The 57,671-nt window shown below is 43.4% G+C and carries 49 protein-coding genes and 1 other RNA gene (1 of these 50 running past the window's edge); 36 read left to right on the top strand and 14 right to left on the bottom strand.

Annotated elements, in window-relative coordinates; translation table 11 throughout:
• From EKM80_RS04085 to EKM80_RS04055, 7 genes are all read left to right on the top strand, one after another.
• On the top strand, positions 1-811 hold the 3' portion of the coding sequence (locus tag EKM80_RS04085; protein WP_125551852.1) for a YitT family protein. 77 nt of this gene lie to the left of the window's left edge; 811 of the gene's 888 nt are visible here — the last part of the coding sequence; its start codon lies off the left edge, out of view; it ends in the stop codon at positions 809-811.
• 36 nt (positions 812-847) lie between these two features.
• Positions 848-1,033 carry a 2-hydroxymuconate tautomerase gene (locus tag EKM80_RS04080; RefSeq protein ID WP_125551851.1) on the top strand — a complete coding sequence of 62 codons (186 nt, stop codon included), beginning with the start codon at positions 848-850 and terminating at the stop codon, positions 1,031-1,033.
• Between the two features lie 72 nt (positions 1,034-1,105).
• Complete coding sequence (lysA, locus tag EKM80_RS04075) at positions 1,106-2,425, top strand: diaminopimelate decarboxylase (RefSeq protein WP_225418809.1); 1,320 nt, start codon at positions 1,106-1,108, stop codon at positions 2,423-2,425.
• 55 nt (positions 2,426-2,480) lie between these two features.
• Positions 2,481-2,834, top strand: coding sequence for a metal-sulfur cluster assembly factor (locus tag EKM80_RS04070; RefSeq protein WP_125551849.1), 354 nt, complete (start codon positions 2,481-2,483; stop codon positions 2,832-2,834).
• 64 nt (positions 2,835-2,898) lie between these two features.
• Complete coding sequence (locus tag EKM80_RS04065) at positions 2,899-3,669, top strand: SAM-dependent methyltransferase (protein WP_125551848.1); 771 nt, start codon at positions 2,899-2,901, stop codon at positions 3,667-3,669.
• A gap of 158 nt (positions 3,670-3,827) precedes the next feature.
• Positions 3,828-4,808 (top strand): ABC transporter permease, encoded by a 981-nt coding sequence (locus tag EKM80_RS04060; protein ID WP_125551847.1) that lies wholly within the window; start codon positions 3,828-3,830, stop codon positions 4,806-4,808.
• A 37-nt stretch (positions 4,809-4,845) separates the two neighbouring features.
• The gene (locus EKM80_RS04055) at positions 4,846-6,219 is read left to right on the top strand and encodes an RsmB/NOP family class I SAM-dependent RNA methyltransferase (protein WP_125551846.1); all 1,374 of its coding nucleotides are present in this window, start codon (positions 4,846-4,848) and stop codon (positions 6,217-6,219) included.
• Between the two features lie 697 nt (positions 6,220-6,916).
• Here the strand turns inward: EKM80_RS04055 and fni are convergent.
• The 4 genes from fni to mvk form a co-directional block, all read right to left on the bottom strand.
• Entirely contained in the window at positions 6,917-7,963 is a 1,047-nt protein-coding gene (fni, locus tag EKM80_RS04050) for a type 2 isopentenyl-diphosphate Delta-isomerase (protein WP_125551845.1), read from the bottom strand.
• Between the two features lie 94 nt (positions 7,964-8,057).
• Entirely contained in the window at positions 8,058-9,131 is a 1,074-nt protein-coding gene (locus EKM80_RS04045; protein ID WP_125551844.1) for a phosphomevalonate kinase, read from the bottom strand.
• A gap of 110 nt (positions 9,132-9,241) precedes the next feature.
• On the bottom strand, positions 9,242-10,216 hold the full coding sequence (gene mvaD, locus EKM80_RS04040) for a diphosphomevalonate decarboxylase (RefSeq protein WP_125551843.1): 975 nt from the start codon (positions 10,214-10,216) through the stop codon (positions 9,242-9,244).
• Complete coding sequence (gene mvk, locus EKM80_RS04035) at positions 10,209-11,180, bottom strand: mevalonate kinase (protein WP_125551842.1); 972 nt, start codon at positions 11,178-11,180, stop codon at positions 10,209-10,211. Before mvk ends, mvaD begins: the two co-directional genes overlap by 8 nt.
• 455 nt (positions 11,181-11,635) lie before the next feature.
• On the opposite strand from mvk, the gene EKM80_RS04030 reads away from it, so the two are divergent.
• The 6 genes from EKM80_RS04030 (at position 11,636) to nth (ending at position 19,257) form a co-directional block, all read left to right on the top strand.
• Positions 11,636-14,437 (top strand): helicase C-terminal domain-containing protein, encoded by a 2,802-nt coding sequence (locus EKM80_RS04030; protein ID WP_125551841.1) that lies wholly within the window; start codon positions 11,636-11,638, stop codon positions 14,435-14,437.
• Between the two features lie 86 nt (positions 14,438-14,523).
• Positions 14,524-15,003 carry a cell wall elongation regulator TseB-like domain-containing protein gene (locus tag EKM80_RS04025; RefSeq protein WP_125551840.1) on the top strand — a complete coding sequence of 160 codons (480 nt, stop codon included), beginning with the start codon at positions 14,524-14,526 and terminating at the stop codon, positions 15,001-15,003.
• 16 nt (positions 15,004-15,019) lie between these two features.
• Positions 15,020-16,216: a pyridoxal phosphate-dependent aminotransferase gene (locus EKM80_RS04020; RefSeq protein WP_125551839.1), complete on the top strand. Its 1,197-nt coding sequence runs from the start codon at positions 15,020-15,022 to the stop codon at positions 16,214-16,216.
• A 195-nt stretch (positions 16,217-16,411) separates the two neighbouring features.
• Positions 16,412-17,710 (top strand): asparagine--tRNA ligase, encoded by a 1,299-nt coding sequence (gene asnS, locus EKM80_RS04015; RefSeq protein WP_125551838.1) that lies wholly within the window; start codon positions 16,412-16,414, stop codon positions 17,708-17,710.
• A gap of 168 nt (positions 17,711-17,878) precedes the next feature.
• A complete protein-coding gene (locus tag EKM80_RS04010) occupies positions 17,879-18,595 on the top strand; it encodes a DnaD domain protein (protein WP_225418808.1) in 717 nt (238 codons plus the stop codon).
• Between the two features lie 11 nt (positions 18,596-18,606).
• Positions 18,607-19,257, top strand: a complete 651-nt coding sequence (nth, locus tag EKM80_RS04005; protein ID WP_125551836.1) for an endonuclease III — start codon at positions 18,607-18,609, stop codon at positions 19,255-19,257.
• A gap of 78 nt (positions 19,258-19,335) precedes the next feature.
• Here the strand turns inward: nth and EKM80_RS04000 are convergent, their stop codons facing one another.
• Complete coding sequence (locus tag EKM80_RS04000) at positions 19,336-21,690, bottom strand: PBP1A family penicillin-binding protein (RefSeq protein ID WP_125551835.1); 2,355 nt, start codon at positions 21,688-21,690, stop codon at positions 19,336-19,338.
• Positions 21,680-22,324 (bottom strand): Holliday junction resolvase RecU, encoded by a 645-nt coding sequence (gene recU / locus EKM80_RS03995; protein ID WP_125551834.1) that lies wholly within the window; start codon positions 22,322-22,324, stop codon positions 21,680-21,682. Before recU ends, EKM80_RS04000 begins: the two co-directional genes overlap by 11 nt.
• Positions 22,325-22,390: 66 nt before the next feature.
• Here recU and EKM80_RS03990 point away from each other — a divergent pair, with 66 nt between their 5' ends.
• The 5 genes from EKM80_RS03990 to EKM80_RS03970 all read left to right on the top strand — a co-directional run bounded on the left by EKM80_RS03990 (position 22,391) and on the right by EKM80_RS03970 (position 25,940).
• Positions 22,391-22,963, top strand: a complete 573-nt coding sequence (locus tag EKM80_RS03990) for a DUF1273 domain-containing protein (RefSeq protein WP_225418807.1) — start codon at positions 22,391-22,393, stop codon at positions 22,961-22,963.
• Positions 22,964-23,019: 56 nt separating this feature from the next.
• Positions 23,020-23,370 (top strand): cell division regulator GpsB, encoded by a 351-nt coding sequence (gene gpsB, locus EKM80_RS03985; RefSeq protein ID WP_125551832.1) that lies wholly within the window; start codon positions 23,020-23,022, stop codon positions 23,368-23,370.
• Between the two features lie 12 nt (positions 23,371-23,382).
• Positions 23,383-23,753, top strand: an RNA gene (gene rnpB, locus EKM80_RS03980) — RNase P RNA component class B.
• A gap of 161 nt (positions 23,754-23,914) precedes the next feature.
• Positions 23,915-25,045 (top strand): THUMP domain-containing class I SAM-dependent RNA methyltransferase, encoded by a 1,131-nt coding sequence (locus EKM80_RS03975; RefSeq protein ID WP_125551831.1) that lies wholly within the window; start codon positions 23,915-23,917, stop codon positions 25,043-25,045.
• Between the two features lie 292 nt (positions 25,046-25,337).
• Entirely contained in the window at positions 25,338-25,940 is a 603-nt protein-coding gene (locus EKM80_RS03970) for a nitroreductase family protein (RefSeq protein ID WP_125551830.1), read from the top strand.
• A gap of 41 nt (positions 25,941-25,981) precedes the next feature.
• Here EKM80_RS03970 and EKM80_RS03965 read toward each other — a convergent pair whose 3' ends face one another.
• A complete protein-coding gene (locus EKM80_RS03965; RefSeq protein WP_125551829.1) occupies positions 25,982-26,383 on the bottom strand; it encodes a ribonuclease HI family protein in 402 nt (133 codons plus the stop codon).
• A gap of 37 nt (positions 26,384-26,420) precedes the next feature.
• Here EKM80_RS03965 and EKM80_RS03960 point away from each other — a divergent pair, with 37 nt between their 5' ends.
• The 15 genes from EKM80_RS03960 to pyrE all read left to right on the top strand — a co-directional run bounded on the left by EKM80_RS03960 (position 26,421) and on the right by pyrE (position 42,532).
• Positions 26,421-26,828 (top strand): EbsA family protein, encoded by a 408-nt coding sequence (locus EKM80_RS03960; RefSeq protein WP_125551828.1) that lies wholly within the window; start codon positions 26,421-26,423, stop codon positions 26,826-26,828.
• Between the two features lie 86 nt (positions 26,829-26,914).
• Positions 26,915-28,588: a formate--tetrahydrofolate ligase gene (locus EKM80_RS03955; RefSeq protein ID WP_125551827.1), complete on the top strand. Its 1,674-nt coding sequence runs from the start codon at positions 26,915-26,917 to the stop codon at positions 28,586-28,588.
• A complete protein-coding gene (locus tag EKM80_RS03950) occupies positions 28,588-29,223 on the top strand; it encodes a uracil-DNA glycosylase (RefSeq protein ID WP_125551826.1) in 636 nt (211 codons plus the stop codon). The genes EKM80_RS03955 and EKM80_RS03950 overlap by 1 nt, the downstream gene beginning before the upstream one ends.
• 15 nt (positions 29,224-29,238) lie before the next feature.
• On the top strand, positions 29,239-29,688 hold the full coding sequence (gene lspA / locus EKM80_RS03945; RefSeq protein WP_125551825.1) for a signal peptidase II: 450 nt from the start codon (positions 29,239-29,241) through the stop codon (positions 29,686-29,688).
• Positions 29,689-29,691: 3 nt separating this feature from the next.
• On the top strand, positions 29,692-30,603 hold the full coding sequence (locus EKM80_RS03940) for an RluA family pseudouridine synthase (protein WP_125551824.1): 912 nt from the start codon (positions 29,692-29,694) through the stop codon (positions 30,601-30,603).
• Between the two features lie 246 nt (positions 30,604-30,849).
• The gene (gene pyrR / locus EKM80_RS03935) at positions 30,850-31,401 is read left to right on the top strand and encodes a bifunctional pyr operon transcriptional regulator/uracil phosphoribosyltransferase PyrR (protein ID WP_125551823.1); all 552 of its coding nucleotides are present in this window, start codon (positions 30,850-30,852) and stop codon (positions 31,399-31,401) included.
• Positions 31,402-31,529: 128 nt separating this feature from the next.
• Entirely contained in the window at positions 31,530-32,801 is a 1,272-nt protein-coding gene (locus tag EKM80_RS03930; protein WP_125551822.1) for a uracil-xanthine permease family protein, read from the top strand.
• Between the two features lie 63 nt (positions 32,802-32,864).
• The gene (locus EKM80_RS03925) at positions 32,865-33,800 is read left to right on the top strand and encodes an aspartate carbamoyltransferase catalytic subunit (protein ID WP_125551821.1); all 936 of its coding nucleotides are present in this window, start codon (positions 32,865-32,867) and stop codon (positions 33,798-33,800) included.
• Entirely contained in the window at positions 33,797-35,080 is a 1,284-nt protein-coding gene (locus EKM80_RS03920; RefSeq protein ID WP_125551820.1) for a dihydroorotase, read from the top strand. Before EKM80_RS03925 ends, EKM80_RS03920 begins: the two co-directional genes overlap by 4 nt.
• On the top strand, positions 35,077-36,150 hold the full coding sequence (locus tag EKM80_RS03915; RefSeq protein ID WP_125551819.1) for a carbamoyl phosphate synthase small subunit: 1,074 nt from the start codon (positions 35,077-35,079) through the stop codon (positions 36,148-36,150). The genes EKM80_RS03920 and EKM80_RS03915 overlap by 4 nt, the downstream gene beginning before the upstream one ends.
• Before the next feature lie 135 nt (positions 36,151-36,285).
• A complete protein-coding gene (carB, locus tag EKM80_RS03910; protein ID WP_125551818.1) occupies positions 36,286-39,465 on the top strand; it encodes a carbamoyl-phosphate synthase large subunit in 3,180 nt (1,059 codons plus the stop codon).
• A 26-nt stretch (positions 39,466-39,491) separates the two neighbouring features.
• On the top strand, positions 39,492-40,268 hold the full coding sequence (locus tag EKM80_RS03905) for a dihydroorotate dehydrogenase electron transfer subunit (protein WP_125551817.1): 777 nt from the start codon (positions 39,492-39,494) through the stop codon (positions 40,266-40,268).
• Positions 40,268-41,194 carry a dihydroorotate dehydrogenase gene (locus EKM80_RS03900; protein WP_125551816.1) on the top strand — a complete coding sequence of 309 codons (927 nt, stop codon included), beginning with the start codon at positions 40,268-40,270 and terminating at the stop codon, positions 41,192-41,194. Before EKM80_RS03905 ends, EKM80_RS03900 begins: the two co-directional genes overlap by 1 nt.
• Positions 41,191-41,913, top strand: a complete 723-nt coding sequence (gene pyrF, locus EKM80_RS03895) for an orotidine-5'-phosphate decarboxylase (protein WP_125551815.1) — start codon at positions 41,191-41,193, stop codon at positions 41,911-41,913. The genes EKM80_RS03900 and pyrF overlap by 4 nt, the downstream gene beginning before the upstream one ends.
• Positions 41,900-42,532, top strand: coding sequence for an orotate phosphoribosyltransferase (gene pyrE, locus EKM80_RS03890; RefSeq protein WP_125551814.1), 633 nt, complete (start codon positions 41,900-41,902; stop codon positions 42,530-42,532). Before pyrF ends, pyrE begins: the two co-directional genes overlap by 14 nt.
• Before the next feature lie 47 nt (positions 42,533-42,579).
• On the opposite strand, the gene EKM80_RS03885 is transcribed toward pyrE, so the two are convergent.
• Complete coding sequence (locus EKM80_RS03885) at positions 42,580-44,289, bottom strand: NFACT RNA binding domain-containing protein (RefSeq protein ID WP_125551813.1); 1,710 nt, start codon at positions 44,287-44,289, stop codon at positions 42,580-42,582.
• A 203-nt stretch (positions 44,290-44,492) separates the two neighbouring features.
• On the opposite strand from EKM80_RS03885, the gene EKM80_RS03880 reads away from it, so the two are divergent.
• Entirely contained in the window at positions 44,493-44,933 is a 441-nt protein-coding gene (locus EKM80_RS03880) for a MarR family winged helix-turn-helix transcriptional regulator (RefSeq protein ID WP_125551812.1), read from the top strand.
• 106 nt (positions 44,934-45,039) lie between these two features.
• The gene (locus tag EKM80_RS03875; RefSeq protein ID WP_125551811.1) at positions 45,040-45,903 is read left to right on the top strand and encodes a DegV family protein; all 864 of its coding nucleotides are present in this window, start codon (positions 45,040-45,042) and stop codon (positions 45,901-45,903) included.
• A gap of 246 nt (positions 45,904-46,149) precedes the next feature.
• Here the strand turns inward: EKM80_RS03875 and EKM80_RS03870 are convergent, their stop codons facing one another.
• The 6 genes from EKM80_RS03870 to parE form a co-directional block, all read right to left on the bottom strand.
• Positions 46,150-47,085, bottom strand: coding sequence for a manganese-dependent inorganic pyrophosphatase (locus EKM80_RS03870; protein ID WP_125551810.1), 936 nt, complete (start codon positions 47,083-47,085; stop codon positions 46,150-46,152).
• 240 nt (positions 47,086-47,325) lie between these two features.
• Positions 47,326-48,288: a LysR family transcriptional regulator gene (locus tag EKM80_RS03865; protein ID WP_125551809.1), complete on the bottom strand. Its 963-nt coding sequence runs from the start codon at positions 48,286-48,288 to the stop codon at positions 47,326-47,328.
• 246 nt (positions 48,289-48,534) lie between these two features.
• On the bottom strand, positions 48,535-49,359 hold the full coding sequence (pflA, locus tag EKM80_RS03860) for a pyruvate formate-lyase-activating protein (RefSeq protein WP_125551808.1): 825 nt from the start codon (positions 49,357-49,359) through the stop codon (positions 48,535-48,537).
• 129 nt (positions 49,360-49,488) lie between these two features.
• Entirely contained in the window at positions 49,489-51,750 is a 2,262-nt protein-coding gene (gene pflB, locus EKM80_RS03855; protein ID WP_125551807.1) for a formate C-acetyltransferase, read from the bottom strand.
• A gap of 306 nt (positions 51,751-52,056) precedes the next feature.
• Positions 52,057-54,519 carry a DNA topoisomerase IV subunit A gene (gene parC, locus EKM80_RS03850; RefSeq protein ID WP_125551806.1) on the bottom strand — a complete coding sequence of 821 codons (2,463 nt, stop codon included), beginning with the start codon at positions 54,517-54,519 and terminating at the stop codon, positions 52,057-52,059.
• An 8-nt stretch (positions 54,520-54,527) separates the two neighbouring features.
• A complete protein-coding gene (gene parE, locus EKM80_RS03845) occupies positions 54,528-56,534 on the bottom strand; it encodes a DNA topoisomerase IV subunit B (RefSeq protein WP_125551865.1) in 2,007 nt (668 codons plus the stop codon).
• Positions 56,535-56,997: 463 nt separating this feature from the next.
• Between parE and plsY the strand changes: the two genes are divergently transcribed.
• A complete protein-coding gene (plsY, locus tag EKM80_RS03840) occupies positions 56,998-57,603 on the top strand; it encodes a glycerol-3-phosphate 1-O-acyltransferase PlsY (RefSeq protein WP_191985926.1) in 606 nt (201 codons plus the stop codon).
• Positions 57,604-57,671: the final 68 nt, after the last annotated feature.

Below are 57,671 nucleotides of genomic sequence, written 5' to 3'. Positions count from 1 at the left end.
TTTCTTGATTCCAGCAGCAGTTTTTAGCTCAGGGGTCAATGGTCTGGCACAGCTAGTCTCCACGTTATTAGCTCGCTTTACCGGCTGGCACGTTCAAACTGGGTGGTGGATCTTACTGTTTAATCTGCCGATTGGCGTGTTAGGTTGGTTCAAAATCGGCCGCGGCTTCACGTTATTTAGTATTTTGACGGCGGCGTTGACCTCGGTGCTATCAGTGCTTTTACCGATCCAAGCGTTATCAACGAATCCGTTGATGAATGCGATCATTGGGGGTGTCCTTACCGGCATCGGCGTTGGCTTAGCGCTGAAATATGGTTTCTCCACTGGAGGAATGGACATTGTCGCTTTTGCGTTGGCCAAAACCACTGGCAAAAGTATCGGCACGTTGATGTTGGCAATCAACGGCCTGATCATCGCCATTGCGGGTTTCAGCATCAGCTGGTCCAGCGCGTTGTACACGATTATTTCCATCTATTGTATGTCGCGGGTCATCGACAGTATTAATACCAGCCAACAAAAGGTCACCGTGATGATCGTTACCCAGCAATCAACCGCCTTGATCAAAGCTATTCATGAACGTTTGATTCGTGGTATCACAATTTTGCCCGCCCGTGGTGCCTACACGCAAAAAGACAGCAACGTGTTGATGATCGTGATCACCCGCTATGAACTTTACGATATTGAACAAGCGGTAAAAACGGTTGATCCAGCAGCGTTTGTTAACATTTTAAATACCACCCAAGTTTTAGGTGAATTTTTAGATGAAGACCATAAAAGTCAACTTGCGCAAACGTCTAAGAGTTCGGTATAATCTAGAAGGTTAAGTTTAAATGAGGAAGTGATTAATTTGCCATTAGTTCATATCGATTTATTGGCTGGCCGTACGCCCGAACAATTAAAGCAAATGGCCGCTGACGTTACCGCTGCAATCGCCAAGGACGCCAATGTGCCAGCTGATGATATTCATATCGTGCTTAACGAAATGCCGCACGATCATTATTTTGTTGCCGGTAAGGAAAAAGACGCTAAATAGCTAATTTAGACGTAACGGTGGCACATAGTGGTCGCCGTTTTTGCATAGTTGAAAATGAATGGAGCGGATGTTTTGAGTTACTATCAATATGGCACGCAAACAACGAACCAAGCGGGGCACTTGAGTATTGGCGGCGTGGATACCATCGAACTAGCCCATGAGTACGGCACACCATTAATGGTTTATGATGTGGCCTTAATCAAACAACGGATCGCGGGTTTTAAGCAAGTTTTTGAAGAAGCTGGTGTGGCCTATAAAGTCACCTACGCAAGTAAAGCTTTTGCGGCCATCGCCATGTATCAACTATTAGCAGCACAGGGCGTCGGTTGTGACGTGGTTTCTGGTGGTGAAATTTATACCGCGCAACAAGCTGGCTTCCCTCTGGCCACGGCTTCATTTCACGGGAATAATAAATCAGCGGCCGAACTAGATTATGCAGTAACGGCTGGCGTGGGCACGATCGTATTAGATAATTTCCACGAAATTGATTTATTGGACCAAGTTTTACAGGAACACGATCAAAAAATCGATGTCTTATTGCGGATCGCACCTGGTATTTCGGCGCACACCCACGAATACATTATGACGGGTCAGGAAGATTCCAAATTTGGTTTTGACCTAAAAAGTGGCCAAGCAACGCAGGCTTTTGAAAAAGTTCAAGCCTTGCCCCGGCTGAATTTGCGGGGCGTACATTGCCACATTGGTTCGCAAATTTTTGAAACTAAAGGGTTTGAAATGGCAGCTAAGGCTATGATCGACTTATTAGCACAGTGGGCCAAAACTGGCTTTACCGCAGAAGTTTTGAATCTCGGTGGCGGCTTTGGCGTCCGCTACACAGCAGCCGATCAGCCGTTAGCGCCACAGGAGTATGTCCGCGACATTATCGCTATCGTTAAAAAAGAAGCCACAACCGCTAACTTGCCTTTACCAGAAATCTGGATCGAGCCAGGGCGTTCGATGGTCGCCGAAGCAGGCACCTCGTTGTACACCGTTGGCTCACGGAAAGATTTACCAGGTATCCGCAGCTACGTGGCTGTAGATGGTGGCATGGGTGATAATATTCGTCCAGCACTATACGAAGCTAAATATAACGCAGTATTAGCCAATGATCCTGACGGCGCCGCAGTAGAGACGGTGTCGATTGCCGGTAAATATTGTGAGTCTGGTGACATGTTGATTTGGGACTTGCCTTTACCGCAAAGTCAACCAGGGGATGTGTTAGCCATGTTCGTTACGGGCGCTTATGGTTATTCGATGGCTAGCAACTATAATCGCAATCCACGCCCAGCGGTTGTCTTTGTTGAAAACGGCCAAAGTCGCTTAATTATTAAGCGGGAAACCTACGCCGATATGGCTCACCTTGATCTAAATGAAAGCCCTTCTCATTTATGATTGCTCTATTGACTTTTTTTAAGTATAATGAGGGAAAGTAAAAGAGGTGAGTCCTGTGAGTGAAACTGAAAAAGATGTTGCACAAACTGAGGAAAGTGGCGAAGTCGATGCCGTTAGAGATAATATTTTAACGGCCTTAGAATCCGTGATCGACCCTGAATTAGGGATCGATATTGTTAACCTTGGTTTAATTTATGGTGTTGATTTGAACGAAGAAGGTTTATGTCACATTAAGATGACGTTGACCACAATGGGTTGCCCACTATCTGATTTGCTGAATGAACAGATCAACCAATCGTTAAGTGAAGTTCCTGAAGTTAAGGACGTTGACGTTGAATTGGTTTGGTATCCAGCTTGGTCAGTTGACAAGATGAGTCGTTATGCCCGGATTGCATTAGGTATCCGTTAGATATAATCAAAGAGAGTGGGACAAGCAATTGTCTGACTCTTTTTTTTCGTGAAGAGGTGTACAAGTGCAAAATGTAATGACCACCGCTTATGTGCAAGACGTTCAGCAATTACGGCGGCAATATGCGGCACTACCGGCAGTGGCCCAGCGTTTAGATGGTATCTTGCGTAATATTTATCGACTGAGTCAAAATAAGTTACCACAACCACTGCCGAATTTAATTTTACCGGAAACAATTCTGATTGAGTGGACGTTACAACAGCCACAACAGGATTTTAGTCAAGCGGCGGTTGAATTTCAACGCTTGGACCGTTGTCTGCAGAATTATCGCGGTTTTTTGCAAGATCAATTTGGCTTTTGGGGTCAAATTACGCCAGCGGTAGCGGCCGGCATTGCCCGCTTACCGGGTAAACGTTATTTAGAAGTTATGGCAGGCAATGGGTATCTAAGCTATGGCTTGCGTCAATTCAACCAACAAGTTTACGCCACTGACAGCCTCGGCTGGGTGGTGGAAAACGAAACTGGCAAGCAGCTACTGACGCCAGTCGAAAAATTAGATGCATTGGCAGCTTACCGCAAATACCGCCAGCAAATTGATTATGTCGTGATGGTTTGGAGCCCTGACGGTGTCCCAATTGATTGGCAACTGCTACAATTAATGCGTCAGGATACACCACAGATCCCTTTGCTGTGTATCGGCGAGCGTAACGGCTGTACTAACAGCACTGAATTTTGGCAACAGGCCCATTACCAGCATTCGGCGCAGGTCACGGCCCTAAATCAGTGTTTTCCACCGTTAGATCTGGTGCACGAACAGTTATTTTGGATCAATTAGTGTCAGCCACAGCGGGTGGTAACTGCACCTGATTAGGGCTGTCTGAATTAGCGCGCCTAATAAATAGCTACTTAATTTTCAAGCAGCTACTGGACAGGTGGCTTGTTTACCGGCTATGCTGTAATTAAATAATCTATCATGAAATAGGTGAAACTCACGTGTTAAAACGTAAATCGCTTTTGGTTGTCTTGAGCGCACTTGTCGCGTTTTTAGGTGTTTTCTTCTTTAGTCAAATGAACCGAGTCGTCTATCAGGATCTGTTGGATCATGCTGGGCTATCCACTAGTGCCCAGGTCCTAACAACCAAACATCAACAGACCATCGTCAACGCTAATCAGCAATTGGCGCAAAATAAGCAGCTGACCAATTACCAAGTCCAATATCGTCAGCCGCATTCAAATACGATTTATATGTATGGCGCTGGTAATTTTAAAACGTTACCGTTAGTTTCTGGTCGTTTTTTTAGTGACAGTGATTTTATTTCGCCAGTGCCAGTGGTGGTAGTGGGTCAAAAGGTTGCAAAAAATTTGTATACACCGACTAATCAAAGTTACTTGAAGTATGGTGATCGCTATTTATCGGTGATTGGTGTGGTGGGGACCAAGAAAGACAGTCAGTTAGATAACATGATCTTCATTTCAACGTCAACGCAACAAAGTTTAGCGCAGCAGTCATTGACGAAGTTTGATATTCGCCTAGACGGCAAGCCGAAGTTGACCCATTTGGCTACATTTAAGCGCCTATTTCAGGCTAGTTCAGCTAAACGACTGGTTCCACAAAGTACGCCGTTTGTTGGCTTAGCTTGGTTTGAAGAGTATTGGTGGTTCGGTGGCGCCTTGGTTTTGATCATTGTCTTATTATTGGTCGTCGCTGAATTATGGTTGGTATTAGCCCGGCGCATGTTGCATGCTGCTAGTTTTTATACTGACGATACCACTGATTTTTACTGGCGCGAGCTACGCCATTTTGCGTTATGGTCACTAGTGGCAATTGCTTTAGGTGGCTTAATCGGCGCGTGGCGGCTATATATTCTTCAATATGATCTGTTAGGTATTTTATTAGTGGTTATTTATTTGCTCAGCTTAAGCTATTATGGCCTGCGCTTGCGGCACACGCTAAAACGACTCGCACCACATTAGACCTTAAATAGGTGCTTAAACGAAAAGGGGAAAAAGTTTGTTACCAGAAGGATTTGCAGCAAAATATCAACAGTTACTAGGTGACGAAGCCACTGCTTTTCTAGCTAGTTTTCAGGCCAGTGGCGATAAAGGCTTTCGGCTCAACCCGTTGAAGCCCAATCCGCAGGCTGTTGCCTTGGATTTAGATCAGCCAGTACCGCGGTCACAGTGGGGTTACTATGGTGCAGTGAAAGGGCGCCAGGTTGATCATCAAGCCGGCTATGTGTACAGTCAAGAGCCCAGTGCCATGTTAGTTGGAGCCGTTGCGGCACCGCAGCCCGGCGAGCGGGTGCTGGATCTATGTGCCGCCCCTGGTGGAAAAACCACGCATTTAGCTAGTTTCATGCAGCAACAGGGGTTATTAGTCGCCAATGAGATCATGCCTAAACGCGCTAAAATCTTGGCCGAAAATGTGGAACGCTTTGGTATTACCAACGCTGTGATCACTAATGAAACGCCAGAACGGCTAGCTAGCCAATTTCCCAGCTATTTTGACCGCATTTTAGTCGACGCACCATGTTCTGGTGAAGGCATGTTTCGTAAAGATCCAGCGGCTAAAAAATATTGGACCCCAGACTACCCAGCAACCTGTGCGCAGCGGCAACGAGAAATTTTAACTGAAACGCTAAAAATGCTCCAGCCTGGTGGTGAATTGATCTATTCAACTTGCACCTTTAGTCCAGAAGAAGACGAGCAGATCATCGCTTGGTTGTTACAAGAATACCCACTGACGGTGGTGCCAATTGAACGGACAACAGGGATGAGTGCTGGACGACCAGAATGGGCGGATAACAACCCCGCCTTAGCCGGCACGCTGCGGCTATTTCCCCATTTATTCCGTGGTGAAGGGCACTTTATCGCTAAATTACGACTAGCAGACACTGCGCCAGCTGTAGCAACACCTGTTAAAGCAGCACATAAAGCGAAAAAAGGGCGGCGGCCAGTTGCAGCCTTGACTAAGGAGCAACAAGCATTATGGCAAGGCTTTAGCCAAGCCATTTTACCAGCGGCTAACTATCAACATTTGTTGGTTCATCGTGAGCATTTATTTGCCCAGTCAGTGGCGGTTGCACTTAAAGGCCTAAAAGTTGTCCGGCCTGGCTTGCCTTTAGGTGAGTTTAAGCGGAACCGCTTTGAGCCGGCGTATGCGCTAGCTTTGACCTTATCCAGCGCGCAGCAAATGCTCGATTTAACCACAGAACAGTACATCAAATACGTACACGGGGAAACGTTCACCACAGCGGCAACCGGTAAAGGCTGGTTTCTACTACGTTATCAGGTTAAATCAGTTGGCTTCGGTAAATTAACTGGCCAAACGATGAAGAATTTCTTTCCCAAAGGACTACGCTTTGTGGCTGATATTGCGGACTAAAAAAGAATCCAAGTTGGATTCTTTTTTAGATTATCTCTGAAATTTTCCTATAAACCGAGCTAGTTAGCCTCCATTCCGTCGCCAGTGGACGGAACGAGTGCGACTTGAACTGGGCGGTCTTTGCCATAGTTCAATCGACAACGGGAAGCAAGCACTGTTTAATGAGTAAGTACTACTTGATACTTGCTAAACTTAGTTGCTAGGAACGAGCGATAGCGGCCCACTGGCGACTACATTCCAGCAGGCAACGGTTGAACGTTTAACTATTGATTGTTTAAGTGGCAAAGCTATTAGTGGAAATCAGAATACAAAACGCCGATAAAACAGTTCTCTGACTGTTTTATCGGCGTTTTTTTGCACATACAACCTACTTTAAAGCTACGACTCACTAATAAATGTCGGTTAATCCTAATTGAACCAACCAAACAATTAATCTAATTCACAAAATAATGCTCAAACGCTGCCAAGGTGAAATGGAGGCGCTGGCGTTATCAGCTGTGTCGATGGTACTTGGTGACCGTGGTCGCCTAGTACCATGCGCGGCTGGCAAGATCCATTTTCTTTTCCGATTGGGCTTAATTGGAAAGAAAATTAGCTTGCCAACGTGCCACGCGTTCCATACGCCAGCGCCGGAATGGAACCAAACTAACTCTGCCTACGAGCTAATAGTGCAGCCGTACTTCAGCAAGACTCTTTTTTATAGTTTGATTTGTCGTTGTGCCGCGTAGTTCACCAATTCTGGACTGAAAATCAGTTGCGCTTTTTGCGGTAATTCACTGACATTACGACAGCCCAGCAAGGCAAAAATTAATTTTAATTGTGTGAGCCATTCGGCCAGCCATGCTTGCGTAGCATCAAGGCCGTTTTTTTGTAAATGATGTAAAATTGTGCCGGCGACGCCAACTGATTTGGCGCCTAGTGCTAGGGCTTTGACGATATCCAGCGGCTGGCGTACACCGCCGGAAGCGTAGATGGTCAGTTGCTGCTGGTAGGCGCGGCTTTCCAGTAAGGACTCAACCGTCGATTGGCCCCAGCCGGCTAAGTAAGCGAGGTCACGTTGTGGTCGGCGGGCATTTTCAATTTGGACAAAATTAGTGCCACCGCGCCCGCCAAGATCAACGTATTGGCTGCCTGCTTGGCTTAATTGGGCGAGGGTCGTTTGGCTCATGCCGAAGCCAACTTCTTTTACGATGACGGGCACAGATAACTTGGTTACCAGCTGGCTCAGATTGGCCAACCAGTAGAAACGTTGTTCACCTTCAGGCATAACAACTTCCTGAGGCGTATTTAAATGCACCTGTAACGCGTTGGCGTGCAACATGGCTACTGCTTGCTCTGCCTGTGCTAAAGTAGCGTCAGCGCCTAAATTAGCTAGAATAACGCCCTTTGGATTAACGTCACGAACGATCTTAAAGCTAGCCGCTAATTCTGGTTCCTTCAAAGCGACACTTTGGGAGCCAGTGGCCATGGGGATAGCTAAATTAGCCGCAATAGTGGCTAACTGCTGGTTTAGTTGCTGTGTGCATGGGCTACCACCAGTCATGGCGTTGATGTAAAAAGGCACGGCCACCGGTTGGCCAGCTAGGGTTGTGGTGAGATCAATTTCACTCAGGGCAATCTCGGGTAAACTTTGGTGCAGCAGACGAACTTGATCAAAATCATTTGTTATAGTTGGCGTGTAAAACTTTTCTGCTAAAAAAACATGTTCGTCTTTGCGATGGGCGTGGGCAGATAATTTAGCCAAGGTGGTAGCCTCCTTTGTATATGTGGTCGCTGACGACAAAAAATAAGCGGTTCGTGGTTACAGGATTGTAACTGCGCGGACCGCTTTAGTTTGCTTATAATGTCACGTTGTGGACGGCCAGTGCCAGTTGCTCAATACCGTTTTGTTGCCAGTCAGCGGCTAATTGGTGTGTGGGCAAAGCTGAGTCGAGAATGGCAATACCACAATCACCACCGCCAGCACCAGAAGATTTCGCTGCACCGCCGAATTCTTCGGCCAAATTACACATTTTTTGTAATAGTGGCGTCTCAATCGACACGTGACTGAAATCACTTAATTGTTGTAGTAATTCGCGATTCCGCTTGATTTGGTTTTGAATCACGGCTAAGTTTTTCTGTTTGAAGCCCGTAATCATTTGTTTTAAGCAGTCAGCACTTTGTTCCAAAAACTGCTGGTAAGCGCCACGTTTTTTAGCTTTAGCAATCGTGATCTTATCAACTAATTGTGAGGTCGACGCTGGCGAGCCAGTCCAACCAATCATTAATTGCAAGTTTTCTGGTGGGGTCAACAGTTCAATATTGAGCTGCGGCCATTCCAGATTTAATAGTGCCTTTAAGCCAGTTTCACGACGAACGGCTTGCAACCAATCACGATCAAATGCTTGATACGCGATCCAACCACCATAGACGCTGGCGGCAATGTCACCCAGTGACCCATTGCCTTGAACATCTAGATGCGCAATTGCAGCTAATTTATATAATTTATCCTTACTCAAAGGTAAGTCATAATAGGCGAGCAAAGCTTTGATCGTTGCTACCGTAACGGCCGCGGAACTACCTAAGCCATATTTTTTACCGTCAGCTGAATCGAGTTGACTATTAATGCGTAGATGATAAAGCGATAACCGCTTACCACTTTCCAACGCATACTTTTCAGTTAGGCGAATCGCCGAGAGAATGTAATGAAAGGGATTATCCCGGTTGTCAAAAACCATTTCATCACCTTGGCGCGACCAATATAGTGAGTTTTCCTGGTATTGCTTCGATACAATACTGCCAAAATCGGCGCTTTTTTCAATGCTGACCGTCACAAATTGATTCAATGCGACAATAACAGCGGGTAATCCAGTCTCCACAACTGCGTATTCACCCGCAATATATAGCTTGCCAGGGGCCTGAGCCGTTATCAAAAAATCATTTCCTTTCAACCACAACAATTAGATATGGACAGTGTGGCGAATGACATTTTTAAAACACGTTCTAAATGTCCAGAACGTGCTCGCCATTTCGTCATACCTTATTATAAATACGCAATTCCTGGGCCAGGCTTAGCCACCAACAAATGGTCGGCGGGAAAGTGCTGACGTAGGCGCGTCAAGATAGCGGGTGTCTCCTTGGCCGAACAGATAACCTTCACGTTCGGACCCGCATCCATAGTATAATAACAAGAAACCCCATTATTGCGCAAGCTTTGAACTATTTCAATAGCGGCCAAAGTTTCTGGTTCAAAATAAGTAAACGGCGGTGTGGCGCTAAGTGTGGTGGCATGCATTTTCATAGCGTTAGCTTCAGCTAATTGTCCAATTAAATTTAAATCTTTTTTAAGAATTGCGGCTTTCATGGCGATAAGATCTTTTTCCGCACTAGGTGGCCAAGCGGTGTAATAAGGTGAAGTGGCGACAACCTGGGCCATCCCGGCACGACTGGCAACTTTCTTGGGTCGTGGATCTAACAAAATAGCGATCATTTGAATATCGAAATCAATCGTTTCTTGAAAAGGGACCGCCTGCGAATCAAGATCATTGTGGCCTTTTTGCCATTCGACAAAGCCACCGTAGATTGAACGTGTGGCGGAGCCGGAACCGCGGCGAGCCAAACGCGATAAAGCTGGCTGATCTAAGGTCAACCCGGCTGCTTTACTGGCGGCTGCAGCTAAGGCAGCAAACCCCGAAGCTGATGAAGCTAGGCCAGCAGCGGTGGGGACATGGTTATACGAATTAACTTGGGCAAAGGCGGTGATGCCGGCACGTTGACGAACTAAATCTAAAAAGTCACGTACCCGTTGGCCGGCAGTTTGATTGAGCACTTGGCCATCGATTTTGATTTGATCTTGCGTCAAAGCAGCGTCAAATTGAACTGTCGTATCAGTGTAAAAGGGGTCTAGCGTCAAGGATAGGCTGCTGTTTTGCGGGATGATCAGCTTGGGATCAGCTTTGCCCCAGTATTTGATCAAGGCGATGTTTGTGTGGGCGCGGGCTGTAACGGCATTATTCATGGTCATACTCCTGATTTTTAGTTTGATTAAGATGCGCTAACGGTTGGACCCAAGTTTGAGTCACACCTTCAGCAGCCAAAGCACGTAACAAGTGTTGGGTAGTGGCATCATCAGCCGTTAAAGCGATAATGCAACCGCCACGGCCACCACCGGTTAGCTTGGTGCCCAGACTCCCGTTACGTTGGGCAACAAAAACTAAATGATCGATGGTTTCATTGCTGACGCCAAGTGTTTGTAAAATTAATTGGGCCGAGGTGAAATTTTTACCCACTTGGGCCAATTGTTGCGAGGCAATGGCTTTGCGCGTTGATTCTGCTAATTCAGCCAGTTGATCTAAAAAGACAGCCGTTTCTTGGGGGAAATCAGCTAAACGCTCACGTACAGTGGTAACGGCTGGACCAGTTTGACCACGAATGCCGCTGTCAGCGATCACTAAATTACCACTTAAATTAATGGGTAAATTATAGCTGGCGTGGCCCTTGATAAACCAAATTGGCGCCGTTGAACTCGTTGTTGCGGCATCCATGCCACTAGGCGAGCCGTGGGTCACTGTTTCCGCAACGTTAGCTAGTTCTAGTAAGGTGGCGCGATTTAATTTTTTTCCAAAAAAGTCATAAAGACTACGCGTTACCGCCACAGCAGTTGCTGCTGAAGAGCCCATACCACGTTCGGCAGGGATCTGGCTTGTGATCGTTAATTTAAAGTTAGCTTGCTGCTGATTGAGCCGCGTCAAAATAGTTTGAATCAATTTTTTGATACCGGAGAAGTTAGTCATGGAGCGCGCCAAGGGCCCCGTATAATAGTTACTTTCAATTAATTGGCCTTGTTCAATTGGTGTGGTTATGGCAGTTAATTTAACTGCTGTTAGCGGCACCACAATTGCCGGCTTGCCATAAACGGCGGCGTGCTCACCAATCAAAATAATTTTGGCGTTGCTCACACCGATGCCTTGTTCTAATGTCATTGCGCCACTCTTTTCTATATTTTAAAATGAATTATCTAAATTTACGTACGTTTTGAAAAATGTGCAACTTCTAGCGCGCTAGCTTGCTACAACCTGTTTATGCTAACTTAGTTATAAAATAACTTAATCAGCGCCAAAGACAGCCGCAACCTGCAGCACGCTAAAAATAAATTGCACGGCAACGTTCACGGTCGCGAAAAAGGGCCGTTTGTGGCCTACTTTTAGCAAAGTACTCATCAATAGTTTATACATTGTCGTGAATAAAGTAAATACCAGTCTTAAAGAGATGAAATAGCTTTCATTAAAATCTAAACCAGTAGTAAAGACTTGATTGCCGTAACCGGCGGAAAATGCTACTATTTTTAATAGTGTTTTAACGTTTAGATAAAATGACAACAGTGACTTAAATTGTGGTCAAATTAGCCAATATAAAGAAAAGAGACCAGATGACGAGCATGAATAAAGACTCGATCTACGCCATCGTTGATTTAGAAACTACCGGCACCAGCGTTAAAACGGGTGACCGAATCATTCAGTTTGGCTGTGCTATGGTACAGCATGGCAAGGTGATCGATCAAATTGCGCTGGATATTAATCCTGAGCGCGAAGTACCCACCAACATTTTACAATTAACGCATTTATCACCGCAACGGTTAAAGGTGGCACCGTATTTTGAAGATGTGGCGGCGACAATCAGTCAACTGTTACGTGATACTGTATTTGTTGCCCACAACGTTAATTTTGATTATCCATTTTTGAATGCAGAATTGCAACGTGTCGGGCAACCAGCCTTGAAACTAGCGGCAATCGATACCGTCGAGCTAGCACAAGTTTTGTTACCCACGGCTGTTAGTTATCGACTTAGTGATCTAACCCAATTATTGGCCATTGAGCACACCAATCCCCATCAAGCTGATAGTGACGCGGTGGTGACTGCCCAGCTATTTATTGCTTTAAGTCAGCGACTGGCGAACCTGCCGTTAGTGACCCGGCAAGCGCTGGCTAAATGTGCAACGCGCTCAGCCCGCGAGACTGGTTTATATTTTGCGGTGCACGCGCAACAAAACGCAACCCCATTACCTGATTACTTGTACGTGAGTCATGGGTTAGCGTTGCGCAAAAAATCCGTTACCACAACCCGCTTAACGACTAGTGCTAAAACATATCCAGCAACGGATGCAGAAAAAAAGCATTATTTACGGCCACTATTGAAATGGCGTAAAACGCAAGGTAAAATGATGGATCTGATCTACGCTAATTACGCCGAGCAACCACAGCCAATGATTCTGGAAGCCGCTACTGGCCTGGGTAAGTCATTAGGTTATTTATTGCCTTTTAGCTTTCACTTACAGGGCCAACAAAAATTAGTAGTCAGTACATCGACAGCAGTACTACAGACCCAATTTGTTCAGCAGACTGTGCCCTTGCTCAATCAATTATTGGATATTGATCTGCAAGCTGCAATCGTGAAAAGTCCACAGCACTATATCGACCTCGCTAAGTTTAGCCAAGCGTTAACAGTGGCGGATAAGGTCAAACAAATTCAGCTACTTAAGATGAAATTACTAGTTTGGTTGACAATGACGAAAACAGGCGATTTTGCTGAATTACATTTAACCACTTACCATTCGCCACTATTCGCTGAGATCAGTCACCATAGCCACGAATTAGTGGCGACGGATGCACCTTTTGCCACCGATGATTTTTGGCTAGCTGCTCATAAACAGCAACAACAAGCAGATATACTGGTGACCAACCATGCCTTTTTAAGCCAGCACGTGAACGATGAACAATTTTTTCCCAAAAATAGTTATTTAGTGGTCGATGAAGCACAACAATTTCCGGATGCTGCTTTAAAGGCTAGCAGCCAACAAATCATTAGTGGAGCAATTACACAATTATTAAAACGGCTGCACAAAACGTTGACTGGCACTGAACAACCAACCTTGGCTACTTTATTAAGTAATGATCCAGTTGCCCATTATAATGTGGTTTCACTGGATTATGGCTTAAGTGAATTTAGCCAGTTATTGCAACAGCTACAGCAGCAGTTGTACTTAGACTTCATTGCTGAACAAATTCCGTTAGAACGGCGCAATGGTTTTATCGAACGACCGCTTGCGGAAACCGAGCTAACTGAGTGGGTAACCGCCAACCGGGGATTCGGCCAAAAGTTACGGCGTTTGCTAAATGATTGTTTATTGCTAGCCGACAAGCTTGATCAATATTTATTAAACGAACAAGCTAGCTGGTTAGTGAGTGAACAGAAGTTATGGTTAGATTTTAATCAACAGGTCCACGAGTTAATGCAAGTGCGCCAGTTATTGCGGGATGTTTTTACTCAGTTAGCTGACGCTGATCATGGTCAGTTAGTTTGGCTGACTTTAAAAGACTATGGTGACGCGGCTAGTTTGACCTTACAGCTAAGCCGGCTAGATATTACGCCCGTGGTAGAGCGGCTACTACAACATTTTGCGCCGCCAGTATTTACTGGTGCAACTCTGACCGTTGCCCATAAATTCGATTACTTTGAACAGCAAATGGGCTTATCCGCTGATGCTGTCGTGGAAAAACGCTTCGCCAGTCCGTTTCGCTATAAGCGCCAAGCTGCTTTTTACGTGGTGGCTGATGGACCAGCAATTCGCGGTGCCGCTGATCATGCCTATACGAACTACGTGGCGCGTGCAGTTTATGCGCTGACCCACGATAATCAACGGCAAACTTTGGTGCTGTTCAATTCACTGCAAATGATCGCCGAGGTCTATCGAGCGTTAATGCAAACTAATTTGCCGTTGCAGCGAGAAATCTTTGCCCAAGGTGTGACGGGCAGTAAAGAACGTATCACCAAGCGCTTTAGTTTGAGCCAACGTGGGATTTTGTTAGGTACCGGCAGTTTCTGGGAAGGAATCGATCTGCCAAAGGAAGCGTTGGAACAATTAGTAATTGCACGTTTACCATTTGAAGCACCGGATGGGATTTTGACCCGGGCGCGTTATCAAAAATTAACGGCAGCAAAGTTAAATCCATTTTTTAAGGAAGCCTTACCTAAGGCTACTATGCGTTTACATCAAGGCTTTGGCCGTTTAATTCGTACTAGTGCTGACCGGGGTGTGATGGTGGTATTAGATGATCGAATCGTCACCACTAGCTATGGTAAAAGAATGCTGAAGACACTGCCAGCATCGTTACCGAAAACGACGGCTGACCTAGTTGAAGTTGTAGCGGCTGCAGATGAGTTCTTCGCAAGAAAAGTTTAAATTTTTTGGTCTAAAAATTGACTAGAAATCTGCTATAATAATTGTGTCGTAGTTTTACGGCCTAATTTACAGCTAGAGGGGAAATTATGCGGAAACATTGGAAATCATATAGTTTAATTGGCGTGGTTTTATTGATCATTGTCAGTGCATTACTTATTTATCATGCTGCCAATAAACCAGCCGTGACGGCGCGCCGTGAAGCAATTGCGTTGGCGGAAAAATACGGCCACGTCACCACTGTTGATGATTTTTATTGGTTTAATCACAAACAAAGCTACTTAACTGTTGCTGGGGAGACCAAGCAGCATAATGCGGTTTTTGTGATCATCGCACAAAAGGGTGGTAAAATCACAGTGCTGAATCAGAGTTCCGGCATTTCCCGCAATACGGCCTTAAAGCGTGTTTGGCAGACACAGGCACCTAAAAAGGTTTATAATGCAACTCTAGGACTTTATCACAAGAAACCAGTGTGGGAGATTTCATTTGCGGATAAGAATGGTCGTTTAGGTTACCAAACATTGGATTTTAAATCCGGTAAGTCAGTTAAGTTACTTAAAAATATATAGGTTTGGGAGTGGTGATATGGCACTATCGAAAAATGTAATGAAGGTTCAACCATCCGCAACATTGGCAATGTCAGCTAAAACAAAGGCGTTGATCGCTAAAGGCGTCGATGTGGTTAATTTATCGATTGGCGAACCTGATTTTGTCACACCAGAATATATTCAAGAAGCAGCTATTGAAGCCATTCGTTCTGGTAAAACTAGTTTCTACACTGCCGCTGGTGGGCTACCAGAATTAAAAACAGCAATTAGCCAACGCATCGAAGCTGAAACTGGCGTGCATTATGATAATAAGCAGATCATCGCCACAACTGGGGCTAAGTTTGCTTTGTATCTGATTTTCCAGGTTATTCTTAATCCTGGGGATGAAGTGTTGTTGCCGGCACCATTTTGGGTCAGCTATGCTGAACAGGTTAATTTAGCTAGTGGACGGCCATTAGCAGTTAAAACAACTGGTGCTGGACATAAAGTGACTGTTGAGGATCTAGAAAAGGCACGGTCACCACGGACGAAAGCGCTGGTGTTAAACTCACCACAGAATCCATCAGGCCTGATTTATACAGCTGAAGAGCTCACTGCCATTGGTAATTGGGCAGTTTCTCATGATGTATTAGTGATTTCTGATGAAATTTACAGTAACCTGGTTTATAACGGCAATCAATTTGTTTCTGTAGTTAGTTTAAGTGAAGCTATTCGTAAAAATACCTTATTGGTAACGGGTGTTTCTAAAACCTACGCGATGACAGGTTGGCGCATGGGTTATGTCCTTGGTAATCCAGCCATTATTAAGGCAATGACCACCGTTGCAAGCCACGCAACCGGTAATCCAACGGCAGTCACGCAATACGCCACGATTGCGGCGCTAAACGGTAGTCAAGCAGATGCAGAAAAAATGCGGCAAGCTTTTGAACATCGATTGAATTATTTATTCCCTAAAATTCAAAGCTTACCGGGCTTTGAATTAGACGAGAAGCCACAAGGCGCCTTTTATTTATTCCCGAACGTGAAACGCGCAGTAGAATTGTGCGGTTATTCAACAACTGAGGCGTTTGTTGAAGCCTTGCTTGAAGAAGCTTACGTTGCCGTAGTACCAGGACGTGCCTTTGGCCAACCAGACCATATCCGAATCAGTTACGCCAACGATTTAGATTCGTTAACCCAGGCCTATCAGCGGATCGCTGATTTCATTCAGACTAAGGGTAATATGGACGCCTAGCTACAAAACAGAGTGTGCATAAAACACTTATTAGCCAAGATTGACGAATAATAACTGTAATAAAAACAAGTGAGATAGGGCCATGTTTCAACTAGACGAACTGTGCCGTAGTTGAATGGACACCGCCACGAACATTAAAGATTTTTACTTTAGTAAAAATCAACCTAATTAAAGTGAGATAGGGGAAATTTTTAAATGGTTCAGCAAATTAATATTATTGACGCTAAAGATCATATTGATGAGGAGGTTAAAATCGGTGTTTGGTTAACCGACAAGCGCTCTAGCGGTAAAATTGCTTTTCTGCAATTACGTGATGGGACGGCTTTTTTCCAAGGTGTTTTAGTTAAAAGCGCCGTTAGTGAAGAAATCTTCCAATTAGCTAAACAGCTACATCAGGAATCTAGTATGTGGGTTTACGGTACGATCCATCAAGATACACGCTCAAAATTTGGTTATGAAATCGAATTATCTAATATCGAGCTTGTAGGTGAAAGTGAAGGCTATCCCATTACGCCTAAGGAACACGGCATCGACTTTCTATTAGATCACCGCCATTTGTGGTTACGTTCACGGCGACCATTTGCCATTATGAAAATTCGTAACGAAGTGATCCGCGCTAGTTATGAGTTTTTCAATGCCCGTGGTTTTATTAAAATGGATTCACCAATTCTAACCGGTAGTGCCCCTGAAGGCACAACGGAATTGTTCCATACGGAATATTTTGGTCGTGATGCTTATTTGTCACAAAGTGGTCAGTTGTACGCTGAAGCTGGTGCCTTGGCTTTTGACAAGGTGTTCACTTTTGGTCCCACTTTCCGCGCTGAGGAGTCGAAAACACGGCGGCATTTGATTGAATTCTGGATGCTAGAACCAGAAATGGCCTTTATGCATCAAGAAGAAAGCTTGAAAATCCAAGAAGAATACGTGGCTTTCTTAGTTCAAAATGTGCTTGATCATTGTGATTATGAATTAGACCTATTAGAACGGGATAAAGAAGTGCTCAAACGCTACACCAAGTTGCCTTATCAACGGATCAGTTATGACGATGCTATTACAATGCTGCAGAAAAATGGCTTTAAAGTTGATTGGGGTATTGATTTTGGTTCACCAGAAGAAACTTTCTTAGCTGATCAATTTGAGCAGCCAGTATTTGTTTTAAACTACCCGAAGAAAATCAAGCCATTTTACATGAAGCCACATCCAACACGTGAAGACGTTGTGATCTGTGCTGACTTATTAGCACCAGAAGGTTATGGCGAAATTATCGGTGGTAGCGAACGGGCAACGGATTATAATTACCTGTTAGAGCAGATCAAACAAGCTGGATTAGATCCTAAAGAATACAGTTGGTATCTGGATCTACGTGAATACGGTAGTGTGCCCCATTCAGGTTTTGGCCTTGGCTTAGAACGCGCCTTGACCTGGATTTGTGGTGTCGATCATGTGCGTGAGACGATTCCATTCCCACGTTTATTGAACCGCATTTACCCATAATGAGGAAAAGAGTGTCAAGCAAGCTGGCCGGCGTAGCAGGTTCAATTGCGGCACTCTTTTTTTGTTATAGTGCTGCAGGTGAGTTTTAACTAGCTAGACTAGTGCACAAAATCTGGGTACTTTTTTAAACACGCTTTAGAAAAGGATGGCAATATGGACGATACCTTTATGCAACAATTTATTAATGCTGGCCAGACGACGGTGTCGAGTCTGTTACTGGCCCATTTCCACGAATTAGGCATCACCAATGACGAGTTTTTGGTTTATTTAGAATTAAAAAGTTTTTACGATGCTGGGAATCATTTTCCGGATATGGCTACGATTGCACAACGACTGCGCTTATCCAGCACGCAGGTCTATCAAATTATTCACCGGATGATCCAAAAGAAAATTTTGACTATTGATACGACTCAAGACGAGCAGGGCCGCAGCCAGGATCAATATGATTTTGCTTTGATGTACCGTAAATTAGCGACCTATCTGGGTCAGCAAAAGCGGCAGGCCGTTGTTGAAGAAACCACTGATCAGCGGCAGCAGTTATTTGAACAAATTGAAACAGAATTTGGCCGGCCGTTATCGCCAATTGAGTACGAAACAATTGGTGCTTGGTTAGATCAGGATCATTACCAACCCGAGGTTATCGGCTTGGCGTTACGCGAAGCGGTGCTGAATCAAGCCTATAGCTTGAAATATATGGATCGCATCCTACTAAGCTGGGAGCGTAAGCATTTAACCACCAAGCAACAGATTCAGCGAGAACAAGAAAAGCGCCAACAGCGGCAACCAGCAGCTAGTGCGGCGGCCACAACGCCGACTAGTGCGATTCCGCAGATTCCGATGTATAATTGGGCAGAACCAACCGATGAGGATAAAGATAAGCAATAGGGGGAATGGGGATGCTGTCAAAGCAACAAACACAACAAGCTGTAGCAATTATGGGTGAAATGTTTCCTGATGCGCAACCATCATTAGATGCGCGGACACCATTTCAATATATGATCTCAGTGATGCTTAGTGCGCAGGCTACCGATATTTCCGTTAATAAGGTGACCCCCAAGTTATTTACTGATTTTCCTGACCCACAGACGATGGCTGCGGCGAGTGAAACGACTTTACAACTCGCTATTCATAGTATTGGCTTGTATCGCAATAAGGCTAAGCACATGAAGGCAGCCAGTCAAGCCTTATTAACCGACTTTAATGGCGTAGTACCGCACACCCGCGCTGAGTTAATGCAATTACCAGGGGTGGGGCGTAAAACGGCTGATGTGGTCTTAGCGGACGCATTTGGCATTCCGGCGTTTGCTGTAGATACCCATGTCACACGTGTGACCAAGCGCTTGCACATGGTACCGCAAAACGCCACGGTATTGGAGATCGAGCAGAAAATGATGAAGCAGTTGCCGGAAGACCAATGGGTTACTGCCCATCATCAAATGATTTATTTTGGTCGGTATCAGTGCCTTGCCCGCGCTCCTAAATGCGCGCAGTGTCCCTTATTGGAGCTGTGTGCTGATGGTCAACACCGCTTAGGGTTGAAAAAATGAAATCAAAAAAGAGCTTGATCCCGCAAATAAATTGCGTGGGTCAAGCTCTTTTTAAGGTTTAGCCACTATACTTAGCCACTAATTACCAGTGTTGTCAGTTGTCGTACCAGTACTTGGTGTCGTAACGCTACCAGTCCCCGTGCTAGGTGTGCTACTAGTTTCGGCAGTACTACCGCTGGATGTGTCCTGTGATGTGCTTGGGGTGGTGCTACTTTGCGTTTCACTAGACGAAGATTCAATTGCCGAACTGGAGGCACTGCTAACCGCTGAACTAAAGCTGCTGCTAGCCAGACTAGAACTACTGCTAGAGCTACTAGAACTACCATCACTATTTTTCTTACTTGTGCTGGTGGTGCTGCTGGCAACCTTAGTCGGCTGGGTGCCACGAACAAATAATTCACGTGTGATCTGACTGCTGGAAGCACCACTAGCTGCTAATTGCGCAGGATTGGAGCCTTTTAAGATATTAGCAGCAACAACGCTACTTGGCTTGGTCCAATTCTTACCGCTAGCATTGGTTTCTGTATTAGCGTATTGCATCAATTCACGGTAAATGCCGCTCGCAATTTGTTGCTCGGTTGCAGTTAGACCGTGTTGTTGTGGTTGATCGTAGCCAGTCCAAACTGAAATGGCGTAGTCATGTGAGTAACCCGTGAACCAAGAGTCTTTAGACATACTACTTGAAATACTGGTGCTATTGGCCAGCTCATCACTGGAATAGTCAGTCGTCCCAGTTTTACCGGCTTGATATAAACCACTAATTTGCGCATTCGTCCCAGTACCGTCAGAGATAACATCCTTTAAGACGTCAGTGATCATATAGGCAGTTGAGGACTTCATTGCGCGCTTACCTGATGGATCAAAGGTTTCACTGGTGCCATCTGGTTTGTCGATTTTATTGATCAAGTACGGCTTGTAGTAGGTCCCACCATTGGCAAAGGCAGAGTAACCAGCGGCTTCTTGGAGACTGGAAACATCCGCACCAATTGCGTTTTGCAATTCTAATGTCTTATCAAAGGAAACGCCTAAGCCTTTGATAAATTGAGTTGCTTTACTGATGCCGACCTTATCCATAGTGCGAACGGCAGGAACGTTCCGCGATTGCGCTAAGGCAGTCCGTAATGAGATGCGGCCGAGGTACTTGAAGTCCCAATCATAGAGCTGCGTACTGGTGCCCGCATAGGTATAGGCGGTGTCTTCCATTTGCTGATAAGTTGAATAATTCAGGTATTCGATTGCCGGACCATAATCCAACATCGGCTTAATGGTCGATCCACTGCTCCGACTTGTTTGGACAGCGCGATTTAAGCCAAATTGAACGTTACCCGTTTTCCGACCGCCAATCATCGCCATCACTTTACCTGTTTTAACGTCGGTCATGGTGACCCCAGTTTGTAATAAATTATCAGGGAAGCTGACGTAATTATCAGTGTTGACGATATCGTATAAACGTTTTTGAACTTTCAAATTTAAATTAGTGTAGATCTTTAAACCGTCAGTGTATGGGTTTAAGCCAGTTTTCTTTTTGACTTCGGCGACGACCTGGCTAATGTAGGCATCAGTCACGTTATCGGTCTCGGTATTAGTTTGTGCCTTTTGATCGACTAAGCCATCAGTGATTGGCACTGCGGCGGCAGCCTTAGCTTGTTGACTCGAGATTTTTTTGTTAGCTACCATTGATTGCAACACGGTATCCCGCCGTGCTTTAGCGGCAGATGGATTGACGTAAGGATCATAGGTGTTTGGTGCTTGGGGCATGCCGGCAATTAATGCCAGTTGCGCTAAGCTTAGTTGCTTTAGCGGCTTATTGTAATAGTAATGTGCCGCTGTTCCCATGCCGTAAACCCCATTGGCCAAAGGTACTTTATTGATATAAAATTCTAAGATCTGACTCTTGGAGTAAGAACGGTCAACTTTGATTGCTAGCCAGGCTTCTTGGGCTTTACGTTTCAAAGTTTGATCAGATTTTTTGGTTGAAAATACAGCTAATTTAACTAATTGCTGGGTCAACGTGCTCCCACCTTGGAGCCCAGAGCCACTACCAGTGACGTTGGCATATGCGGCACCAAGTATACGCACTGGGTCGATCCCGAAGTTAGAATAAAAGCGACGGTCTTCAGTGGAAATAACAGCATCTTTTAAGGTTTGTGGGATGGCGTTACCGGAAGCATATGTCCGATTTTCCACCCCTAGCGTGCGAATTTTTTTGCCAGTACTGTCGTAGATCACCGAAGAAGATTGACTGGACAGTTGTGCTTGAGTTACTTTTGGCGCATTCATGGCGTAATAGGCGAACAAGCCACCGCCAGCCACTACAAGAAGTGCAAAAAGGGCGACTAACCACAGCAATATCCGGCGAATGGGATGCCGTTTTTTGGGCTTTCTTGCTGCAGATTTACGCCGTGCAACACGTGATTGATTATTATTGGCCATGATGATCTCCTTTATGAATAGTTAGCGTGGCAATGAATTGATCAACTGCCGTTAGATAAGGAATTCGTGGTTTCAAAGCATAGTGTACTTCAAAGCCATTGGTTTCAATATCAGCTAATGGAATTGATTTGCGGCCACCGGTAATTTGCTGATCCCAGTGGGCAATCAACGGTGAGGCAGGATAAACGAATAAGCGGTCTAAACTAACAAAACGCATGATCACAAAGCAGATACCTGCTTGACGTAAACAGTGGCGCATGTGTTCAATTTGATGGTCGTGAAAGTTTTTTAACGGGAAGCTGGCCTTATTCTTAGTTTCTTTGGCCTCGAAGTCAAGGTAATAGCCTCGATAAACGCCGTTGTAATCTGTCGTTGACGGTTGGCGGAAGTAAGCCTCCTTGATCACGGCAGCACTACGTTTCGGGTAATCAACTTTCACGATTTGTAATGGTAGTGGCTTCTTATAAACGACCGCTAAATCACGTGCACGGTAAAATTGGTTACTTTCATTGATTTCCTCTTCTAATGACATGCCCCGATTATCAAAGCGGGTTTGATTGCGTAGCGGTTGCTTTTTTGGCTGCACTTTGGCATCATTGTGGTAGAGGTTGCCATTTGGATAATGAAACGGCATATGATCACACTCCTAAGCCTTTATTATAGCAATTACTAAGATTTTTTGAAATAAAATTAAGAAGGGATGCTCATGCGGTTGTGGGTGACAGGTTACCGCAGTTATGAACTCGGCGTTTTCAGCGCCAATGAACCAAAGTTAAAAATTATTAAAGCTGCGTTAAAGGCAGAAATCATTGCTCGATTTGACCAGCATTTGACCTGGGTAATTAGTGGTGGTCAACTGGGCACTGAACAGTGGAGCTTAGAAGTGGCCAACGAATTAAAAAAAGATTATCCTGAATTACAAACAGCAATGATGCTACCATTTGCTGATTTTGGCAAGAATTGGAACGAGGCTAATCAAACTGCACTGGAAGCTTTACGCGGTCAAGTTAATTTTTCGGCGTCTGTCAGCGATAAGCCCTATCACTCGCCGAAACAATTAAGAAATTATCAAGAATTTATGTTGACGCACACAGATGGGGCGTTAATGTTATATGATGATACAGCGCCGGGAAAAACACATTTCACGGTTGAGGCGATTCAGCGATATCAAGCGCAACATGATTACGAATTGGGGCTGCTTGATTTTGATGATTTACAGGATACAGCAAATAATTTTCAAGAAGAACAAGAAAATGGTTTTCAAGCGGATTAAAATTTGCTATACTATTAACAGTCATATTAATGACAAGTGCAATGAGGTGTATTGACATGGATGATTTGAATTTTACAACTCAGGATATTCTCCAGAAGGATTTTAAGACCAAGATGCGGGGTTACGACCCAGCTGAAGTTGATGAATTCTTGGATCAAGTGATCAAGGACTATGAGTCATATGACGCTAAGGTCGATGAGCTAGCGGGTAACAACCAACGCTTACGGTCACGCAACGATGAGTTAACCAAACAGGTTACAGTGAACAAGAATGTTCAAAGTGCCCAACCTAATCCGACGGTAACCAATTTTGATATTCTCAAACGGTTATCTAATTTAGAGCGTCATGTTTTTGGTGCTAAGTTGGACGACAGTAACCAAGATGGTCCACGCAAGTTAAATAGTTAATTTACCGGTGTAAACTTCGGGTGATCGCGGTCTACTTTTGTAGGCTGAGGAAAGTCCATGCCCGCACAAGCTGCGATGCTTGTAGTGTTCGTGCTTAGCCCAATAAGCTAAGGTACTGGGTGACCAGTAACGGCGGAGAACGTTGCTAAGGAGCAATCTATGCAATTAATATCCTGAAAAGTGCCACAGTGACGATCCAATTTGGAAACAAATTGGTTGGAACGGGTAAACCCCGCGAGCGAGTAACCCAAACTTATGGTAGGGGCGCTCCATGTATGGAAATGAACGACGCATGGAGACAGATTTTGTATCTGTAGATAGATGATTGCCCTCATTGATTGTGTTCCTGAGCCAGTCAATGAGACAAAACATGGCTTACAGAGGTTTACACCTTATCAGGAGACCCTTCATTTCGATGGAGGGTCTTTTTTTTGAGAGCGTGGCTTAAAATTAAAATGTGTATTTAGTTGATACGGGTTAAGCCAGTTTTGGCATGTTTCCGTAGCGATAAAAGATTAAATAAAATAGTAAATGAGGCTATAACATGACAACGTACAATTTAATTGCTACCACTGCCAGTGGGATTGAAGCTTTGGCAGCTAATGAACTTAAACAAATGGGCTATAAGGTCCAAACAGAAAATGGTCGGATTCGTTTCCAGGGTGATTTAAAAGATATCGTGCGTACTAATTTATGGTTACGCACAGCCGACCGGGTTAAAATCATCGTTGGTGAATTTGATGCCGTGACCTTTGATGATCTTTTCGAACAAGTTAAGGCGTTACCATGGGACGAATACTTACCATTGGACGCTGAATTTCCCGTAGAGGGACGCTCGATCAAATCAAAACTATTCAGTGTGCCCGATGTACAACGATTGACGAAAAAAGCCATCGTTGAAAAAATCAGCCAAGTTTACCATCGGCGTGGCCATTTGCCAGAAACAGGCGCTTTATATGCTTTAGAAGTTAGCATTCTGAAAGATCATGTCATGCTGACGTTAGATACTACTGGGCCTAGTCTATTTAAGCGTGGTTACCGGATCGAAAAGGGTGACGCGCCACTAAAGGAAAACATGGCAGCTGCCTTAGTTGCTATTACTAATTGGCACACGGATATGCCATTTTTAGATCCAGTTTGTGGTTCAGGTACGATTCCGATTGAAGCGGCCTTAAAAGGCTTAAATATTGCGCCTGGGTTAAAGCGTGCCTTTTCTTTTGAAGGCTGGGATTGGATGCCGGCTGAATTGGTCGCTGAGCAACGTGCGGAAGCAGCAGCTCAACGGCGTGATGATCTTGTACTAGATATTATGGGTGCCGATATTGATGGCAGTATGATTGAAATCGCCAAGCTAAATGCTAATGAGGCGGGCGTACTGCACGATATTGATTTCAAACAATTGGCAGTTAAAGATTTTCGAACTGAGAAGCATAATGGGGTCATCGTTGCTAATCCGCCTTATGGGGAACGACTAAGTGACGCCAGCAGTGTTCATCAACTTTACCAACAAATGGGTGACGTTTACCGGCCGCTGACGAGTTGGAGCAAATACGTTTTAACCAGCGATCTGCAGTTTGAATCCTATTATGGGGAAAAATCAACTAAGCGGCGCAAACTTTATAATGGGGCGTTACGGACGGACTTTTTCCAATATTGGGGCAAACGTGTTCACTAGGTGAATAGATAAAAAAGTTACTTTAACTTTGTATCTATAAAAAACAAAACCTCACCACCAAAAACTGTGAAAACTCACTAAAGCTGCTAAAGTTAGCGGAGGCTATTGAGCTAACCGTAAACCTAATTGCCAAACTTTAAAAAGAACCTAAAAACGTCTATTTAGGCGTTTTTTTCGTATTATCAATTAAAATATGCCATAATTTAAAAAGAAAGTCTAAATTGTATTTGACTTACTTTTAGTAAGTTGATATACTACAAAACATCAACTAATTAAGGAGTGTCATTCACACATGAAAACAACTGTACTTGATTTACTCAAAAACCGCCGCTCAATTTATACTTTAGGTAAAAACGTAACTGCTTCACAAACTGAGATCGCTGATTTGGTCAAGTCAGTTGTCCGCGAAGCGCCAACAGCTTTTAACGGTCAAACGACGCGGGCCATCATTTTGTTTGGCGATAAGCATAACCAATTCTGGGATATTGTCGTTAAACGCTTGAAGACAGAAGTTCCCACGGAAGCCGCTTATGAAGGCACTAAAGCAAAAGTTGCTAGTTTCAAAGCTGGTTTTGGCACGATCATGTACTTTACTGATGAAGACATCGTCCGGAATGAAGAACAACAATTTGAATTATATGCTGATAACTTTGCTGATTGGGCGGAACAAGCACAAGGTAACGCTCAATTAGCCGTTTGGACTGCTTTAGCTGAAAACGGTATTGGCGCAAGCTTACAACATTACAACCCAATTGTTGATGAATTAGTTCATGATGCTTTTGATGTTCCAGCTAATTGGCGGTTACGTGCTCAAATGCCATTTGGTTCAATCGAAGCACCAGCTGGTGAAAAAGAATATATGGATAACGAATCACGCTTCCGTGTGTTAAAATAATTAAGCTTTTTATCAAAGTAGCCGAATCAGACTTGATTCGGCTACTTTTTTGTGTTTAATTGGTTAAAGAGTGCTTGCTGGGCTAAATGGTGGGGACCTTGATGCTGATGATCAGCTTCCCAGACGTGCAAGACTAGTGGAAAAGCTTGTTCCAACTGTAAAATTTGATCCACTTCTGGCTGAAAGTGCTTAGCATAACCTTTTTCTAGACTAGATTGAACTAATTTACTATCTGTCCGTAATTCGAGCGTTTCACCAGTTAAACCGCGTGTATGCAAGGCCTGTAAACCGAAAATAACGGCAGCAAACTCCGCGTGATGATTGTCCATTTCGGGTAAGGCTTGCTTTAATTGTAGGCGCTGTTGCCTGTGGGTAATTAAAGCACCGGCGGCACTTGGGCCTGGTGCGCCTTTAGTTGCGGCATCAGTAGCAAGAATAATCATTAACCAACATCCTTTACAAATTTTATGAGGTGACAACATGCAACGTTCATTTTATTATCAACCTGACTTATATTCTAGCATTATTTTTTGGTCCTGGACCTTTGTCATTTTGTTTGTCAGTGGTACTGGTTGGCTGGAAATCACGACGATTCAATGGTTCACCATCGCCACGTTTATTTTATTTCTATTGGTGGCAGCCATGGGAATCTGGCGGCGGCGCTTAACCTTAGATGCCAATAATACTAGCTTAACGCTACGCCAATTCTGGCCAAAGCACCAACGGATAATTAAGTTTAGTGATTTGCAGCACGTGGTGGTTTTAACCCATGGTATTCGCTTTGAGTTAACTCGTTTACCACACGTTACAATTCTAATGACCAAAAAGCAGAAGCAACAATTGATTGCTGCATTAAGTGAATTACAAGCGACAACGACTTCACGTTAGCCATAAAACACGGTATACTAATGCTATCGCAATTACATTTTGCGGTGAAAAGTAAGCTATAAACTTAATTTAAGGGGTGTTTTTATTTGTCTGATATTGAAATTGCACAACAAAATGAGCAACAAGAGATCAAACCGATCCAAGCTATCGCTGAACAAATTGGTTTAGGTCAGCATGATATTGAACAATATGGTGAATATAAAGCCAAGGTTAAACTGGCGGCCTTAGATCAGCGGCCACTACCAGCTGACCATAAATTAATTTTAGTTACTTCAATTAATCCCACCCCAGCTGGTGAAGGTAAGTCGACTGTTACCATTGGCTTAGGCGACGCGCTGAACCAGCTACATAAACAGACCATTATTGCTTTACGTGAGCCTTCATTAGGGCCAGTTATGGGCATTAAGGGTGGCGCCACTGGTGGCGGCTACGCTCAAGTCGTCCCAATGGAGGATATTAACTTACATTTTACTGGTGATATGCACGCGTTAACGAGTGCTAATAATACCTTAGCGGCGTTGATCGATAATCATATTCAGCAAGGTAACGAGCTTGAAATCGACCAACGGCGAATTACTTGGAAGCGGGCTTTGGACATTAATGACCGTGCGTTACGCCACGTTGTCATCGGTTTAGGCGGGCCATTCCAAGGTGTTCCCCGCGAAGACGGTTTTAACATTACCGTTGCCAGTGAGTTAATGGCGATTTTGTGTCTCGCTACCAGTATTACTGACCTAAAACAGCGAATTGCTAAAATTGTCATTGGCTATAATTATAAAAAAGAACCAGTAACAGTCGCTGATTTAAAGGTTCAAGGTGCAATTACAATGTTACTCAAAGACGCACTGAAGCCAAATTTAGTGCAAACCTTAGAACATACACCAACTTTTGTTCATGGTGGCCCATTTGCTAATATTGCTCATGGTTGTAATAGTATTTTGGCAACGACGGCTGCCCTAAAATTGGCGGATTATACAATTACTGAAGCCGGCTTTGGTGCTGATCTTGGTGCCGAGAAGTTTCTCGATATCAAAGTCCCTCAATTAGGCAAACATCCCGATGCCATTGTTTTGGTGGCAACGGTTCGCGCGCTTAAGTATAATGGCGGCGTGGCGCTGGCTGACTTACAAACTGAAAATATTGCTGCCTTAACCGCCGGCTTTGTTAACTTAAAACGGCACATTAAAAATATGCAACAGTATGGCTTACCTGTAACGGTGGCCATCAATCATTTTGTTTCCGACACTGCTGCTGAAGTAGCCACTTTACAAGCATTATGCGCAGAACTAAATGTTAAAGCAATTGACACTGAAGTTTGGGCAAATGGTGGTGCTGGTGGGATTGATTTAGCCAATGCGGTACTAGCTTCATTAGACCAATCAGCAACATATCAGCCTTTGTACGATAACCAAGCCTCAATTGTTGATAAAGTGACGACCATTGTGCAGAAAATTTATGGTGGCCAAGCCGTTGAGCTTTCGACTAAGGCACAACGACAAATGCAAACCTTTATTGATAATGGTTGGGATAAATTGCCGATTTGTATGGCCAAAACGCAATATTCATTTAGCGATGATCCCAAAAAGCTAGGCGCACCAACTGACTTTAAGATCACGATTCGTGAATTTGTGCCTGATTTAGGTGCCGGCTTCTTAGTCGCGTTAACCGGTAATGTTTTGACAATGCCTGGTTTACCGAAAAAGCCCGCTGCATTGAACATGGATATTGACGCGGATGGTAAGATCACAGGCCTGTTCTAATGGTCCAAGTTCTGCCAGCAGAGCTGATCAAACAAGGCCAACAGACTATTAGTGGCAATGTGATGGGTTTAGTCCCAGGCAATGGGAGTTTAACGCCGCGTTTTATTTTAGTCGGTGAAGCCCCCGGTGCAACTGAAGTGACAGCGCAGCAACCTTTTACCGGTCGCGCTGGTGTTGAGCTGGATAAATCATTGACGCAATTAGGTGTCACGCGGGCGGATATTTTCATTACCAGTGCCTACCATAGCCGCCCGTTTAGAGTGGTCACGAAAACACATAAACGTACCGGCGCAACTTATCAGAAGATGGATAATCGGCCACCGACTAAGCGAGAACTAATGCGCCAAGCTTTTTTGCTGGATTATGAATTAGCCCATTTACCAACTGATTTAATTTTAACGATCGGTAATGTTGGTTTACAACGTTTGTTGGGACCGACTTATCGCGTAGGCGCAGTCCATGGTCAGTTATTGACTGGCCCGATCCAGCGGTACGACACCGCCAAAAAAGTCTTTGTGCCGACACAAAAGCACTATCGGGTTATGCCGACCTTTCATCCCGCTGCCGTCTTCTATAATCGGCAAATTCAAGCTGATTTAACGGCGGATTTAGCTCAATTTAAACAATTATTGTAGAAAGTAGGACCGCTTTTGTTTTATTTAATTTTATTAGTAGTGGTCGTTGGTTGTGATCAGCTGGTCAAATCATGGATCACAACGCATTTAGCCTTACAACAGATTCAAACGCTGATTCCCAACGTTTTTTCACTAACCTATTTACGCAATGATGGGGCGGCTTGGAGTATTTTACAGGGAAAGCAACTTTTTTTCCTGATTCTAACGCCGCTTGTGATCATTGTTCTTGGTTATCTATTATTTAAGGCACGTCACCAGAATCGTTGGTATGCGTTGGGGCTAACTTTGATGATTGCTGGGGCACTGGGCAACTTTATTGATCGCTTGCGCTTTGGCTACGTGGTTGACATGTTTCAGCTCGATTTTATCAACTTTCCGATTTTTAATTTGGCGGATAGTGCCTTAACCGTTGGCGTGATTTTAGTTTTTGTTTATTTAATTTTTTTCGCAGACGAGAAAGGGTAATCCATGCAAGCAGAAAATTTAACCATGACCATTACTGACGAGACTGGGCGGCTGGACAAAGTCGTCAGCAGTCATTTTACCGAATTATCGCGGGCTCAAGTTCAACAATTAATCAAAACCGCTAATGTTCAGGTGAACGGCCAACCAGTCAAAGCAAAATATGCGGTAGTAGCAGGTGATCAGATCACCGTAGCGGTGCCGGCACCAGTAGCTTTAGCAGCGCAACCGCAAGATATTCCACTAGATATTGTATACGAAGATGACGATGTACTCGTGGTCAACAAGCCACAAGGTATGGTGGTCCATCCGGCACCAGGGCATCCACAAGACACCCTGGTTAATGCGCTGTTATTTCATAGCCCGCTGTCGACGATTAACGGTGTTATTCGCCCAGGAATCGTGCATCGTATCGATAAAGACACTTCAGGCTTACTGATGGTTGCGAAAAACGACCAAGCCCATATTAGCTTAGCTGGCCAATTACAGGCCAAAACCAGCCAGCGTGAGTATCTAGCATTAGTTCACGGCACACTAAAAGAAGATAAAGGCACGATCAATGCGCCCATTGCACGGGCAAAAAACGATCGGAAAAAGCAAGCCATCGTACCAGGTGGTAAACATGCAGTCACTCATTTTGAAGTGATCGAACGTTTTGCTGAATACACCTTGATCAAATGCATCTTAGAAACAGGGCGGACGCATCAAATTCGCGTGCATATGCGCTATATTGGCCACCCAGTTGCCGGCGACCCACTATATGGCCCTAAGAAAACTTTAAAAGGCCATGGTCAGTTTTTACACGCTGCATTATTAGGTTTTAAACACCCACGGACAGGTGAACAAATGACCTTCACCGTACCATTACCACCCATTTTTGAACAAACATTAACCAAATTGCGTAAACAAAATAAGTAATCTACGAAACCCTACCAGTACGCAACATTACAGGTAGGGTTTCGTTAGCTAAATAGTTCACGAAATAGATTGACAATTAACGTGCAGGCCGGTATGATTAACCTAATAAATAAATCGAGATCCTTTAAATTTAGTCCCGTGAGGCTATTAAGGTGATTTTAGTTAAGGCGTAGTCTAGCTGGACACTACTGAATCCTCTTGCCACACGGGCAAGGGGATTTTTTTATGCAGAAAGGCGGATGGCACATGGATAAAGAAGTTGTTGACGGCGTAACCATGAAACGCGCACTTACACGAATCACCTACGAAATCATTGAACAAAGTAAGGGCACTGAGGATTTGGTTTTAGTTGGCATCAAAACACGGGGTATCTATTTGGCGCGGCGAATTGCTGAACGAATGAAACAACTGGAGGGCTTAACTGTCCCCGTTGGTGAATTAGATATCACACTTTATCGTGATGACTTACATGAACCTGGCAAAGACGAACCCACAGTTAATGGCTCTGATATTCCAGTCTCCATTGAAGATAAGCACGTGATTTTAATTGATGATGTTTTATTCACTGGACGGACAGTCCGTGCTGCCATGGACGCTTTAATGAGCATTGGTCGGCCTAAGAAAATTTCATTGGCCGTTTTAGTCGACCGCGGTCATCGCGAATTACCGATCCGCGCTGATTTTGTTGGGAAAAATATTCCAACTTCATTACATGAACAAATTAAGGTTGCTGTTGAAGAACTAGATCAACGCGACAGTATTCTTATTCAAAAATTGGATCAACCAAAACCAATTTAATTGTCTCCAGAGAGAGCAAAATGGTTTAATGGGGTACTTTCGTTGTACCCACAAAAAACGCATTTTGCTTACCTCTAACCAGTTAAGTAAGACGCGCTTTTTTTTGTGAAATTATAGGGGGTCAGGGCATGCAGGAACATAAAAAAAGTAATGCAATATTAGACATTCACGATCGGCCAGCACCATTACAGTGGTTCGGCTTATCCTTACAGCACTTATTCGCCATGTTTGGTTCAACCGTTTTAGTACCGATTTTAGTCGGGTTAAATCCTGGGATCGCCATTCTCAGTTCGGGGATCGGCACAATTATTTATATCTTGGTCACAAAAGGTAAAATTCCAGCCTACCTTGGATCCAGCTTTGCCTTCATTGTCGCCATGCAGGCCTTAATGAAGACACAAGGTTACCCCGCCATCGCGCAAGGGAGCATCGCTGTGGGGCTTGTCTACCTGATCGTTGCGCTCATTATTAGCCGAATTGGTTCAGATTGGATCGATAAAGTTTTGCCGCCAATCGTGGTTGGCCCCGTAGTCATGGTCATCGGCTTATCACTGGCTGGCAGCGCCGCTAACGACGCCATGATGAATAACAGCCATTATGATATTAAATTCTTCATTGTTGCCTTGATCACCTTAGCTTTAACGGTTTTCTTCAATATGTTCTTAAAAGGGTTCCTCAGCTTGATTCCGATTTTACTCGGTATTGTCGGCGGGTATATCGTGGCGGTTTTGTTCGGCTTAGTCGATTTTGCACCAGTGCTGAAAGCTGCCTGGATCGCCATGCCAGCTTTCGAAGTGCCATTCGTCAACTACAAGCCTGAATTTTACTGGGGCGCAATTCTCGGTATGGCGCCAATCGCTTTCGTGACGATGACTGAACACATGGGTCACATCATGGTATTAGATCAATTAACTGGCCGCGATTTTTTCAAAGATCCAGGTCTGCATCGCACCTTGACTGGTGACGGCTTAGCCTCAATCGTTGCTGGTTTCATCGGTGGCCCGCCAGTCACCAGTTACGGCGAGAATATTGGCGTTTTGGCCATCACGAAAGTACACAGTGTTTACGTCTTAGTCGGCGCAGCATTTCTAGCCGTCGTCTTCGGTTTTGTTGGTAAATTGAGCGCTTTGATCATGAGTATTCCTAGTCCAGTCATTGGCGGGATCAGTTTCCTACTATTCGGGGTTATCGCTGCAAACGGGCTACGGATTTTAATTGATAACAAAATCGATTTTGACGAAAAACGTAACCTGATGATTGCCTCAACCATCTTGGTTATCGGTATCGGCGGTGCTTACTTACAACTCGGTCAATTTCAATTAACTGGCGTTGCGCTAGCCACAATTCTCGGTATCTGCTTAAACTTAATTTTACCGAAGCACGCTTTAAACGAAGATTAACCTCAATTTGTTAACTATATTAAGTCATAACTGCCCTAAACGGACCTATAGGAGGAAAAGAATATGATTGCTGAATCTTTAACTTGCCAACCAGCCTTAGTTTCAATGCGTGACCTTGATGTTAGAACTGTTGAAGCCTTGATTCATCGGGCCGAAGAATTTAAACACGGTGCACAATTAGAATTGGCGGAACCTGTTTTCGCGGCAAACATGTTTTTTGAAAATAGTACCCGCACGCATACTAGCTTTGAAATTGCCGAACGCCGTTTAGGTTTGTCAGTAGTTGATTTCAACCCACAAGCAAGTTCCGTTAGTAAAGGGGAAACCTTATATGATACGTGCTTAACTTTAGCAGCCGTTGGTGTTCGGTTACTGGTCATTCGCCATTCACAAGATGCCTACTATCAAGAATTGCTGAATCAGCCAGCCTTGCCAGTCGCTTTGATCAACGCTGGTGATGGCAGCGGCGAACACCCATCACAAAGTTTGCTGGATATGATGACGATCAGCGAAACCTTTGGCGGCTTTTCTGGTTTGAAAGTGGCAATCGTTGGTGATTTAAATCATTCGCGAGTAGCCCGTTCGAATATGGAAGTTCTAAAAAAATTAGGTGCACAAGTTTACTTTTCTGGTCCAGAAGCATGGTATGACAAGCGCTTTGATTGTTTTGGCCAATATCTACCAATGGACGAATTAGTCGATCAAGTAGACGTTATGATGATGTTACGCGTTCAACATGAACGCCACAGTGACGATGCAAGTTTTGATCAGGCGGATTATCATCAGCAATATGGCTTGACCTTAGAACGAGCAAAACGAATGAAGTCAGATGCAATCATCATGCATCCGGGCCCCATCAATCGCGGGGTTGAATTAGCTAGCGACTTAGTGGAATGTCCGCAATCAAAATTCGTTGAGCAAATGCGTAACGGTGTTTTTGTACGGATGGCAATGATTGAAAGCGTCCTGCGTGGCAATCAGTTAGGCGGCTTAGCATGAACTATTTATTAAAAAACGGGCAATTATTGATTGCAGACAGTCTGCAGCCACGCGATATTTTGATCCAAGCTGGCCAAATAACTGCCATTGGTACTGACCTAACCGCTGATAACGCAACAACAATCGATTTAGCGCAGCATTTTGTTAGTCCTGGTTTAGTTGATCTACATGTCCATTTACGCGATCCTGGGCAAACCTATAAAGAAACTATTGAAACTGGCAGCATGGCCGCAGCGCACGGTGGTTTTACCTTTATTGGTGCCATGCCGAATTTAACCCCGGTACCGGATAATGCTGAGCAAATGGCGACGATGGTCCAGCGTAATCGAACTGAGGGGGCTGTCCGTATTGGCCAATACGCCACGCTGACACAGCAGCGTGCTGCTGGTAAATTAGTTGATTTTGCCGCTTTAAAAGCTGCCGGCGCGTTTGCCTTTTCCAACGACGGTTCAGGGGTCCAAGATACTGACACCATGTACCTCGCCATGCAGGCGGCACAAGCGGTTGATATGCCACTAGCCGCTCATGTGGAAGATGATAGTTTGCGCCACGGTGGGGTAATGAATGCTGGGCCAAAAGCCACGCAACTGGATTTACCGGGTATCAGTAATGAGGTAGAGACTGCCCAGTTAGCCCGTGATCTCGTTTTGGCACAAGCTACTGGTGTGCATTACCATGTTTGCCACGTTTCCACAGCGGCTTCCGTCCAGATGATTCGGTTGGCCAAACTGGCTGGAATCAACGTATCTTGCGAAGTTACGCCGCATCACTTGTTACTCAGCGACCGTGATATTACAGCAGACGATGGCAATTATAAAATGAATCCACCATTGCGGAGCGAACATGATCGGCAAGCACTGATTGCTGGTTTACTAGATGGCACAATTGATTGTATTGCCACTGATCACGCGCCCCATAGTATGGCTGAAAAACAGCAGAGTATGCGCCAAGCGCCGTTTGGCATTGTTGGTAGTGAAACAGCCTTCAGCTTACTGTACACTAACTTTGTTAAAACGCGGATCTTCACTTTAAATCAATTAGTTAATTGGTTAAGCACGCGCCCAGCACAGCTGTTTCAGTTACCCAATAGCGGGCAGCTAAAAGTCGGCCAACCTGCTGATCTGGCGGTATTTGACTTAGAACAACGCACGACAATCACAGCAGCTAGTTTAATATCAAAAGGGAAGAACACACCCTTTATTGGCGCAAACGTGTACGGTGCCACCGTTGCAACGTTTGTCGCCGGACAACTTGTTTACCAGAGAGGCGGCACAAAATGAAACGTTACTTAATTTTAGCAGATGGTTCAATTTTTACTGGTGAAGGCTTTGGCGCGCCATTGACAACCACTGGTGAAGTTGTTTTTAATACCGGCATGACCGGCTATCAAGAAACCATCACTGACCAATCTTACAATGGTCAAATTATTACTTTTACTTATCCGTTGATCGGTAATTATGGCATTAACCGTGATGACTATGAATCAATTGCACCAACCTGCAAAGGCGTCGTGGTTCATGAAGTTGCTCGGCGCGCAAGCAATTGGCGTAATCAAATGTCATTAGATGAATTCTTGCAACGCAAACATATTCCTGGTATCAGCGGTATCGACACCCGGCGCTTAACTCGGCGCTTACGTACGGCTGGCACCATGAAGGCTAGCATCGTTGATACCGTTGATGATCATGCTTTTGATCAGTTGAACGCATTAGTCATGCCTAAAAATCAAGTTCAGCAAGTATCAACCACTAAGCCGTATCCTAGTCCGGCAACTGGCCGCAACGTTGTAGTGATCGACTTTGGTTTAAAACATAGTGTTTTACGTGAACTATCTAAACGGCAGTGTAACTTAACTGTTTTGCCATATAATACGACTGCTCAAGAAGTGCTGGAACTAGCACCTGATGGCGTTATGCTCAGTAATGGTCCTGGTGATCCCAAGGATGTCCCCGAGGCATTAGACCTCATTCGGGGTATTCAAGGTAAAATTCCATTATTTGGCATCTGCCTTGGTCATCAGTTATTCGCTTTAGCTAACGGTGCTGATACTTATAAAATGAAATTTGGCCATCGCGGCTTTAATCATCCAGTTCGCGAAATTGCTACCGGCAGAATTGATTTCACCTCGCAGAATCATGGCTATGCAGTTGATCCAGCAACCGTGGAACAAGCAAACTTAATGGTGACGCATATTGAGATCAATGATCAAACAATTGAAGGTTTACGCCACCGCAATTATCCGGCTTTTTCCGTTCAATTTCATCCCGATGCCACGCCAGGGCCACATGACGCGACCCATTTATTTGATGAATTCATGGAAATGATCGATGCTTTTGCCAAGCGGGCTTAACGCTGATAGCTGTTGCCAGCTTGAACTGTATTTCGGCACCACATTAACTTGGTTAGTTATTTTTGCGTAGAAGTTGCGCACGGTTCAAGCGCAACGCTAACCGCTATATTTTGAGATTGAAGGGAAGTCAATACATTGCCTAAACGCACAGATATTCATAAAATCTTGGTGATTGGTTCTGGGCCAATCATCATCGGTCAAGCAGCTGAGTTTGACTACTCCGGCACCCAAGCTTGCTTAGCGCTAAAAGAAGAGGGCTATGAAGTGGTGTTAGTGAACTCTAATCCAGCCACGATCATGACCGACAAAGAAATTGCGGATCATGTTTACATTGAACCGTTGACGCTTGAATTTGTCACGCGGATTTTACGCAAGGAACTCCCCGACGCCATTTTACCGACCCTGGGTGGCCAGCAAGGATTGAACATGGCGATGGAATTATCCTCGGCTGGAATTCTCGATGAGCTTAAAATTCAATTACTAGGCACCAAATTAGATGCCATTGATCAAGCCGAAGATCGTGAGCTATTCAAAAACTTAATGCAACAATTAAAAGAACCAATTCCTGACTCACTAAGTGTGAACACCGTTGACGCGGCAGTCACCTTTGCCCATAAGATTGGCTATCCCGTCATTGTGCGCCCAGCATTTACCATGGGTGGTACTGGCGGTGGCATGTGCGATAACGAAACCGAATTAGTCGAAATCGCAACTAACGCGCTGAAATTGTCGCCAATCACGCAAGCCTTGATTGAAAAAAGTATTGCTGGTTTTAAGGAAATTGAATATGAAGTCATGCGTGACGCTGCGGATAATGCTTTGGTGGTCTGCAATATGGAAAACGTTGACCCAGTTGGTATCCATACCGGTGATTCGATTGTCACCGCGCCAGTACAAACATTGTCGGATAAAGAAAACCAAATGTTACGTGATGCCTCGTTAAAGATTATCCGCGCCTTGAAAATTGAAGGGGGCTGTAATGTTCAGTTAGCGCTGGATCCGCAGAGCTTTCAATACTATATTATTGAAGTTAATCCGCGGGTCTCACGTTCTTCAGCCTTGGCCTCCAAAGCGACCGGTTACCCAATCGCAAAAATTGCCTCAAAAATTGCGGTTGGTTTAACCTTAGACGAAATTATGAACCCAATTACCGGCACAACTTACGCCGAATTTGAACCAACGTTGGATTACGTCGTAACCAAGATTCCCCGCTGGCCCTTTGATAAGTTTGCTAAAGGGGAACGGCGCTTAGGTACGCAAATGAAAGCCACTGGCGAAGTTATGGCGATCGGGCGTAATTTTGAAGAATCATTGCTCAAAGCCGTGCGCTCACTGGAAATTGGCACCATACATCTTGAATTACCAGAATTGACCCAAGTTAGCGACGCTGATTTAACTGACAAATTAGTTCATCCCCAAGATGACCGCTTATTCTATCTAGCCGAAGCGTTACGTCGTGATTATAGCTTAGAAGAATTAAATGAGTTAACTAAAATCGATATTTTCTTCTTGGATAAATTATTGCACATTGTTGAATTAGAACGCGCATTAGTTGCGCAAAAAGGCGATTTAGCGTTATTAGAGCAAGCTAAGCGTAACGGCTTTACTGATGTGAAAATCAGTCAGTTATGGCAATTCCCAGTTGAACAATTACGTGAAATGCGCCGCGAAGCCAACATTTGGCCAGTGTATAAAATGGTCGATACTTGTGCAGCAGAATTTGCATCACAAACGCCGTATTATTACGCGACCTTTGAAGAAGAAAACGAAAGCCTAGTGACGAAAAAGCCCTCCGTGTTGGTAATTGGTTCGGGACCAATTCGGATCGGGCAAGGTGTTGAATTTGATTATGCCACCGTCCATTCCGTGAAAGCTATTCAAAAAGCGGGCTACGAAGCAATTATTATGAATAACAACCCAGAGACCGTTTCAACCGACTTTTCAATCTCCGACAAACTTTACTTTGAACCCTTAACTTTTGAAGATGTGATGAATGTCATTGAATTAGAGCAACCAGAAGGGGTTATCGTACAATTTGGTGGTCAAACTGCAATCAATTTAGCTGCACCGTTAGCTACCGCTGGCGTTAAGATTTTAGGGACTAGCGTGCAAGATTTGGATCGAGCAGAAGATCGTGATGAATTTGACCAAGTGATCAAAGACTTAGCCATTCCCCAGCCAGTTGGTGCAACCGCCACGACCGAAGCTGAGGCAGTAGCCATTGCAACCCGCATCGGCTATCCAGTGTTAATTCGGCCCAGCTATGTTTTAGGTGGCCGCGCAATGGAAATTGTTGAAAACCAAGCCGATTTAGAAATTTATATGCGTGACGCAGTTAAAGTGTCTAATGATCACCCAGTATTGATTGATCAGTACTTAGTGGGTAAGGAATGCGAAGTTGATGTGATTTCTGACGGTAAAGATGTGTTGCTACCAGGAATTATGGAACATATTGAACGCGCTGGGGTTCACTCAGGGGATTCAATGGCCGTATATCCACCACAGTCACTGTCAACCGCGGTCAAGGAACAGATCGTCACTGACGCCCAAAAATTAGCGGTGGCATTAAAGTGTATTGGCATAATGAATATTCAATTTATTATCCATCAAGAACAAGTTTATGTGCTAGAAGTTAATCCGCGCGCTAGCCGCACAGTACCGTTTTTAAGTAAGGTAACTGGCATCGCAATGGCGCAAGTGGCAACCCAAGTTATTCTCGGCAGTACCTTAAGCGAGTTGGGCTATCCAGCTGGTCTGTACCCTGAAGGTCAATTAGTACATGTTAAAGCGCCAGTTTTCTCATTCTCGAAATTGTACAACGTTGACAGTTTGCTAGGACCAGAAATGAAATCAACTGGCGAGGTAATGGGCAGTGACACCACCATGGAAAAAGCCTTGTATAAGGCTTTTGAAGCTAGCAAATTACACCTACCCGATTTTGGGACTGTTTTGTTCACCATCGCTGATAAAGATAAAGCCGAAGCTGCGGCCTTAGCTAAACGCTTCCGTGAAATTGGCTATCGGGTGATTGCTACAGCAGGTACCGCCGACTACTTTACCAATGCCAAAATCAAAGCCAGCACAGTCGCAAAAATCAAAGATAATGCAGAACAAGATATTTTACAGTTGCTAGAAAGTGGCCATGTCCAAGTTTTGATCAATACGATGGACGCTGATCGCGACGTTGCTTCGGATGGCTTCCAAATTCGGCAAAAGGCCATTGAACGTGGCATCCCGTTGTTTACATCGCTGGATACTGCCAATGCTATTTTGCGCGTCTTGGAATCACGCTCATTTACCACCTTACCACTTTAAATCAGGCATAAAAAAGGGGCTACGTCATGTTACAAGAGAACTTAACGGTTGTCAGTCAGCGACAATTAACTGCGGATGTTTTTGAACTGACCTTACAAGGAAAAATGGCAACAACTGATCCAGTTGCCGGACAATTTGTCGATGTTAAAATACCTGATTCTAGTCATTTATTGCGACGACCATTTGGAATCGCACAAGTTGACGCTGCTAAAAGTCAACTACGCTTACTTTATCGAACGGTAGGTCAAGGCACGGCAGCACTCAGTCAGGTAACGGCTGGAACTAGGCTAGATACCATTGGGCCACTAGGTCACGGTTTCCCCACCGACTTTTTACAAGCAGGCCAACATGCGCTGATCATCGGTGGCGGTACTGGAATTCCGCCACTGTACGCCTTGTCGCGCCAATTAGTGGCTCAAGGCGTAGAAGTTACCCACGCAATCGGCTTTGGTCGGCAACAGCAAATCTTTTATGAGCAAGAATTCCGCGAACTAGGAGCCGTACATTACGCAACTGATGATGGGTCATACGGCTTCCACGGCCATATTGGTTTATTGCTGGATGCACAATTCGCTGACGCTGAATTTGATGCGGTCTATGCGTGCGGGCCGCGGGGCTTACTGATGGCCGTTAATAATCGCTATCGTGAACACCCGCATGCGTACGTCTCACTGGAAAGTCGCATGGCTTGCGGTGTTGGCGAATGTTACGCCTGTGTGGTACCAGCTCAAGCAGATCCAACAAAAATGTACAAAGTTTGTGACGACGGCCCAGTCTTCGCAACCGGAGAGGTGGCAATTTAATGAATCGATTAGCAGTGACGTTACCAGGACTAAAATTAAAAAATCCAATTATGCCTGCCAGTGGTTGCTTTGGTTTTGGTCAACATTATGCAGAATTTTATGATTTAAATCGGTTAGGTGCCATCATCGTTAAAGCAGCCACTTTAAAACCACGTATCGGTAATCCAACGCCACGAGTCGCCGAAACCACCAGTGGTATGTTAAACGCAATCGGTTTGCAAAATCCGGGTGTGACTGCAATTATGACGGAAAAATTACCTTGGTTAGCTGAACATTACCCTGATTTACCGGTGATTGCTAATGTTGCTGGCTCAACTGAAAGCGACTATGTTGAAGTTTGTCGGCAAATTAGTACGGCAGTGAACGTCCACGCAATTGAGTTAAATATTTCTTGTCCCAACGTAGCCCACGGCGGCCTAGAGTTTGGCACCGATCCCCAATCGGCTTATGCTCTAACTAAGGCTTGTAAAGCAGTTAGCCAGGTGCCGGTATACGTTAAGTTGTCGCCTAATGTTACCGATATTCGGGTGATTGCTCGTGCTGTAGAAGCTGCTGGTGCTGATGGGTTTACGCTGATCAATACTTTAGTGGGTATGCAAATCGATTTGAAAACACGGCAGCCACTATTGGGTAATCGGACTGGTGGGCTTTCTGGTCCGGCGATTAAGCCAGTGGCGGTGCGGTTGATCAATCAAGTTCATCAGATCTCGCAATTACCGATTATCGGTATGGGCGGCGTAATGACAGCTGAGGATACATTAGAACTTATGATGGCCGGTGCTAGCGCCGTTGCTGTCGGCACGGCTAACTTTGATAATCCGCAAGCGTGTCCTGATATTATTAACGCGCTACCAAGTGTGATGGATCACTATCACATCGCAGATCTGCCCAGCCTGATCAATGAAATGGCGGTGACTGCTGTATGAGTCGACCAATTATTGCACTAGATTTTCCCGATCAAACAACTGTTAAAAGTTTTCTCGCGCAATTTCCGCACACTGAGCAATTGTATGTGAAAGTTGGTATGGAACTGTTTTACAGTGCCGGACCAGATATCGTCCGTTACTTAGTTGCAGCAGGGCATGACGTTTTTCTTGATCTTAAATTACATGATATTCCGCATACAGTTGAGCAAAGTATGCGCGTCCTAGCTAGTTTAGGTGTGCGTTTGACCAACGTACAAGCAGCAGGTGGGTTGGCTATGATGACCGCAGCACAATCAGGCTTAATTGGCGGTAGTGTTGCTGGTCAAATGGTACCCAAGCTGATTGCCGTGACTCAGCTGACGTCGACCAGTGAACAACAAATGCAGCAGGAACAACTTGTCAATGCTTCATTAATGACTGCTGTCACGCATTTAGCCAAATTAACGCAACAAGCCGGCTTAGCGGGCGTCGTTTGCTCAGCACTAGAAGCCCAACAAATCAAGCAAGCGACGAGCTCAGATTTTCTTTGTATCACACCAGGCATACGCTTAGCTGGAGGGAACGCTGATGATCAACAACGCGTGGTTACACCGCAAACGGCTGCTCAACTAGGTAGTGACCGTTTAGTTGTCGGGCGGCCAATCACACAAGCTGCCGATCCGGTTCAAGCTTATCGGCAGATCAAACAACTTTGGGAGGTAGCACATGACAAACACTGAAACGAAAATTGCGACTGATTTATTAGCCATAAAGGCGGTCACGTTACGTCCAGAACAACCATTTACTTGGGCCAGTGGTATTAAAAGTCCGATTTATACTGATAATCGGCTAACCATCAGTTATCCGCAGGTGCGCAAACATATCGCTAAAGGGCTAGCTAAATTAATTCGCCAACACTTTCCCGAAGTTGAAGTCATCGCTGGTACCGCAACAGCTGGTATTCCACATGCAGCATGGGTAGCGGCTAAGCTTGAATTACCAATGATCTACGTGCGTTCTAAACCAAAAGATCACGGTCAAGGACGGCAAATTGAAGGTCAGTTGGCTGCTGGTGCCAAAGTAGTTGTGATCGATGATCTGATTTCAACTGGTGGGAGTGTTTTGAAAGCCATTACCGCAGCTCAAAATGAGGGCGCAACCGTCTTGGGGGTTGTTGGTATTTTCAGCTACGAATTAGCTGCCAGTACCGCTAACTTTGCTCAGGCTGGGATCCCATTTTATACGTTGACTAACTATACAACCTTGGTGGAAACGGCCATTACTGCAGGCACGATCGATGCCGCTAATCGTGATTTACTGCATCAATGGCGCCGTGATCCAGAACATTGGGGTAAATAAGCTTACAAAAAAACCAGCATTGAATGCTGGTTTTTTATATTGCCACATTATTTGGGCTGTTGTGCTAATTTTTGAACTAATTGTTCATCTGGGGTCACGGTAACCGTTTTTTGACCTGTGTAGATCACAAAACCTGGTTTAGCACCATTAGGCTTGTGCACCTTTTTGACGGCTACGGTATCGACAGGCACCGTAGCCGATAAACGAGCTTTTGAGTAATAAGCCGCTAGATTAGCCGCTTCAACCAGCGTTTTTTCACTAGGTTCAGCTGTCGTAATAATGACATGCGATCCCGGAATATCTTTGGCATGTAACCAAATATCCGTTTTACGGGCGGTTTTCAATGTTAGGCGATCATTCTGTAAATTATTTTTACCAACTAATATTTTCGTACCATCACTCGCGTAGAAAGTTTCCGGCTGACTTAGCTTAGGCCGCTGTTTCTTTTGCTTGCTTTTAGTACGCAAATAACCTTGTTGACGTAATTCAGCTTGAATATCTTGTAAATCCTTTGGTGCTGCCAAGTCGATCTGGGTTAAAACACCTTGGAAATAGTCGATTTCTTGCTGGGTCGTTGCCAATTGTTCATTGACGTAGTGGACAGAATTCTTTAGCTTTTGGTACTTAGTAAAGTACTTCTGCGCATTTTTTGAAGGCGTCAGTTGATTTGAAAGGCTGATTTTAAGCGGCTCTTCTTCCGCATAAAAATTAGGTAGCGTGATTTCAGTCATACCGCGCGTAACCTGATGTAAATATGTCGTCAAGATCTCACCTTTGATCCGATAAGAATCAGCTTTCTCTGATGCCGCTAGCGTTTGTTGCAGCTTACGATATTTCTTTTTATTCTTCTTTAATTCATTTTGTACCAGCCGAATTAAGTCGCCACCTTGTTGATGAACCCGATCTAATTGTGCTTTATCGCGATAAAAATGATCCAGTAATTGACTTAGTGTCGGATAACTGGTTTGTGTCCCATGCTGGCTAACGAACTGGCACGGTGAGAACTGTAATTGCTTTTTACTTGGATCATGGGTGATTGTCGGTTGTGGTGCGTTATCAATTGTTTGGAAAAAATCCTGCCAAGCGCTATCTTGATCATCTGCTTGAGCTAAGCGAGTCGCAACCTCTAATGCAGTATCGAAACCAAAGCCTTGGTAAGTTTGTTGTAATACTTTAGCTTGCGCAAATACATCACCAGTCGCTGGTAATGTTCGATAGAGGGGCTCAGTAGCCGTAAAGGGATTAGCTTCATTTTGTGCCGGTGGGGCGATATAGGTAGCGCCTGGTAACAGTAACCGATAACGATTTTGATCATGCGATACATGGCGAATTGTGTCAATAATACGCTGATCAGCTTGGTTAACTAAAATAATATTACTGTGGCGGCCCATCATTTCAATAATGAGCACTAAATTTTCCTGATCGCCAATTTCGTTACGGGCAGTAAAGGTTAAATGAACAACGCGATCATTATCAATTTGTTGAATTGATTTCAAGATGGCACCGTCCAAATACTTGCGCAACGTCATTGTAAAGTTAGTCGGCTTATCTGGATTAACAAAAGGAATTTCAGTAATTTGTAAACGTGCGTAACTTGGGTGGGCCGAAAGTAGCAACGGATAATTGTGCCGCTGTGCGCGTACCGTAATGATCAATTCGTTGGGATAAGGCTGGCTAATACGGCTCAGACGCGCACCAGCCAATAAGGGTGCTAATTCATTGACCATGGCATGCGTAAAAACACCATCGAAGGACATTCAAGCCACCTCGCTTTCTTAATGATTATTAGATTCTAGATAGGGTGTAACACTAATGGTGTAGCTATCAGTTACACCAACACGGTTTAATTATACTGGTTTTAGACTAAAGTAACAAAGAAGCTGAATAATAATTTATTTGTATGTTACAATAGTATGGTTGTATTATACAAACAGATTGTTTTAATTCGAGGTGAACGCTAATGAAGCAGCTTTTTAACACATTACAGTCAATAGAGCGCCAACGTCAACGCTACGAGCGCCAACTCTATCAGCAGTTCAATTTCAATCACGCTGATGTCCGTTTATTAGAATTTTTACGCACAACAGCACAGACACTGACTGAATTACAGCAACTAACTAATTTAGATATATCGACCCTTAGTCGTCAGTTAACTGCTTTGACCCGCAAAAAAATGTTAGTTAAACAAGCTGACCAAAAAGATCAACGTAAACGTTATTTTGTCTTGACCGATTTTGGTAAAAATCAATTTATGACTTTCAATCAAGCTCGTACTAAAATGGAGACAGCAATTTTTGCTAATTGGTCGGCCGAAGAACAACAGCTACTCAGAGTGCTCTTGAAACGCTTGTTAAGTAGCACCCAACGGCTGACCCCTGCTACTGACCACGCTAGTAGGTGAGCAGTGGGGTGAAGCAACATTAAAATTTTAAGGTTTCGGCTGTGAGTTACTAGATATTATGGTATAGTTATTTAGATAATGAAAACATTAAAGTAGGTGTCCTATTATGAAAATTGCTGTTGTGACGGACAGTACAGCGTACTTACCCCAGCAATTGATCGATGAAAATGATATTACGGTTGTTCCACTACCCGTAGTTCTAGATGGTCAAACCTATAATGAAGGTGTTGACATCTCTTCCGCTGACTTTTACGAAAAATTACGGCATTCAGAATCGTTTCCTAGTACCGCGCAGCCTTCAATTGGTGAAATGGTCTCCCTGTATGAACATTTAGGCGACCAAGGCTACGATACCGTCATCAGCATTCATTTGGCGAGTACAATTTCTGGCTTTGTTAATAATCTTAAAAATGCTGCCCAATTAGTTAAAAATACCCACGTTATTCCGTATGACTCACAAATTACGGTTATTTTAATGGGTGAAATAGTACTTGCTGCCGCTAAAATGGCTAAAAAAGGCAAAACGGTTGAAGAAATCTTGGCGCGCTTAGACGCATTACGCGAAACGACCAATGAATACTTTATCGTTAATGATTTACAGAACTTAGTTCGTGGCGGCCGCTTATCCAATGCATCAGCATTCCTTGGTAGTATGTTACGAATTAAACCGATTTTAACTTTTGATGATAACTCACATAAAATTGTGGCCTTTGAAAAGATTCGCTCGTTAAAGAAGGCTTATACGCGTGTTGAGGAGCTTTTTGCACAAACGGTACAACATACCGACTATCCGATCCATGCGTACGTGATCCACGCTAATGATGAAGCAGCAGCCATCGAGTGGCGAGATCAGTTAGCAAGTAAGTACCCGCAAATTAAATTTGATATCAGTTATTTTGGTCCAGTGATTGGCGCGCATCTAGGTGAAAAAGCAATTGCCATTGGTTGGCTCAAAGACGAAATTATTTGATGCAAAAAGACACATTAAAAGACACATTATTGTGTCTTTTTTATTTACCGTTCAAATCTGATTTTGACAGGGGAGTCCTAAAAAAAGTAACTAAATAGAAAGCCTAATATCAATTTAATTATCCTAGTTTACATAATATATATTATACAAAGTAGTGCTATTTGAATTCTATACTAGAGAAACTAGCTGTTTTGGGCAAAAAAACAAACTTAGTCCTGCATCAACTAAGTTTGTTTGCTGTACTTTTTACGCTTGTTCAAATGCTGCTGTTAATTGTGGGACAACTTGTTTCTTCCGTGAAACGACGCCTGGTAAAACTAAACGTTGTTGTGCGTTCAGCTTCTGTTTAAAGGCCGTTTCAACTGGTGCAATTGGATCACCGATCACTAAAGCTTCAGTATCGCTGTTAAGGATATTAGTGACCATCAAGAAGAACAAATCATAACCATTAGCGGCTACAGCTGACTTAATAGCTGTTTCAAACTCTGGTTGGCGCTTGAAGATATCGTTAACGTCAACTGTGTTGATTTGAGCTACACGAACGTTTTTACCAGCTAATGTAAATGATTTAGCGTCAGCATCGATTAAATCTGCTGCTGATTTGCTATCAACGTTAGTACCAGCACGTAATTCTTCTAAACCGTATTTATTAGCATCAATACCAGCAATTGTTGCCAATTCCTTGATTGCTTTTTTGTCTTCGTCAGTTGTTGTTGGTGATTTTAGTAATAAAGTATCTGAAATAATTGCTGATAACATTAAACCAGCAATTTGCTTAGGAATTGCTACGTTGTCTTCATGATACATTTTAGTAATGATCGTGCTTGTGCAACCAACTGGTTCAGCACGATAAAATAAAGGACTAGTCGTCTCAAAATTAGCGATTCGATGATGATCAACGACAGCAACGACTTCAACCTGATTACGGTCGGCAACACTTTGCTGCGCTTCATTATGGTCAACTAAAATGACTTCTTTAACTTCATTAGCAACAGTTTCAACGACTCGTGGTGCTTCAACGTTGAAATAGTCCAAAACATACTTAGTTTCATCGTTTGGTGTGCCTAATGCAACGGCCTCGGTATTAGCACCTAATTCGTTCAACAAGTGGCTATAAGCCATTGCAGCAACGATTGCATCTGTATCTGGATTTTGATGGCCAAAAACTAACTGTTTGTTCATATGAAAAACACTCCCTATTAATTTGTGAACGCAACACTTTATAAAGTGTCTTTTGGGGGCAACACACTAAATCCACATGAAAATCAGTCTCCATGTGGATTTAACTCAGCTAACCCAAGGTCCGTTCCATACCTACCCAACTACGTTATTAGCAGTTGGTATTGCTACTAATCGTAATTAATTATAGCACGGTGGCTATCTGGTATGGCAAGTATCTTGGTATTTTTTAATTATTGCGCCCTACTTATTTTCAGTGGTTTCTTTAAGTCGTGAGATATAGTCTTGTGCATCCATATAGTCATCAAACGCATTTAAGAAACTAGCAATGCGCGGAATTTGATCCTTATCCTGACGGAAAACAAACGCTAGATCAAAGCGAATCGCTGGGTCAAAAGATGCGACGTATGAATCAATTTCATCCTGATGCGCCTGAACAAACGAGTTTGGTAACGCCGTATACGTTTTGGTTGAATGAGCAAAGCGTAAAATTTGATTAGGTGTGGTGAAATGAGCCACAATATTTGGTGCATCCACCATCTGGTTCTTGTAAGACTCATTGATCAGCGAATTAAGATAATAACGTTCCGGATAAGTTACCCAATTATTATCAATCGTATCCTTGTACTTGATCTTCTTACGCTTAGCTAATTTTTCGTTGTAATGTAAGAATAATAAGTCTTCATTTAGGATCTTCTTTGACTTATAAGGTTTCCAATTTTTGATACTATCATCTGGTAAATACATCACAGCTAAGTCAATTTGGTTAGTTTCTAAGCGTTCCCAAATTTCTTTACGCGTTAACATATGAAAACTTAATTCGATTTCTGGATTTTCTTGATAATAACGAATCGCAAAATCCTCTAGTACACGATCTTCAATTGAAGCTAATAAGCCAATCGAAATTTTACCTTGAGTGGCACTAGTCGTTTGTTGAATTTCATCAGTTGCCTGGTTTAATAACTCATAAATTTCGTGAGTAGTTTGTAGCATTGTCCGCCCAGCATCTGATAAATGTAGCTTTTTGCCCACTGAATAAAATAGTGGTGCTTCAACGCTACGCTCCAACTTTTTAATTTGTTGAGTCAGTGCAGGCTGCGTAATACCAAGCAGCTGAGCAGCTTGCGTGTAATTCATCGTTTCAGCTAACTGTAAAAAATATGTTAATGTTTTTGATGAAAAAATATTTTCCTGTTTGGTTTTCAAAACGTGAATCCTCCTTTAATATGCTTATATTAATAATAACCTAAAGCTTAACAGATTAACAATTATTTCATTTTAAAATTTAGCAGGTAGAAGCCGACGTACTGCAGATTATTATACAATAATTTACAAACTAAAATGTGACGATAACGTAAATTTTTCTCTAAAAAAATAGTAACCTCACCCACTCGACTAGTTTACTGAACTAATAAAGTAGATGCTGCTACTATTATAAACTAAAATTACTAATTATGCTTTAGGATAATTCGGATAATTTTTATAATTTGTGTAATCAGTGGTATGCAATAATTTTTCAGCATTTTTAACCCGTGCCTGAGTTGGTGGTTCGATGCCGTCTAATGGGTAATCAATGCCTAATTCTTTGTATTTGGAGACACCCATTGTATGGTATGGTAAGACTTCAACTTTATCCACGATTGGGGCAATTGTTTTAATATAATTGCCTATTTGGATCAATTCAGTGTCGAAGTCAGTCCGCTGTGGAACAAGGACATGCCGGATCCAAACATGTTTATTATTTTCTAGCATGTAACTCAACATATCAAAAATGTTTTCGTTACTCCAGCCAGTTAAACGTTTGTGCTCACGTGGATTGATTTGCTTAATATCAACTAATGAAACATCTGTGTAGCGCATTAGTTCTTCAAACTTACCAAACCATGGTTGCTTACGCGTAAAGGGTTGACCACAAGTATCTAGACAAGTTTTGATCCCCTTAGCGTGGGCTTTTTTAAATAAATCAATCAAAAAATCGATCTGCAATAAGGCTTCACCACCACTTGTAGTAATCCCACCCTGCTTGCCCCAGAATGCTTTATAGCGCTCTGCATCGGCTAAGACTTGATCCGCAGTTAATTCATCACCAACACCTTGATTCCAGGTGTCGGGATTATGACAAAATTGGCAACGCATCCGACAACCTTGTAAGAAAAGGACGTAACGAATACCAGGTCCATCAACTGAACCAAATGTTTCTATTGAATGCACATAACCAATTGGCGTTGTATTTTCGGCCACGGCTACTGATGATTGTTCTTGTTCAAAAATTTTCATCTTATCACCCCATCGTTTAAAACTATCATTCACTTTCTAGTAAAACACTTAAATCAAATTTAGGCGCTTTACTAGAAAGTGGATGAATCATGATCAATCCATCCACTTTCTAAAACGAAAACTATTACATTACATTGCTTCGAAGTATGTCCGCGAAATAACGTCGTCTTGTTGTTCCTTGGTCAAATCTGCGAAGTAGACACAGTAACCAGAAACACGAACCGTCAATGTTGGGTACTTTTCAGGATGTGCTTGAGCATCTTTCAATGTATCACGATTGAAGACGTTGATATTCAAATGCATACCTTTATTTTCCATGTAACCATCAACCATGTTAACTAAAGTATCTTCTTGGCTGCTAATATCATTCCCCAAGGTCCGTGGTGTAACCCCAAATGTATTGGAAATACCATCACGAGCGTACTTGTAAGGAATCTTAGCAGTTGAAAGCAAGGAAGCTAAGGCACCATTTTGTTCTGCACCATAGGCTGGATTAGCACCTGGTGAGAATGGTTCGCCGGCTTGACGACCATTTGGTGTAGTACCAGTGTTTTTACCATAAACAACGTTAGAAGTAATGGTCAAAACAGAAGTTGATAATTTAGCACCATGATATAAATGATGTGTGTTCATCTTGTCAAATAATTTCTTAACTAACATCTTAGCGATATTATCAGCACGATCATCATTGTTACCATAACGTGGGTAATCATTGTCAGCCTTGAAGTCAACAGCGATACCATCTTCGTCACGGATAATTTTAACGTGACCGTATTTGATTGCTGAAAGTGAATCAGTGGCATGTGATAAGCCAGAGATACCAGTAGCAAAGGTATAATCTAAGCGTGAATCTTTCAAGCATAATTGTTCAGCTTCATAATCATACTTATCATGCATATAATGAATGGCATTTAACGCATTAACATATACGTCAGCAACCCAGCTTAATTGACGATCAAACTTAGTCATAAAGTCATCATAATCGATGTATTCAGACTTAATTGGTTCAGCTGCTGGGCCAACTTGTGCCTTACCCAATTCATCAACACCACCATTGATGGCGTATAAAACGGTTTTAGCCATGTTAGCACGTGCACCGAAGAATTGAACACCACCAGCAATTGGTTGTGCAGATACACAGCAAGCAATACCGTAGTAATCAGTACCCCATTCATTACGCATCAATGAATCATTTTCATATTGAATTGTTGAACTATCAATTGAAACTTTTGATGCATAGCGTTTGAAGCCGTCTGGTAAGCGTTTGTCCCAAAGTAACGTAATGTTAGGTTCAGGCGCAGCACCCATGTTGTCTAAAGTTTTCAAAACACGGAAACTTGTCTTATTAACATGATGACGACCGTCCATACCAACACCAGCCATTGACAATGTTGCCCAGATAGGATCGCCAGAGAACAAATCATTGTAATCAGTTGTCCGGATAAAACGAACCATCCGTAACTTCATAACAAATTGGTCAATTAATTCTTGTGCTTGCTTTTCATCGATCAAACCACGATCAAGATCACGTTGGATAAAGACATCCAAGAATGAGTCGATCCGGCCAACAGACATTGCAGCGCCATTTTGTGTTTTAACTGCGGCTAAATAACCGAAGTAAACCCATTGAACAGCTTCTTGTGCTGTCTTAGCAGGTTTTGAAATATCGAAACCGTAGCTAGCAGCCATTTTCTTCATGCCTTTTAAGGCCTTAACTTGTTCAGCAATTTGTTCACGTAAGCGAATGACATCATCAGTCATTTCACCATCACCGACATTATCATGATCAGTTACTTTTGCTTGGATCAAACGATCGATCCCGTATAAAGCAATCCGTGGTAAGTCAGGAATGATCCGGCCACGACCATATGCATCAGGAAGACCAGTGATGATCTTATAATGACGAGCTTTACGCATATCTGGTGTATAAACGTCAAATACACCAGCGTTATGAGTTTTACGCCATTCAGTAAAGATTTGATGCATCTTAGGATCTGTCTTAAAGCCATAAGCTTCTAGTGCATCTTCAGCCATACGAATACCACCATAAGGCATGAATGCGCGTTTCAAAGGTTTGTCAGTTTGTAAACCAACGATTTTTTCTAAATCTTTTTCAATATATCCAGGGCCATGTGAAGTTAAAGTTGCTGGAACGTCATTGTCAGCGTCAAGGACACCGCCGGCTTCACGTTCTTGTTGCTTCAAGGCCATAACTTTATTATTTAAGGTTGTGGTTGCTTCAGTTGGGCCAGCTAGGAAACTTTCGTCACCATCGTATTGTACCAAGTTTTGCTGGATGAAATCACGGACGTCGATAGAATCTTGCCAGTCACCGCCGTTAAATCCTTCCCAATAATCAGTTGTCGTGTCATTTGCCTGGAGCTGTTTCATAATTAGTGCCTCCTTAAATGTCAAGCGTCGTTTCAAGCGTTGTTAATGTAACAGTTTTCATAAGTTAGTATAACATAAAGTGTTCGTTATGCAAGCCCTTACGCAAATAAATTTTTAGTTTTTTTAGTGAATTTTTTTTGAACAAACCCAATCATGGCAACCAAAGCGTTTGTAGCTGATAGCATTAATTATTTTCTGTTGGCATAATTTATTTTAATCTCTGTCCTATATTTTTATATAACAGTGTCGTTGAAGACTATAACAGTTCAAAAAAAAGCAATCACAGTTGTGATTGCTTTTTTTGGTTTATTCATCTTGTGTGAAAGTTATTTCTGGGTACCCCGTCACCGGTGTACCAACCTTTTCAGTATCTAATACAAAAGAACCATTGGAGTAACGATCACTAATTGGATGGTCACTCGGTGTGATTAAAATTGTTTGGTGCGCATCAGTTTTAACAATTAATTTACCACCGGAGGCTAATGGGCCTACCATAATTTGAACACGATGCGGATTGCGCTTGAGTTCACGTAGCAGCAACATACCCCGCCGTGCACGACTTGTTTCCGTGATTTCTTGAACATCCATTCGTTTCAAGGCACCGCGCTGAGTAATGATCGTCACTGGAGTTGCTTGCTCTCGTGGCACTAAGATAGCGTTGACCACATAATCATCTGGCTTAAGTGCCATTGATTTAGTCCCAGCGGCTTTTGCACCAACAACGGGTACTTCGCTTAAGCGATAACGCAAGCCATAACCAGTGTGACTTGCCAAGAACACGTCATCTTGTTCCACTTCGTCAGGTTGAATATACTTAATGTCAGTGACAAAAGCATCGGGGTTCTTTAATCGCATCGCAACTGCAGCGCGTGATTTATAAGTACGGCCAGGCAAAAATTCGCTAAATTCGGTTTGTTTAATATAACCATCAGTTGTCATAAGTACAAAATGACCAACCTGTTTTAATTCGCTAAAAGCAAAAGTTTGGATAATCGCTTCATCGGTCGCTAAACCAATTGTTTGCGAAATATGCTCACCGGTATCTTTCCAACGTGCATCGCTTAGTTCATACACTGGCCGATAGATAACATGGCCTTTATTCGTAAACATGAATAAATGATTTAGGGTGCTTAACTGCTGCTGGAAGGTTAAGAAATCTTCTTCTTTTAAGCCGTTATCATCATCAGTTGATGAATTATATGAACGCAAACTACTGCGCTTTAGATAACCATCATGACTCACAGCAACAACTACCGCTTCATCAGCAACCACAACTTTGGTGTCCACTTTCAAGGCTTCAATTTCTGCTTGAATTTCGCTTAAACGCTTAGTCCCGTAATCACGATCGATTTGGCGTAACTGGGCCTTGAGTACACGTCCTAATTCCTTTGGATCAGCCAATATTTTTTGTAACTTAGTGATTTGCTGATCAAGCTCAGTCTGTTCCTTTTGTAATGCAGTAATATCAGTATTGGTCAATCGATATAATTGCAGTGAAACAATGGCTTCAGCCTGTGGTTCAGTGAATTGAAAAGCAGTCACCAAATTATCTTTAGCGTTCTTTTTGTTTTTACTTTGGCGAATGACCTGAATGACCTGATCAAGAATTGATAATGCCTTGATCAAGCCTAAAACAATGTGCTGCCGGGCTTGCGCTTTATCTAAATCAAAATGGGTCCGCCGTGTAATGACGATCTGTTGATGCTCTAAGTAGGCCATTAACAACTGTTTTAAGCCTAATTGATCAGGTCGTTGATGATTGATCGCCACCATATTAAAGTTATAGGCCACTTGTAAATCGGTATTCTTTAATAAATACGTGAGGATACCTTGCGCGTTAGCCCCTTTTTTTAGTTCAACCACAATTGATAAGCCACGGCGATCAGATTCGTCACGAACTTCTGAAATACCATCAACTTTTTTCAAAATACGTAACTCATCAATCTTTTTAACTAATTGTGCTTTGTTAACTTCATAAGGTAATTCACTAATCGCAATTTGCTCACGACCACCGCGGAGTGTCACCATCTCAGTCCGCGAGCGGACAATAATTCGACCACGACCAGTTTCATAAGCTTGCTTAATGCCATCGATACCTTGGATAATACCACCAGTTGGAAAATCAGGCCCTTTGACGAAGGTCATTAATTTTGCCAAATCAGCATCAGGATGGTCTAACAAATAGACCAACGCTTGAATGACTTCACTAAGATTATGCGGTGGAATTTCGGTGGCATAACCAGCGGAAATTCCGGTGGCGCCGTTAACCAATAAATTGGGAAAGCGAGCTGGCAATACAGTTGGTTCTTCTTCAGTGTCGTCAAAATTAGGCACGAAGTCCACTGTTTTTTTATCAATATCTTGCAGCATTTCACCAGCAATTTTACTGATCCGCGCTTCAGTATAACGCATTGCTGCTGGTGAATCGCCATCCATTGAACCATTATTACCGTGCATATCGATCAATGGTGCCCGCAGCTTCCAACTTTGACTTAGGCGCACCATTGCTTCGTAAATACTAGAATCGCCATGGGGATGAAAATTACCCATCACGTTACCGACTGATTTAGCCGACTTACGAAAACCTTTATCATAAGTATTGCCGTCTTTGTTCATCGCGTATAAAATACGCCGCTGAACGGGCTTCAACCCATCACGAATGTCAGGTAAAGCCCGTTCCTGGATAATATATTTTGAATAGCGACCAAAACGGTCACCCATCACTTCTTCTAATGTTAATTCTTGAATATTCTGTCGTTGATTGCTCATCTACTCACTCACTTTGCTGCTTGATCTGGGGTATCGGATTCTACATTAGTGGCCGTATGGTTGGCTGTTTTTGTTTCCAAAATACTGCCTTCTTCAGCCATTGAAAATTGGACATGACTTTCGATCCATTTTCGCCGTGGTGCAACCTTGTCACCCATTAAAGTGGTAACACGTCGTTCTGCTAGAGCAGCATCATCAATACGGACACGAATTAACGTCCGCGATTCAGGATCCATTGTCGTTTCCCATAATTGGTCCGCATTCATTTCGCCTAAACCTTTATAACGCTGCAAATTAGCGCCTTTACCAAAAGTTTTCATCTCAGCAGCTAATTCTTCATCAGTCCAAGCATACCGGGTTTTAATGCTCTTACCGCTCCCTTTTTGTAAACGATATAGCGGTGGTAGCGCAATATAAACCTTACCTGCCTCGATCAATGGCTTCATATAACGATAAAAGAAGGTCAGTAATAAAATCTGAATATGGGCACCATCGGTATCGGCATCGGTCATGATGATCACTTTATCGTAATTACTATCTGCGACTGAAAATTCTGGTCCGACACCAGCACCAATTGTATAAATCATGGTGCTGATTTCTTCATTTTTTAAAATATCGTCCATTTTCGCTTTCTGGGTGTTAATGACCTTACCACGTAATGGTAAAATCGCTTGAAATTTGCGATCACGGCCTTGTTTAGCTGAACCACCGGCCGAATCACCTTCGACCAGATAAAGCTCATTACGCTTGCTATTACGCGACTGTGCTGGCGTTAATTTACCCGATAATAAACGTTCAGTTTTCTTTTTTCGCTTACCATTGCGGCTATCATCACGTGCTTTACGGGCTGCTTGGCGGGCTTCACGTGCTTTTAGCGCCTTTTTGACCATCATTTGCGCAAAATCGCCATTTTCTAACAGATAATAAGCTAGTTGTTCGCCGATGACGTTATCGACTGCCGCACGAGCTTGCGGGGTGCCGAGCTTGCCTTTTGTCTGCCCTTCAAACTGCAATATTTCTTCAGGAATACGAATTGAGATCACCGCAGATAGCCCTTCACGGACATCGCTACCTTCTAAATTCTTATCTTTTTCTTTGAGCAAATTCAATTTACGCGCGTAATCATTAAATGAGCGGGTCAAGGCTGTTTTCATACCAGCTTCGTGGCTACCACCGTCATTAGTGCGCACGTTATTAACAAAGGAAAGGATATTCTCGGAATAGCCATCGTTATATTGACCAGCAAATTCAACTTGAATCCCATCTTTTTCACCAGAGAAAAACATTGTTGGACCCAAAGTGTCCTTATCTTCGTTTAGATAGTCAACAAATTCTTTGATGCCATCCTCATAATGGTAAATTTCTTGTTGACCATCACCGCGTTCATCAGTGAAAATAAATTTTACATCGCGCAACAAAAAAGCTGACTCACGAATTCGTTCGGCTAAAACACTGTAGTTAAAATTAACCGTAGTGAAAATAGTTGGGTCAGGTTTAAAAGTAATCGTTGTGCCAGTAGCTTCACGTGTCTTCCCTAATTTCTTTAAGGTGCCAACTGGCTGGCCGCCATTACGAAACTTCTCTTCAAATTTTTTGCCATCACGAACAACTGTTGCGGTCATTGACTCGGATAGCGCGTTAACAACGCTTGAACCGACCCCATGTAAGCCGCCAGAGGTTTTATAGCCACCTGCCTGGCCAAACTTACCACCAGCATGTAACACCGTCAGAATAACTTCAATCGTTGGAATACCTGACGCGTGCATACCAGTGGGCATACCCCGGCCAAAATCACGAACGGTCACGCTACTGTCTTTATGGATCGTAATGTCAATTTCTTTACCATAGCCGGCTAAAGCCTCATCGACAGCATTATCGACAATTTCGTAAACTAAATGGTGTAGTCCCTTACTATCAGTTGAACCGATATACATACCAGGACGCTTACGAACAGCTTCTAATCCTTGTAGAACCTGAATCGAAGCGTCATCATAAGCCGTTTGGACTTCTTTCATCAAACAAAAACTCCTTTGCCGAATTAATTCATGATTAAATGTGAATCGTGCGCATCTTTTTAACTAATCTGATCAATTCACGATCAGTTGGCGCCTATTGCTCTAGCACTTTAGTGACAACTTGTGCGAGCTTAATTAAAAACATAAGTAGACATGATACAAGATACTATCTTACCTTATGCGAATTCAATTGAAAAGTCAAAGTAAAGAACAAATGTTCGTTAACCTATTTTAACACAGATTATCACGTCGTGTGGATAAATTATTTTTTTCAGCATGCAACTGGCCTATTTGTACACCAAGCCAATACAAGAAACCACCAAAAACAGGTTTAAATTGCCACAAAAACAGTAGACTATAGCTAGTCAATCTGAAAAATGATAAAATACAGACTAACAAGTAAAACACGCAATTATTTGCTCATCATCGCTTATGAGGAGGCACTATTTTGAAACTTGCACTAATGCTGGTGTGCGCCTATCTGCTAGGATCGATTCCTTCTGGTTTATGGCTAGGACGGCGCGTTTATCACAAAGATATTCGTACACTGGGAAGTGGCAATATCGGCACCACGAATACATTCCGCGTTCTTGGTAAAAAAGCAGGGTTGATCGTCTTATTTATGGACATGTTTAAAGGCACCTTTGCAGCTGCACTACCGTATTTTTTCGGTAGCTTTAGTCACCCATTTTACAGTCCAATTTTAATTGGTTTAGCCGCTGTTGTTGGCCACAGCTTTTCAATCTTTGATCATTTTCGTGGTGGTAAGGCTGTTGCTACCAGTGCCGGGATGGTTCTAGCCTATAATCCACTATTTTTCTTGCTGTGCTGGTTAGTCTTTGGTAGCTTGGTTTACTTCACTCGGATGGTTAGTGTTGCCAGTATGCTAGGTATGGTGATCATTTTTGGGCTTTCATTTTTCTTTCATGATGCATTGCTTAGTGGTGTTGCGTTTGTATTAATGTGTTTCATCATTTATATGCACCGGGATAACTTCAAACGTATTCGCAATGGCACCGAGAGCAAGGTTCCTTTTGGCTTCGGCTACCATAAAAATTCATCCAAATAAAAACGAGGCATTATGAAGTGAACCCCCGGTATTGGACCAGAATCCAATACCGGGGGTTTTACTATGAC

It is taken from the genome of Loigolactobacillus jiayinensis, from assembly GCF_003946445.1.
GTDB lineage: Bacteria > Bacillota > Bacilli > Lactobacillales > Lactobacillaceae > Loigolactobacillus > Loigolactobacillus jiayinensis.
Note: the sequence above shows the minus strand (reverse complement) of the source record. Positions and strands in the feature narration are given on the sequence as shown.

Bases quoted from the DNA above. Each gene is read 5' to 3' on its own strand.
- mvaD (WP_125551843.1), bottom strand. From the start codon at position 10,216: ATGAATAATGCCGTTACAGCCCGCGCCCACACAAACATCGCCTTGATC.
- mvk (WP_125551842.1), bottom strand. From the start codon at position 11,180: ATGACATTAGAACAAGGCATCGGTGTGAGCAACGCCAAAATTATTTTG.
- EKM80_RS04030 (WP_125551841.1), top strand. From the start codon at position 11,636: ATGAATAAAGACTCGATCTACGCCATCGTTGATTTAGAAACTACCGGC.
- EKM80_RS04025 (WP_125551840.1), top strand. From the start codon at position 14,524: ATGCGGAAACATTGGAAATCATATAGTTTAATTGGCGTGGTTTTATTG.
- EKM80_RS04020 (WP_125551839.1), top strand. From the start codon at position 15,020: ATGGCACTATCGAAAAATGTAATGAAGGTTCAACCATCCGCAACATTG.
- asnS (WP_125551838.1), top strand. From the start codon at position 16,412: ATGGTTCAGCAAATTAATATTATTGACGCTAAAGATCATATTGATGAG.
- EKM80_RS04010 (WP_225418808.1), top strand. From the start codon at position 17,879: ATGCAACAATTTATTAATGCTGGCCAGACGACGGTGTCGAGTCTGTTA.
- nth (WP_125551836.1), top strand. From the start codon at position 18,607: ATGCTGTCAAAGCAACAAACACAACAAGCTGTAGCAATTATGGGTGAA.
- EKM80_RS04000 (WP_125551835.1), bottom strand. From the start codon at position 21,690: ATGGCCAATAATAATCAATCACGTGTTGCACGGCGTAAATCTGCAGCA.
- recU (WP_125551834.1), bottom strand. From the start codon at position 22,324: ATGCCGTTTCATTATCCAAATGGCAACCTCTACCACAATGATGCCAAA.
- EKM80_RS03990 (WP_225418807.1), top strand. From the start codon at position 22,391: ATGCTCATGCGGTTGTGGGTGACAGGTTACCGCAGTTATGAACTCGGC.
- gpsB (WP_125551832.1), top strand. From the start codon at position 23,020: ATGGATGATTTGAATTTTACAACTCAGGATATTCTCCAGAAGGATTTT.
- EKM80_RS03975 (WP_125551831.1), top strand. From the start codon at position 23,915: ATGACAACGTACAATTTAATTGCTACCACTGCCAGTGGGATTGAAGCT.
- EKM80_RS03970 (WP_125551830.1), top strand. From the start codon at position 25,338: ATGAAAACAACTGTACTTGATTTACTCAAAAACCGCCGCTCAATTTAT.
- EKM80_RS03965 (WP_125551829.1), bottom strand. From the start codon at position 26,383: ATGATTATTCTTGCTACTGATGCCGCAACTAAAGGCGCACCAGGCCCA.
- EKM80_RS03960 (WP_125551828.1), top strand. From the start codon at position 26,421: ATGCAACGTTCATTTTATTATCAACCTGACTTATATTCTAGCATTATT.
- EKM80_RS03950 (WP_125551826.1), top strand. From the start codon at position 28,588: ATGGTCCAAGTTCTGCCAGCAGAGCTGATCAAACAAGGCCAACAGACT.
- EKM80_RS03940 (WP_125551824.1), top strand. From the start codon at position 29,692: ATGCAAGCAGAAAATTTAACCATGACCATTACTGACGAGACTGGGCGG.
- pyrR (WP_125551823.1), top strand. From the start codon at position 30,850: ATGGATAAAGAAGTTGTTGACGGCGTAACCATGAAACGCGCACTTACA.
- EKM80_RS03930 (WP_125551822.1), top strand. From the start codon at position 31,530: ATGCAGGAACATAAAAAAAGTAATGCAATATTAGACATTCACGATCGG.
- EKM80_RS03925 (WP_125551821.1), top strand. From the start codon at position 32,865: ATGATTGCTGAATCTTTAACTTGCCAACCAGCCTTAGTTTCAATGCGT.
- EKM80_RS03920 (WP_125551820.1), top strand. From the start codon at position 33,797: ATGAACTATTTATTAAAAAACGGGCAATTATTGATTGCAGACAGTCTG.
- EKM80_RS03915 (WP_125551819.1), top strand. From the start codon at position 35,077: ATGAAACGTTACTTAATTTTAGCAGATGGTTCAATTTTTACTGGTGAA.
- EKM80_RS03905 (WP_125551817.1), top strand. From the start codon at position 39,492: ATGTTACAAGAGAACTTAACGGTTGTCAGTCAGCGACAATTAACTGCG.
- EKM80_RS03900 (WP_125551816.1), top strand. From the start codon at position 40,268: ATGAATCGATTAGCAGTGACGTTACCAGGACTAAAATTAAAAAATCCA.
- pyrF (WP_125551815.1), top strand. From the start codon at position 41,191: ATGAGTCGACCAATTATTGCACTAGATTTTCCCGATCAAACAACTGTT.
- pyrE (WP_125551814.1), top strand. From the start codon at position 41,900: ATGACAAACACTGAAACGAAAATTGCGACTGATTTATTAGCCATAAAG.
- EKM80_RS03885 (WP_125551813.1), bottom strand. From the start codon at position 44,289: ATGTCCTTCGATGGTGTTTTTACGCATGCCATGGTCAATGAATTAGCA.
- EKM80_RS03880 (WP_125551812.1), top strand. From the start codon at position 44,493: ATGAAGCAGCTTTTTAACACATTACAGTCAATAGAGCGCCAACGTCAA.
- EKM80_RS03875 (WP_125551811.1), top strand. From the start codon at position 45,040: ATGAAAATTGCTGTTGTGACGGACAGTACAGCGTACTTACCCCAGCAA.
- EKM80_RS03870 (WP_125551810.1), bottom strand. From the start codon at position 47,085: ATGAACAAACAGTTAGTTTTTGGCCATCAAAATCCAGATACAGATGCA.
- pflA (WP_125551808.1), bottom strand. From the start codon at position 49,359: ATGAAAATTTTTGAACAAGAACAATCATCAGTAGCCGTGGCCGAAAAT.
- pflB (WP_125551807.1), bottom strand. From the start codon at position 51,750: ATGAAACAGCTCCAGGCAAATGACACGACAACTGATTATTGGGAAGGA.
- parC (WP_125551806.1), bottom strand. From the start codon at position 54,519: ATGAGCAATCAACGACAGAATATTCAAGAATTAACATTAGAAGAAGTG.
- parE (WP_125551865.1), bottom strand. From the start codon at position 56,534: ATGAAAGAAGTCCAAACGGCTTATGATGACGCTTCGATTCAGGTTCTA.
- plsY (WP_191985926.1), top strand. From the start codon at position 56,998: ATGCTGGTGTGCGCCTATCTGCTAGGATCGATTCCTTCTGGTTTATGG.